This window comes from Streptococcus timonensis, from assembly GCF_047460355.1.
Lineage (GTDB): Bacteria > Bacillota > Bacilli > Lactobacillales > Streptococcaceae > Streptococcus > Streptococcus timonensis_A.
In genome coordinates, this window is the sequence record NZ_JASHGL010000007.1 from 1 (window position 1) to 42,938 (window position 42,938).

The window sequence follows — 42,938 nt, forward strand, 5'->3', positions numbered from 1 at the left end:
TACTGGGGTACCGTTCTTATCTACACGTTTAACTGTTACGCCTGTTCCTGTTCCTGTGAATGTCTTCTCAGGTGTGAACGTTACTGTACCGTCTGGATTTACTTTGTAAGTTCCTTCGCCTGGAATTACTTTCTCAGTTGATCCATCTTCGAAGGTTGCTGGTACTTCATCATCCATTGGTACTTCTGGGTTGCCTGGTTTGAATTCAGGTTTGCCAGTTTGTTCTTTACCTTGGATATCTGTTGTTTCAGCTGGTGTTCCTTCTGGAGTCACTGGAGTTACTGTTGGTGTGTAAGTTGTTTCTACTGGTGTGCCGTTGGCATCCTTAGCTTGAACCTTAACGGCAACCACATCACCTGAGTATGATTTATCAGTTGGTGTGAAGGTTACAACACCTGTTTTCTTGTCAACTGTGAAGGTACCGATTTCTTTACCTTCTGGTGACTTAGCAACTACTGATGTAGCTGGTTGACCATTTTCATCAAGAAGAGTGATGCTATCCTTGTTGATTGGCGCAACTGGATCACCTTCTGTGAAAGTTACTGTTCCAGTTTGAACCACGCCTTGAGGGGCTACTGATTCAGCTGGTGTTGCGGTTGGTGTTACAGGTGTCACGGTTGGTGTGTATTTAGCTGTAACTGGTGTACCATTCTTATCCACACGTTTAACTGTTACACCTGTTCCTGTACCTGTGAATGATTTCTCTGGGACAAATTTTACTTTTCCATCTGGAGCTACTGTGTAAGTACCTTCACCTGGAATTGTCTTCATTGTTGAACCATCTTCGAAGGTTGCTGGTGTATCATCATCCATCGGTACGTTTGAGTTACCTGGTGTGAATGTTGGTTTACCTGATTGTGTTTGACCTTGTTTGTCAGTTGAAGTAGCATCTTCAGCAGTTGGTGTTACTGGTGTTACTGTTGGTGTGTAAGTTGAAGAAGCTTTTGTTCCGTTCTTATCTTCACGAACAACTGTAACTGATGGAGCTGTACCAACAAATGATTTTTCTGGAACAAATGTTACTGTTCCGTCTGGTGCTACTGTGTAAGTACCAACACCTTCAACGGTCTTAGTTGTTGAACCATCGTCAAATGTTGCTGGAACATCTTCGTTGATTGGAACAGTTTTTTCTACTCCATCAACTGTAACAGTTCCACCCTTAAATTCAGGCTTACCTTTTTGAGTTGCGCCTTGGATGTCTTTTGTTTCTGCTGGTGTTGCGGTTGGGGTTACTGGTGTTACTGTTGGTGTGTATGTCGCAGAAGCTTTTGTTCCGTTCTTATCTTCACGAACAACTGTAACTGATGGAGCCGTTCCAACGAATGATTTTTCTGGTACAAATGTTACTGTTCCGTCTGCTGCTACTGTGTAAGTACCAACACCTTCTACTGTCTTAGTAGTTGAACCATCGTCAAATGTTGCTGGAACATCTTCGTTGATTGGTACACGGCTGTCACCTTCAGTAAATTCAGGTTTGCCTGTTTGTGTAGCACCTTGAATATCTGTGGTTTCAGCTGGTGTTGCAGTTGGTTTAACCGGAGTTACTGTTGGAGTATATGTTGCAGAAGCTTTTGTTCCGTTCTTATCTTCGCGGACAACTGTCACTGCTGGTGCAGTTCCTACAAAGTTTGGTTCTGGAACAAATGTTACTGTACCATCTGCCGCAACCGTAAATTTACCAACTCCCTCAACTGTCTTAGTTGTTGAGCCATCTTCAAAGGTTGCTGGAACATCTTCGTTGATTGGAACAGTCTTTTCAACACCGTTAACTTCAACTGTACCACCCTTAAATTCAGGTTTACCTGTTTGAGTAGCACCTTGAATATCTTTAGTTTCTGCTGGTGTCGCCGTTGGTGTTACTGGCACAATCTCTGGAGTGTAAGTTGTATCTACTTTAAGACCATTTGTACTTTCAGCTTGAACTTTAACTGGGGTAACTTTACCTGTATAAGACTTATCAGTTGGTGTGAAAGTTACCTTACCTGTAGTTGAATCAATAGAGAAAGTACCAATTGGTGTTGTACCATCTTCTGCATAAGCTGGAGTTGTACCAAGAACTTCGTTTCCATCTTTATCCAAAAGTGTGTAGCTGTTATCTTTAATAGTGATTTCTTTATCTTCACCATTTACAGAAACAGTTGTACCCGCAAAGGTTGGTGTACCTGTTTGAGTCGCACCTTGGATATCTTTAGATTTAGCTGGATCTGCTGTTGGTACAGCTGCTTTTACAGTAGGTGTGTAGCTTGCATCAGAAGTGATAGTTGCAGTTTTACCATTAGCATTTATAACAGTCGCAGTTGCTTGGACTTTAACCCCTTTAGCAGTTCCGACAAAGTCTTTCTCAGGAGTGAAAGTCACTGCTCCTGTAGTAGGATCGATTGAGTATGTTCCTTCACCTTCTACTGTCACAGTTGTTTCATCAGTAGGTTGACCAGTTGCTGGATCTACCAATTTCTTGCTTGTGATTTCAGCAGTCTTGTCGTTGCTTAATTCAAATGTAGGAGTTTGAGTTTGTGGAACGTTTTGGATATCCTCAGAAACCTTGTCTGTTGGAGTGATAGAAATTGGAGTTACAGTTGGGGTATATGTAGCAGAAGCTTTGTTTCCATTCACATCTTCGCGAACAACGGTTACTGCTGGAGCAGTACCTACATAGTTTGGTTCTGGAACGAATGTTACTGTACCATCTGCTGCAACCGTAAATTTACCAACTCCCTCAACTGTCTTAGTTGTTGAGCCGTCATCAAATTTTGCCGGGACAGCTTCATTAATTGGAACAGTCTTTTTAACACCATTAACTTCAACTGTACCACCCTTGAATTCAGGCTTACCTGTTTGTGTTGCACCTTGAATGTCTGTTGTTTCAGCTGGTGTTGCGGTTGGTGTTACTGGCAATACTGTTGGTGTGTACTTAGCTGTAGCTGTCTTAACGTACTCCTTTTGAACCTTACCGTCTTTATTACGTCCAACTGGCGCTGACAATGTAACTTCCACACCTTTAGCTGTACCAGTAAAGCTTGGTTCTGGAGTGAAGGTTACTTCACCTGTTGTAGGATTAATTGTGTATGTTCCTTCACCTTTAACTGTTACAGATGGCTCATCAATCGTGCGACCTGTAGCTGGATCTACCAACTTAGCCGGGTATTCTGCACTTGGAGTGATTGCAATCTTATCACCATTTAAGTTAGTAGCTGTTGTATTAAAGGTAGGTGTTTCTTTTTGAGTTGCACCTTGAATATCTTTAGAAGTCTTGTCAACTCCTTCAATGTCAATCGGTGTTACAGTTGGAACATATTGACCATCCATAGTATTTAATTGGCCATTCACATTAGGTTCTTGGTCTGGGAATTTTGTTGACCAACCAGTATTATAGCCATTATTATCTGAACGACGGATAGAGATACCATCAGCTGTTCCTAGGAAGTTATCTTCTGGGATAAACTCAACATCTACATCTTTGCCGTTAGCAGTAATCTTGTATTTCCCTTGACCTGGTACAACATAGTAACCTTCTGCATCAAGAGTTGCACGGTTGCCATCTTTGTCAACGATGTATGGTTCTACAGTTTCATCAATAACAGCAGCAGAATTACGTTCAAACTTGTGTTCTCCACGTGCTGTAAAGGTTACAGTCGCTGTTTGTTTAGTAGCTTGAGGACCAGAAGTTTCCTTGAATTCCCCTTTTGGTGGGTGGGTGATTTGAGTCTTGAAGTCTTCAACTTCCCCTGAGAAGGCCATGCCAGTTGGGCTTTCGATCTCGTTAGCTTTCTTAGCGATACGAACACGAGCACCTAACTCTTTAACGCTTGGGTCGACGTAAGTCTTGCTGTTTGCAAACAGTAACTCAACAGTGCCATCCTTAGTTATTGTAGCGAGATTTGAGCGTTCATCCTCATCAAACTTACCATTTTGGTTAAAGTCTATCCAGCCATAGATATGTGCTTCTGGAGCTCCATCAGTATGAGCTTCAACCTTCAGAGTATAGCCACCTGGACGAGTACGATCCAACTTAATCATTTCATGAGTTGAACCTTTTAAATCATCTGGCAAGATTTGGTCAACGCCTTCATCCGCAGTGGTCGCCTTGTCATCACCAGTCCAATCAAGGGTATTGTTTTCATCCATATCTGGGCTCACGTGACCAAGATATGGTTGGTTGACTTTTTTACCAGTTATCCCATCAACCGTTGCGATAGAATGAATCGCCTTGCCATATGATTCAGGAGCATCCCCTTCATCAAGCGGGAAGAAGCCGAACATAGCGGACTGTTTCCCACCTGAAGCAATGTAAAGACCAATCTCAGAAGCTCCTTTTGTCATAACAAGAGGAACAGCAACATTAGCTGCAGAAATATTTGGTCCGAAGACTCCTGTTCCGAGACCTCCAGTTGTTAGATCAGCACTTCCAAAGTACTTCCAAGCAACCGCTTTTTTATCTGGACCGGCTTGAGTTGAACCTCGAAGTTGGTTAAGATTCAACCCATAGAAATTCATGCCATTTATATTTGTGGTAGGATTTGAACCAAATAAATTGTCTGTATCTTGTGGAATAAACGTTTTAGTATTTGTTTTTCCGAGTTTATACCACTCACCAATTTGTTGCCATCCTTCTCCATTGGTCGTGAACATAAGCAATTCACCAGGGTTAGCGGACTCACCATCTGCCATGACGACAGCAGGTTTGACTGCTTTGCCACGGAAGGTCGCAGAAACTTCAAACTGGACCCCAATGTTCCCACCGGTTAATTCTGAACTAATAGTAGTTTTCTTAGTTCCAGTATCAATCCCCTCCTTTTTAATTTCAGTCCAATTGTTTTGAGGCTCGGCAATAACCTTAGCTTCTTCACCGGCATTAAATTCCTTCAAGGTAAACTGATTTGCATTTCCATTCACATAACCATTTCTAGCATTGGGGTCATAGGTCGCTTTTTCAGCTTCTGTTGCTCCTCGTTCTTCAAGGCGTTTTTTATAGATTTCAGTCGCTTGGAAAGGCTTCAAAGATTTGACTTTAATGGTGACCACATAGCCCGGCATAATTTCCTTGGTGTAGGTCGCGCCGACTTGGAGAGCAAGGTCACCTTTTGATGTTGTAGTAGTCCCTGTCCAGTTGGCTGTATCGCCAAAGTCCAACCAAGAGATTTGGCTGGCTAAGTCTTTAGCATTGATATTTGTTGTAAAGCCAGGCTTTTCAACTTTCGGAGTTGAAGTTGCATCTTCAACGTCATCCCCGATTAAACTTGGATCATTGGCATCACCAAGGGCACGACGAGTACGGCGTTTCCCTGGTTTTTCTGCTGCAACTGTATCCGATTTTTCTTCGGTTACTGGCGCTACCTCAGTTTCTTTATTAGCAGGCTTTACAGTGTCCTCTGCTACTACAGGCGCTGCATCCGCTTGGTATGTAACATCTTCCACTACTACTTCTGTAGTTGTTGAGGCTTCAGCCTTCCCTACTTCTGTTGTAGCTGTAACTCCCTCAGCCTGTTTCTCTTCTGTCACTTCATCAGCACCTACACCTGTAGCTGTTCCGAGCATGACTAAGGTACCGAGTAAGACTGAGCAAACTCCTACATGTAACTTACGAATTGAAAACCGACTAATACGGTCGTTAAACAAATCATTTTTCACTATATTACCTCCAATTCCCATCTGGGATTGTATATATTGTTATATTTTATGCATGTTTTTGCTATTTCTTCTAATTCAAGCAACGCCTTATTTTACCACTAGTCTAGATAAATTTAAAGCATTTTGCTTCACTTTTTGAAAAAAGTATATTTATACTTTTATGCATCATAATGTTAGCGTTTTTTGTAAAAACATACAGCTATTATTCAGTATTTATACCCACAAAAAGAGGGAATTACCCCTCTTTTTTTGCAGACTTATTTGCCTATTCTCCAACTTCAACTGTTTCCATAGAAGCATCTACTTGAGACTCTTCTTGTGAAGGAAGAAGACATTCGTCTTCATTTACAGCTTTTGGTTCAAGGTTACGGTAGCGAGCCATACCAGTACCTGCTGGGATGATCTTACCGATGATGACATTTTCCTTAAGTCCAAGGAGATGGTCCTTCTTACCACGGATAGCCGCGTCTGTAAGGACACGAGTTGTCTCTTGGAAGGAAGCAGCTGACAAGAAGCTATTGGTTTCAAGTGAGGCTTTAGTAATTCCCATAAGAACTGGGCGACCAGTCGCTGGAACTCCACCTGAGATAAGGACATCCTTGTTGGCATCAGTAAAGTCGTTAATATCCATAAGAGTACCCATGAGAAGGTCTGTATCACCTGGATCCATGACACGAACTTTACGGATCATTTGACGAACCATTACCTCGATGTGCTTGTCACCGATTTCTACCCCTTGGCTACGGTAAACTTTTTGTACTTCACCAAGTAGGTATGTTTCAACTGACAAGACATCACGAACAGCAAGGAGACGTTTTGGTTGGATAGAACCTTCTGTCAATGCCGCACCGCGAGAAACTTGATCTCCAACTTCTACACGCATACGAGCGGTAAATGGTACCACATACTCACCTTCGCCAGTTTCGCCCTTGACAAAGACTTTCTTAGTACGAGTTGAGGCATCTTCTTCGATAGCAGTAACTTCACCTTTAACCTCTGTGATAACCGCTTCCCCTTTTGGATTGCGGGCTTCAAAGATTTCTTGGACACGAGGAAGACCCTGAGTGATATCGGTATTTGAGGCAACCCCACCCGTGTGGAAGGTACGCATTGTAAGCTGTGTACCAGGTTCCCCGATAGATTGGGCAGCGATTGTTCCGACTGCTTCACCGACTTCAACCGCATCACCAGTCGCCAAGTTAATACCGTAACAGTGACGGCAGACACCATGACGAGTGTTACATGTAAAGGCTGAACGAATAGTTACTTCTTCAACACCAGCGTTGACAATTTCGCGTGCCTTGTCTTCAGTAATCAGTTCATTTGCACCAATAATCACTGCACCAGTTTCTGGATGTTTAACAGTTTTCTTAGTGTAACGACCGTTGAGACGCTCTTCGAGAGACTCAATCATCTCTTTACCTTCTGTGATAGAACGGATCAAGAGACCACGATCAGTTCCACAGTCGTCCTCACGGATAATAACGTCTTGGGCAACGTCAACCAAACGACGAGTCAAGTAACCTGAGTCGGCTGTCTTAAGGGCCGTATCGGTCATACCTTTACGAGCACCGTGAGTTGAGAAGAACATTTCAAGTACTGACAAACCTTCGCGGAAGTTTGAAAGGATTGGCAATTCCATGATACGTCCGTTAGGAGCAGCCATCAAACCACGCATACCGGCAAGCTGTGAGAAGTTTGAAATGTTACCACGAGCTCCAGAGTCCATCATCATAACGATTGGGTTCTTAGGATCTTGGTTGGCAACCAAACGTTTCTCGAGTTTTTCACGGGCAGCACGCCATTCAGCCGTAACAGCATTGTAGCGCTCGTCATCTGTGATCATACCACGACGGAATTGTTTTGTGATTTGTTCTACACGTTGGTGTGATTCTGCGATAATTTCAGCCTTGTCTTCAACTACTGGAATATCAGCGATACCCACTGTCAAACCAGCAAGAGTTGAGTGGTGGTAGCCGAGGTTCTTCATACGGTCAAGTAGGGCAGAAGTTTCTGTCGTACGGAAACGTTTGAAGATTTCAGCGATGATGTTCCCAAGATTTTTCTTCTTAAATGGAGGGTTTAGTTCAAGTTGGCTGATTGCTTCCTTGATTTCTACACCAACTGGCAAGAAGTATTTAGCCGGAACACCTTCTGTCAAGTTAGCATTAGTTGGCTCTTGCAAGTATGGTAGACCTTCTGGCATGATATCGTTAAAGAGGATTTTACCAACAGTTGTAAGCAAGATTTTGTGTTTTTGCTCTTCTGTCCATGGTTTGTTGAGGCTGTCTGTTGCGATACCAACACGTGAGTGCAGGTGAACATAACCATTACGGTAAGCCATAACAGCTTCGTCACGGTCCTTGAAGACCATTCCTTCACCTTCGCGACCAGCTTCTTCCATAGTCAAGTAGTAGTTACCCAAAACCATGTCCTGAGATGGAGTAACAACTGGTTTACCGTCTTTCGGATTCAAGATATGCTCAGCAGCTAACATCAATATACGAGCTTCTGCTTGAGCTTCTTCTGAAAGTGGTACGTGGATGGCCATTTGGTCCCCGTCAAAGTCGGCATTGTAGGCTTCACAGACAAGCGGGTGCAAGCGAAGGGCTTTACCGTCAATCAAGACAGGCTCAAAGGCTTGGATACCCAAACGGTGAAGGGTAGGTGCGCGGTTAAGAAGTACTGGGTGTTCTTTGATAACTTCTTCGAGGATATCCCAGATACGTTCATCTCCACGTTCTACCAAGCGTTTAGCCGCTTTCACGTTTTGAACGATATCGCGAGCAACGATTTCACGCATAACGAATGGTTTAAAGAGCTCGATCGCCATTTCACGTGGTACACCACATTGGTACATCTTAAGAGTTGGACCAACGGCGATAACGGAACGTCCTGAGAAGTCAACACGTTTACCGAGCAAGTTTTGACGGAAGCGTCCTTGTTTACCTTTAAGCATGTGGCTCAATGATTTAAGTGGACGGCTACCTGGTCCTGTAATTGGACGACCACGACGACCATTGTCAATCAAAGCGTCAACCGCTTCTTGAAGCATACGCTTCTCATTTTGAACGATGATACCTGGTGCATTCAACTCAAGCAAACGAGCCAAACGGTTGTTACGGTTGATAACACGACGGTAAAGGTCGTTCAAGTCAGATGAGGCAAAACGACCACCATCCAACTGCAACATTGGACGAAGATCTGGTGGAATAACTGGAAGGATGTTAAGAATCATCCATTCAGGTTTGTTTCCAGACTTGTAAAAGGCATCCAAAACATCCAAACGACGGATAGCTTTGACACGTTTTTGTCCAGTAGCTGTCTTCAACTCTTCTTTGAGTTCAGCAATTTCTTTTTCAAGATCTACTTGTTTCAAAAGGTCTTGGATGGCTTCCGCACCCATCTTGGCAACGAAAGAACCATATCCATACTCACGCAAGCGCTCACGGTATTCACGCTCTGTCATGATAGACTTGTGCTCAAGTGGTGTTCCTTTAGGATCAATCACCACATAAGCAGCAAAGTAGATAACTTCCTCGAGGGCACGAGGACTCATATCAAGGGTCAAGCCCATTCGGCTTGGAATCCCCTTGAAATACCAAATGTGAGATACAGGAGCTTTCAACTCGATGTGTCCCATGCGTTCACGACGAACTTTAGTACGCGTTACTTCAACCCCACAACGGTCACAAACAATCCCTCTGTAACGAATACGTTTGTACTTACCACAAGCACATTCCCAGTCTTTTGTAGGACCAAAGATGACTTCGTCAAATAGTCCTTCACGTTCTGGTTTCAAAGTACGGTAATTGATTGTTTCAGGTTTTTTGACTTCTCCATAAGACCATGAACGGACTTTGCTTGGAGAAGCTAGGGTGATTTGCATACTTTTAAAACGATTTACATCAACCACTATTTCTTCCCTTTCTATTCTAAGTGAGCTACTTATTCTTGGTCAGCAGCTTCTTCTGTTGCTTCCGCTTTTGCATTTTCTTCTGCTTCAAAGGCTGCTTTTGCCTCTTTTGCTGCTTTTTCGCGGGCTTTTTCAAGGTCATCTACGTGGATGACATCTTCGTCCATTCCTTCATCAAGGTCACGAAGTTCCACTTCTTGATCGTCTTCGTCAAGGACACGCATGTCAAGACCAAGAGATTGCAATTCTTTTACAAGAACTCGGAAGGATTCCGGAACACCTGGTTTTGGAATTGGTTTTCCTTTTGTAATAGCTTCATAAGCTTTCAAACGTCCGTTGATATCGTCAGACTTGTAAGTCAAGATTTCTTGAAGGACATTTGACGCACCGTAGGCTTCAAGAGCCCAAACCTCCATCTCACCGAAACGTTGTCCACCGAACTGAGCTTTACCTCCGAGTGGTTGTTGCGTAACAGTTGAGTATGGTCCGACTGAACGGGCGTGCAATTTATCATCAACCATGTGGTGGAGTTTGATCATGTACATGACACCAACTGACACACGGTTATCAAATGGTTCACCTGTCCGTCCATCGTAAAGGATAGTCTTAGCATCACTATCCATACCTGCTTCTTTAACAGTTTCCCAAAGATCTTCTGAACTTGCTCCGTCAAAGACTGGTGTTGCGATGTGGATACCAAGAGTACGAGCTGCCATACCAAGGTGAAGTTCCATAACCTGACCGATGTTCATACGTGATGGTACCCCAAGTGGGTTCAACATGATATCGACTGGAGTTCCGTCTGGAAGGTAAGGCATGTCTTCTACAGGAACGATACGAGAAACAACCCCTTTGTTACCGTGACGTCCGGCCATCTTATCTCCGACCTTGATCTTACGTTTTTGAGCGATGTAGACGCGAACCAGCATATTAACACCTGATTGCAACTCATCTCCATTTGCGCGTGTAAAGATTTTGACATCACGAACAACACCGTCAGCACCATGAGGCACACGGAGAGAAGTGTCACGAACTTCACGAGATTTATCTCCGAAGATAGCGTGCAAGAGACGTTCTTCAGCTGAAAGGTCTTTTTCACCCTTAGGTGTTACTTTACCGACAAGGATGTCCCCTTCTTTAACCTCAGCACCGATACGGATAATACCCATCTCGTCAAGGTCTTTAAGAGCGTCTTCACCAACGTTTGGAATTTCACGAGTAATTTCTTCAGGTCCAAGCTTTGTATCGCGTGTTTCTGATTCGTATTCTTCCAAGTGAACAGATGTGTAGACATCGTCTTTCACCAAGCGTTCGCTCATGATAACGGCATCCTCGAAGTTGTAACCTTCCCATGTCATGTAGGCAACGATTGGGTTTTGTCCAAGTGCCATTTCACCTTTTTCCATAGAAGGTCCGTCAGCGATAAAGTCACCTTTTTCAACGACATCGCCAACTTTCACAAGAGTACGTTGGTTGTATGCAGTACCTGAGTTTGAACGACGGAATTTTTGGATATGGTAAACATCAAGCGAGCTGTCTTCACGACGTACTTCTACCTTGTCAGCATCCGCATAAGTAACCTTACCACCATGTTGTGCAATAACTGCAGCTCCTGAGTCGTGGGCTGCTTGGTATTCCATACCAGTACCAACGTATGGCGCTTTTGGATCAATCAAAGGCACAGCCTGACGTTGCATGTTGGCACCCATGAGGGCACGGTTGGAGTCGTCGTTTTCCAAGAAAGGAATACATGCAGTCGCAACGGCAACTACCTGTTTAGGAGAGACGTCCATATAATCTACGCTAGAAGCTGGATACTCTTGGTTGACCCCTTGGTGACGTCCCATAACTGTTTCTTCAGCAAAAGTTCCATCTTCGTTTAGGCGTGAGTTTGCCTGAGCAACTGTAAATTCGTCTTCTTCGTCAGCTGTCAACCAAACGATTTCGCTTGTAACGACACCTGTTTCACGATCTACCTTGCGGTAAGGTGTTTGAACAAATCCATACTTATTCAAGTGTCCGTATGAAGACAAGTTGTTAATCAAACCGATGTTTGGTCCTTCAGGTGTCTCGATTGGACACATACGACCATAATGAGTGTAGTGCACGTCACGGACTTCATATCCGGCACGGTCACGTGTCAAACCTCCAGGCCCCAAGGCTGACAAACGGCGTTTGTGTGATAATTCTGATAGCGGGTTGTGTTGGTCCATGAACTGTGACAACTGTGATGAACCAAAGAATTCTTTGACTGCAGCTGTGACAGGACGGATATTGATGATTTGTTGCGGTGTCAAGACTTCATTGTCCTGAACAGACATACGTTCGCGGACATTACGCTCCATACGAGAAAGTCCTAGTCGAACTTGGTTAGCAAGCAATTCACCAACTGCACGGATACGACGGTTACCAAGGTGGTCGATATCGTCCACACGTCCGATACCTTCAGCCAAGTTAAGGAAGTAACTCATCTCAGCAAGGATATCTGCAGGAGTCACTACACGAACCTTGTCTTCTGGATTAGCATTACCAATGATTGTTACGACGCGGTCTGGATCAGTCGGTGCCACCACCTTGAATTTTTGAAGAACAACTGGCTCAGTCAAAACTGCTGAATCGTTTGGTGTATAGACAATCTTGTTCAAATCACCATCCAAGTGACTTTCGATGCTTTCAATCACATCACGAGTCATGACAGTTCCTTTTTCAACCAAGATTTCACCTGTTTCAGGATCTACCAAAGGCTCTGCAATAGTTTGGTTGAGCAAACGTGTCTTAACATTAAGCTTCTTGTTAATCTTGTAGCGTCCAACGGCAGCCAAGTCGTAACGACGTGGATCAAAGAAACGAGCAACAAGCAAAGTTCGTGAGCTTTCAGCTGTTTTTGGCTCACCTGGACGAAGGCGTTCGTAGATTTCTTTCAATGCTTCATCTGTACGAGAGTCCATTGGGTTCTTATGGATATCTTTTTCGACTGTGTTGCGAACAAGTTCGCTATCACCAAAGATATCAAAGATTTCGTCATCACCTGAGAAACCAAGCGCACGAACCAAAGTTGTGAATGGAATCTTACGAGTACGGTCGATACGAGTATAGGCGATGTCTTTTGAGTCGCTCTCAAGTTCCAACCAAGCTCCGCGGTTAGGGATTACAGTTGAACCGTAGCCAACTTTTCCGTTTTTGTCTACCTTGTCATTAAAGTAAACACCAGGAGAACGGACCAACTGAGAAACGATGATACGCTCACCACCGTTGATGATGAAAGTACCCATCTCAGTCATGATTGGGAAATCTCCAAAGAAGACTTCTTGGGTCTTGATTTCCCCAGTTTCTTTGTTGATCAAGCGGAAAGTTACAAAGATTGGTGCCGAGTAGCTGGCATCGTGGATACGAGCTTCTTCAAGAGTGTATTTTGGTTCTTTGATTTCGTAGCCAACAAACTCCAACTCCATTGTTTCTGTAAAGTTTGCAATTGGCAATACGTCCTCAAACACTTCTTTAAGACCGTGGTCTAAGAAATCTTTGAATGAATCTGTTTGAATTTCAATCAAATTTGGTAAGTCAAGAACTTCTTTAATTCTTGAAAAACTACGACGGGTACGATGTTTCCCGTATTGAACGTCATGTCCTGCCAAGATGATTCTCCTTTTAGTTAAAATTCCAAGCCTAGCTATTTAAGCTTTTGATTATCGTTAGATGGTTGAAAACCCCTATCACCTTATCCTTCGGGCAATTTTCAGAATCTTTAAATCTCTGTTACAGAGGTTCAAAAACCTGAAAAAAAGCACAAAAAGAGCAGCTAAATCTGACTTTTGTAAGAAGATTTAACTGCTGTGAGCCTTGTCTGGACAATATTTCAGACAAAACCTACGACAAATGATTACTTATATTATACTTGATTTGCTCTGATTTTTCAAGGGCTTTGCTTGTTTTTTCTTACTTTAGTATAGATGGTCTTCGTTTTCTGAAAAGGTAATTTTCTAGATAACTAGTTGTTGAATAAATAGGACAGGTTCTATTCATTAACCTACCAACCAACTCTTTAGTTTGTAAGATAACATCTTATATACTGAAAAAGAAACAATACTAATCAATTCAACTTGCTTGACAAAAGCTTGACTTCATGGTTTAATATACCCCGTAAGGGTATATTTGGAGGTGCCTATGTTTCACTTATTTACAAAAATTGACAGTATTTCTACCAGCGAGTTAGAAGCTAAACTCAGAGAACCAATTCAGCTACTGGATGTTCGGACGCCGATGGAATTTCGTAGAGGTCATATCAAAAATGCCAAAAATGTTCCTCTAACCGAAATCGGATCTTATACACCAGCAACAAAAGAAACACTCTATGTCATTTGTCATTCCGGTGTGCGCAGTAAGATGGCGGCTAAAAAGCTAAAGAAAAAAGGCTATGATGTCATCAATGTCCGAGGCGGTATGAGCGCTTGGACAGGTAAGATCATTTAGAAGCATAAAGGAGAAAATCAATGAAAATTATCATTGTCGGAGGAGTTGCAGGCGGTATGTCAGCAGCAACCCGCCTCAGACGTCTCATGGAAGACGCTGAAATCACTATTTTTGAGAAAGGTCCCTTTGTTTCCTTTGCAAACTGCGGACTTCCTTACTATGTTTCAGGAGAAATTCCTAAACGGGAAGATTTGTTAGTCCAAACCCCTGAAAGCCTCAAGGCACGGTTTAATCTGGATGTGCGACCTTTCCATGAGGTTGTCCAGATTTCTCCAGAAAATCACACTGTGACCGTACGCCATGATGGACAGGAATTCACAGAAAGCTACGACAAGTTGATCCTCTCCCCAGGAGCTAAACCATTTGTTCCTACCATTGAAGGTTTGGCAGAAGCTAAGAATGCCTACACGCTCCGCAATGTCCCCGATCTTGACGAGATTATAGCTGCCTTGAACAATCATCCAAAAGAAGCTGTCGTTATCGGTGCAGGCTTTATCGGGCTTGAAATGGCTGAAAACCTGGCTAAACGTGGATTGCAAGTTACCATCGTTGAGAAAGCACCTCATGTCTTGCCACCATTAGATCAAGAAATGGCAGCCTTTGTCCAAGCAGAATTGGTTAAAAACAGCGTTCGTGTTATCACTTCCCAATCTGCGACTCGATTTGAAGAACAAGGAAAAATCATCGTTCTCGAAAATGGTCAAAAAATCACTTCTGACCTTACCATCCTTTCTGTCGGTGTTGAACCTGAAAATGGTCTGGCTAAAGCTGCGGGGATTGAACTGGGACTTCGTGGTGGAATCCTGGTCGATAAACATTATGAAACCAGTCAAAAAGATATTTTTGCAGTTGGGGATGCCATCGTCGTCAAGCAAGAGATTACGGGCCAAGACGCTCTCATCTCTCTCGCTTCTCCTGCCAATCGTCAGGGACGCCAAGTCGCGGACGTCATCGCAGGACTCAACCGTACTAACAAAGGCAGTATCGGCACTGCTATCGTTCGTGCCTTTGATATGACAGCTGCTTCGACTGGTCTCAGCGAACGTATCCTTAGCATAAATCACATTCCTTACAAGGCACTTCATGTCAGTGGGAAAGACCACGCTGGTTATTATCCAGGTGCTACTGATATGACCTTGAAGCTCCTCTTTGACCCAACCAGTGGCAAAATCTATGGTGTCCAAGGAGTTGGGAAGAAAGGTGTTGACAAGCGAATCGATATCCTCGCAACTGCTATCAAGGGAAATCTCACCGTCTTTGACTTGCCAGAGTTAGAGTTCACCTATGCACCACCATTTGGTTCTGCCAAAGATCCCGTCAATATGCTGGGCTACGCAGCCTTGAACCTTATCGAAGGTCTCAGCGACAATGTTCAATGGTACCAGCTCGAAGACGAACTGGCTAAGGGTAAGAAATTTCTAGATGTACGAACAAGTGGCGAATTTCAGAGTGGTCGACTCAAAGTCGACACCATCCACATCCCCCTAAACGAACTACGGGAACGCTTGGATGAACTAGACAAGAACCAAGCTTACATCGTTAGCTGCCACAGTGGTTTGCGCAGCTATATCGCAGAGCGTATCCTCAAGCAAGCAGGATTTACCGTCCAAAACCTTGACGGCGCTTATTCACTATACAAAATGGCTAACCCAGAAGGAGTAGAATATGGTAACTAATATCAGCATGACTGACTTTTATGAAAAATATCAAAATGAAAATCTAGATCTTATCGATGTCCGTGAAGTACATGAATTCCAAGCAGGACATGCACCAGGTTCCAAAAATCTTCCGTTAAGTACCTTGGAGCAAGACTACAAAGAACTCAATCCTAACCGTACATACCATATCATCTGTCAAGGAGGAGTGCGTTCTGCCTCTGCCTGTCAATTTCTCAGCGCCCAAGGCCTCACCGTTACCAATGTAGAAGGTGGCATGAACGCCTGGCCCGGTCAAGTAGAATAAGTAAAAAACCGATTAAGAAACTTAATCGGTTTTTTCGTTTTATCACTATTTCAATTGATGTTTGCCAAAAGTTTAAAAAGCCAATAGTGAAGACCGTCCTATCTTTTTGATATCCTAATTTAAGTTAGAATATTACCTATATTTATGATAGAATATTGACTGGAGGATTTCATGAAATGCAAAAAGTTTTTAAGTTTTTAAATGGAAAACGAAACGATTATTTATCCTGTGGTATTGGCGCATATCTAATGATGATCTTGGTAGACCTTTTAACTTCACCTTCCAAAGATCTTTTCCTAACATTATCTCCTATCTCTCTTTTGAAATTAGGTGTCTTTGTTATAACAGCTGTACTGCTAGTTTTTGCGCCATTAAAAGTTTTCTTTTTAAATATGCGAAAGATTAATATTCTACTTTCTAGTCTCGTCTTACTGATCGCAATTTTTAAAAGTATATCCTTTTTCCTAGCTCTAGGACTCCTATTCCTTACCTTAATCTTATTTACAGGAACTTTTCTAAGCAATCAAAAATATTCCAATTTATATTTATTAGTAGTTTTGCTAACTAGTCCTCGTCTACTCAGCCTAGCCAGTACAAATTTTCTAGATTCTGCACTGGAATTTCATGCTATCAACCTTGCCGATACCCGATTTAATATGATTATTTGGCCAGCACTTTTGGCTATTTTTATCTCAACAATAACCTATATCTCTTTGATTAAGATCCCAATTGAAAAATATTTGGAGAAATATAAAAAGTTCCTCACTTACTCCGTATTTTCATTGGTTATTATTTATGTTATTTACCTTTCTATCGTAGTCACCTACAAGGTGAAAACATTTGATGGTTCTACATTTGATATCGGACTGTTTTCACAGATGTTTCATCGAATGAGCACGGACCTGACTGCTATTACAACTCTAGAACGTGACCGAGTTCTCTCCCACTTTGCAGTCCATATCTCCCCGATTTTTTATCTCATGTTGCCTTTCTATAAGCTCTTCCCACATGTTGAAACTTTAGAAGTATTACAGATTTGGGTTGTATTTTCTGCAGTCGTTCCCTTAAGATTACTTCTGAAGAAATTGAACCTTTCTAAACCAATCAATAGTCTGATAATTGCTTGGTTTATTCTCATACCTGTTATGACAACCGCTGGAGGCTATCACCTTCACGAAAACTGCTTCCTAGTTCCTTTAATTATCTGGTTGTTCTATTTTATTGTCTCTGAGCAAAAATGGAAAATTCTCCTAGTAACCCTCTTGCTTTTATTCGTAAAAGAAGATGCATTTATTTATGTTGTGAGCATTGGACTCTATTTCTTATTCCAAAAGCGCTTCTCCCTGTCAAGCCAGACCAAGAAATGGATTATTCTGGCAGATTTCATGCTACCTGTTCTGTACTTTGCCCTTGGATTATATCTTTTGAACACCTACGGAGAAGGGGGAATGGTTTCCCGATTTGAACCTTATCTGTTAGAGGGCGAAAATGGAATTTTAAGTGTTCTTAAAAATCTCATTCTTCATCCAACTTATGTCTTTAGTAAACTATTGATTGCTAAAAAACTGGGTTACTTATTCTTCGTTTTAGCTCCTCTCGCCTTTCTTCCACTGGTTCAGCGCAACTGGTCGAACTATTTACTTTGTTTACCATTGATTGTCATTAACTTATTGCCAGACTGGCCTTATCAATATGATATTGGTTTCCAATACAGTTATGGTAGTCAGACTTTGCTCTTCATCATGGCCCTGCTTGCTCTGGAAGATCTAAAAGTAAGTAAATTCATTAAAGAAAAAACGACAGTTGCTATTGTTATAGTTGGTATCATCATGTCCGGCACCCTCCTCCATCACTTTACGCACAATTGGTCTTTTAATGTTGGCTATTACTTTGAACACAAAGAAAAATTTGATACCATGCGTTATACTCTAGAGAGTTTGCCGGAAGAAGCATCTGTTGTAACAGAAGGAGGCTATACACCTGCCCTTCGTAATCACCAATATCTCTATGATATTTTCTATCATAACCAGAGAAAAGCAGATGCTACGATAGACTATGTCGTCATCCCCCGCGAACAAAAAGGAAAAAATGAAGTCTATGATCCATTGATCGCAAGCTACGAAAGTTTAGGTTACAAAGAAAGCAAATATGCTACCAAGGAAATCTTCATCCTTGAAAAACCTGAATAAAATCTGTATTACTTATTAAACAAATAGAAAAACTAGAGCGGTTCCACCTACATCATTGTTAGCAGAACCGCTCTTTTCCTATAATTTTAAATCTATAAAATCCCTTTACCTAGCAAATCCTTTTTTCTTACTTACGTTTGATTAGATATTGAACAGCCTTTTCCAAGCGTGCTTTTTGAGCCTCAGGGTCATCCAGCGGTTGGTTAATGCAGGTCGTGAGATTTTCCGTAATCATCAACTCAATAATCCGTTCGACACTGGAGCGAACAGCTGTTAATTGGGTAATGATATCAACACAATCACGGTCTTCCTCCATCATTTTTTGAATGCCCCGCAATTGGCCTTCTGAACGTTTGAGACGAGTAATGTACTTCGATTTGGTCATATTTTTATCCTTGATTTATTTTTCCTTCATTATAACTTTAATCAACTCCCTTGTCAAAAGTCCGGTTATTACTGAACTAGCACTGACAAGAAATTAAAAAAGGAGAACAATATCGTTCTCCATAAGTTACGATAATGAAATGAAGCTGCTTTCCCAGTTGCTGCCTTTCGCCTCTTATGACTGTGACAAAAATATGAGGATTATAATGCTATAAATCAGGACTAAGGCTATGGCATATCCAATGCCAAACCATTTATAAAACTTGTTGACGCCACAGTAGCGCTCCACAAAGGCACTGGTCGGTTTTTCTGGATCATACCAGACCGTCATCTCCGAACCAATTGGAAAATGCTCACGCATAGAGTGATCAATGGAAATGAGAGAATTCCGACGGAAGGTAATTGACGGTTCTAGAAACTCTGCTCTTGTACGCCCACTCGCCGCATTGACTGGTGCCCAAGGGAGAGAGACCGTTTTAACCATAAAATACTTTAGGGTTTTCTTATATGTTTTTCCATCTACCATGTATTCAACGATGGGAGGGTAAGCATCTTGAAAATAGCTATAGCCAACAACTCTGCCCTTAACAGATGATGTTGCAAGGCGGATCATTTTCTCATCCCGAACGTAAAGATAAAAACATGTGCCACAAACACCAAGTAGGGCTAAAAGAATGGCAGCCGTACTAACAATGAAAAGCATAACTTCTTTTTGCATAGACTCTCCTCTAACTGTATAAGTTATCCCTTTCATTATAACATAGAATGCCGGTTTTAAAGAGTTGAGGATCAAGCAGCCCAATCAAGTCCCTTGTCAAAAGCATCTCATCATCTATCATGTTAAGCAACAGTCTACTTCTTGACTCTTACTAGGGACACAATCCCATCACTATCAGTCAATGTAAACTCATTGGAAGAAATCCATTGTGTTGTTGCCTGATATCTTTGAGATCGAGCAAATAGTTTCAACAATTCCTCTTTGTTCTCGACTTCAAGGGCATAATAAGCCAGACCAGCTACGGCTTTTTCTCTCCCTGCTAGGTTTTTTCCACCCCATTCATTGACTGCTAAATGATGATGGTAGTTTCCTGATGCTATCCAACTAGCATGTGGAATCGTGAATTTATCCTCAAGACCAAGAGACTCTTGGTAGAACACACTCGCTTCTCGACTATTTTTTACAGATAGGTGAACATGGCCCATACGAGTACCACTAGTAATGACAAAAGGCTCTATGCCTCGTCCTAGTTCATAGATAGCTTGGGCAGACAACTCTTCTGTGACCCCAATAATTCGCCCGTCCTCACGAATATCCCATTCTGCCTCAGGTTTGTCTCTGTAGAGTTCTATGCCATTACCCTCTAGGTCTTCTAGATAGATAGCCTCACTATAGCCATGATCAGCTCCACCAACTAGTGGAATCTTTAAGTCTAACAAGTGTTTAAAAACATTAGCCAAATCTTCACGAGTCGGCAAAAGAAGTGCCATATGATAAAGACCATAACTTTGCTTAGGATTACTAATGTCATCTGTCTTAATTAGCCGAACTAGTGGTTTCCCACCGGCACCTAAAAGAACTTGATTTTCCGATTGATTCAAAATCTCCAACCCAAGCAACTGATGATAAAATGCTATCTGACTTTCTAAGTCCTTGACATTTAAAACTACTTCAGCCAAATAAATCTAACTATTATATTGGTAAACCATAGAAAACCTCTCTTTACTGTAACTATTTTTATTACATCTAATACACTCCCTTCTCAGCCAATGTCAATCCAGATGCTCAACGTTGATAAAACAAGAAAAATCCTCCCCATGTAGGAAGGATTGTTTGGATTTAATGAGCCAACATTTCTTGAGCAATCTCTTGACCTGATAAGCCATCTGGATAGTAGGTTGGCCAGTTTTCCATCTCTTCAAAGAGGACTTCTTGGCTAGTGCCTCCAAAGAAGATATGGAAATGCTCTGCCTTGACCGGAGCGATATTGTGGTCGCTAAACTGAACATACTTGAATTGTCCAGCGTCTGCATCAGTCGCTTCAAAGAGATAACGGACTCCACGATTCCCTTTCTTATAAGTCAAGATTTTCTTGCCGACATACTTGTAAGTATATTTCTTACTTTGGCCTCCTTGGATGAATTCCATCGTATTATCTGTAATGTTAATCTTGCTTACATCTGTTTGGTAACCTTTTTGATAGTATGCCTTGTACTCATCCTTGGTCATCTTGCCAGTCAATTTAGCCTTGTAGTCAAATACTTGGTCAAGAGTCCCATCCTCAAGGAAAGGATAGACAGACTGCCAGTTACCAGCATAATCACTCAGGGTACGGTCCTTAACATCTGCATCCTCAAAGTAGCCATTTTGAACGGTTTTAGTTTCCTCTGCCTTTTCTGGTTCAATCTCTGCTCCTGCCTGATCAGTTGTTTGCTTGAGTGCCTTGAGGTTTTTCTCCATGACAGAGATATAGGTTTCTCCAGCCTTCATGTCCTCTTCGGTCAAGCTTTCAAGAGGATTCAGAACATCTAACTTCACTCCTGTTTCTTTTGAGAGGGTATTCGCTAGGGCTTGAGAAGCATTTTCTTCAAAGTAGATATAAGAGATTTTGTTTTTCTTGATGTACTCGGTCAATTCTGCCAAGCGGCTTGCTGAGGGTTCCGCATCTGGCGAAAGCCCAGAGATAGAGACTTGAGTGAGTCCGTAGTCCAAGGCAAGATAACGAAAGGCAGCGTGCTGAGTCACAAAACTCTTTTGTTTTGCACTAGAAAGTCCTTCAGTATAGGCCTTGTCCAGAGCTTGCAATTTCTCGATATAGGTAGCTGCATTTTGCTCAAAGGTTGCTTTTTTATCAGGATAGTCAGCTGATAAACTGTCACGGATGTGCTCTACAAGCTTAATGGCACGCGCAGGAGACAACCACACGTGAGGATCATACTCATGATGGTGGCCTTCTTCACCATGGTCATGGTCTTCCTCTTCTTCACCTCCTGGAAGAAGCAGCATATCTCCAGTAGCCTTGATTGTTTTTACTTTTTTCGCATCTAAGGAATCTAACAATTTGGGAACCCAAGTTTCCATATTTTCATTCTCATAAACAAAGGCATCTGCGTCTTGGATTTTAGCGACTGCCTTAGGCGATGGTTCATAATCATGTGGTTCTGTCCCAGCTCCAATTAAGAGCTCGACATTGGCTGTGTCCCCTGCTACTTGCTTGGTAAATTCGTAGACAGGATAGAAAGTTGTAACGATATTTAATTTCCCGTCTGCTTGCTTTTGATTGGAACAAGCGACTAAGAATAGTGTCACAAGACTTGCCAAAAGTAGGCTTAGTTTTTTCATTTACTTCTCCTATTTGATAAAACGTTTGAGTAAGCTGACTACTAAAAAGACAACTACAAAGATAATGGTGATACTTGCACTCGGTGGTGTCTCTGCATAATAGGAAATATAGAGTCCCGCAACCATACCTAGAAAACCAATAACACTGGCAAGAATCATCACAGAACTAAAGTTTTTACCTAGACGTAAAGCGATACTAGCTGGTAAAACCATGATAGTCGATACCAAAAGTGCTCCCGCTGCTGGGATCATGAGGGCAATAGCCACACCCGTTACCATGTTAAAGAGAATAGACATGGTACGCACTGGAAGACCATCGACAAAAGCTGTATCCTCGTCAAAAGTTAGAATATACATAGGTCTTAAAAAGAGGAAGGTCAGGATTAAAACAACCGCTGCAATAACAAAAAGCCCAATGACCTGCTCTTGACTAATGGTCACGATAGAACCAAAAAGGTACTGATCCAGACTCATAGAACTAGAGCTCTTACCCTTACTCATGACAATAAGTGAAACTGCAAGTCCTGTAGACATGAGAATGGCTGTCCCAATCTCCATAAAGCTTTTATAAACCGTACGTAGGTATTCAAGGAAGACCGCTGCAATCAAGACAATCACAATTGTTGAAATGGTCGGAGAAATTCCTAAAACCAAGCCAAAGGCAACCCCTGAAAGCGAAACGTGGCTAAGAGTATCACTCATGAGACTCTGACGACGCAAGATAAGGAAGGTCCCCAGAACTGGTGAAAAGAGACTCATGGCAATAACAGCTAAAAAGGCTCGCTGCATAAAATCATAAGACAATAGATTAAGCATGCTCCACCTCCTGGTCACTTTCATGTACATTGAAGCAACGCCATGGGGAATCTTGGTCTCGGACCAGGTGAATATTGCGATCTGCGTAGTCCTTGACTTCTTCAGGATCGTGAGTAATCATCAAAACAGCCTTGCCATGATGGTGGGCACTGTGGTGCATGAGTTCATAAAACTCATCCTTGGTTCCCGCATCCATCCCTGTCGTCGGCTCATCCAAGATAAAGATATCTGGATCCGAAGCAAACATGCGTGCGATAACAGCCCTCTGCTTTTGCCCACCAGAGAGGGAGCCAATTCGTTTATCCCGATGTTCCCACATGCCTACCGAGTTCAGACTAGCCTTGATATGTTCCTCATCGTGAGCATTTAGACGACGGAACCAACCTTTTCTTGGATAGCGACCTGATTTGACAAATTCATAAACGGTACTTGGAAAGCCTGCATTAAAACTTGCAATCTGTTGAGGAAGGTAGGCGATTCTTAGTTTTGTCCCACGAGTGTTGGTCTTTGAAATGGTAACTTTGCCAAATCTTGGTTGCAAAATACCCAGACTAGCCTTGATAAGAGTCGTCTTGGCAGCTCCATTTTCTCCAGTGAGGGTGACAAATTCCCCACTATCAACACTGTAATTGATATGCTCAAGCACAGGTTCCTTGTCATAATAGAAGGACAAATCCTCTACTGTGATGTATCTCATTACTTGATTTCTCCTACTAAAGCAGTTAAAAACCGCTGGATAATTTTTTGTTCGTCAGATGTAAACTGGTTTACAACTTGTTCATACGTTGAGAGGGTGTGTTCATGATGATGATGATGCTCCTCAGCAATTGGTCGTGCTAAGTCTGTCAATTGATAGAAGATAACGCGCGCATCCTTGGGATCCTTAGATGTCTCCAACATCCCCTCTTTGACCAAGGATTTGATAGCCTTGGTAACAGCAGCTTGACTGACATTGAGACGACGCGCCAACTCAGAGTTGGTTAGCGACTCCTCTGATAAAAGCATAAGAATATGCTCCTGAGTATTGGTCAAAGCCACATTACTGGTACAATGGCCAATAAGGATTTCATGCTGGTTTTCAGCTTTCAGGATTACTTCATTTAAAAAATGATCGATATCTTTTGCCAACTGTCTCATGATTTGCTCCTTTCTCCGAACAAAATTTCTATAACTACAAGGTTTTTACACTATTCCTTTACTAGTTAAGTATATCACATCCAAGTAAGGAGTCAAGAAAAAAGATGAAAACACCTGAGATGTTTTCATCTTCTTAATCTCTTTTTACTTACCCTTATTCAAATGAAGAGGCCGTTACAACACTGTCAATTACCAAAAATCATTCATTACAAAGAGCCCAATACAAGGTTCAGGTTCTTTTGCTATTTATTGAAAATCTTGGATATTACCATCGTAATTCGCCCAATCTTGGCTAAAGAAACGATCATTCATCTTGTAGTCTGGAGCTGGTTTCGGATCCGTCAAGAAGGGATTGACAACCTTATCAAAAGTCAGCCACCCCAGCCAACCAATGTGAATGGTGTCCTTGACAAAGTAGGAATCTCCGCCTTTTTTAGAAAAGTCAGCAATGTTGGTGAAACCTTGACTTTCTAACTGGTAACGAATTTTTTCCACAGCATGTTGATACATTTCCTCGCTGAGCTCTGTATGGGCCATCCATTTTTTATTGACAGGCTGAATAACAAAGAGCACATTGACCTTTGATTTGGCAAATTGATTAAGGACCAACTGCAAATCATTGTACTCAGAGGACTTGAGGAAATTATAATTCTTTTGATAGCCCTTATATTTCTCGAGGTAGTCTTTCACCTGGGTCTTATAAAATTGATTTTCAATTCCCATATCATTGTTACTGGTATTGGCTTCTGCATCCTTTCGAGCAATTTTTTCTAACTCTTCATAAGAAAATTGATCCGGAAGATCTTTTAAATAGTTCTCCACGTGTTCCTTGTACTTGAGTTTTCCTCGAATGGAAAATTGCCCAAATAGAGAGGCCTGACGCTCATTAAAACGTGCAAAAGCCTTGATAATAGCATGATCAACTTCTGATAATTCCTCACCCTTTGACAGCTTCTCAACGATACCCTTCATAGAGACTCCTGGATTTTGCTTTAAGAGACGTTTAGCCGCATGTTTGGTTCCTATATCTCCCGATTGATTTTCTAAAAAGGCTGTCAACTGATCGTTATTAAAGTAGTTTTGGAAGATGGCTGGCTCATAGTCCTCCTCTGTAAACCACTGAGGGGAAATGACAAATACTGCCTGCTTTTCCTCGATTTCTGGCAAGATTTGCTGCATACCGAAATACTGGTTAAGCGAGGCCGCTCCTGCTTGTCCCAAAAAATAGGGTCGGTAGGGGCGACTATATTTCTCCGCCAAGACCGCAGGATGCATGCTATCAAAACGAGTCCACTCACTTGAGCCAAAAAAGGGAATAAAGCGCATATTGGGTTCCGTAAAGGCTCTTACTTTTTGGCTTCTCTCTTTAAAGCTCTCCGAACTAATCTCTGCCGCAGAATATTTTTCTTCAGTCAAATTATGACTCGGATTGTTTGGATAGAAAAAGACCAGTAAGAAAACAAGAAAACTAGCAAGAAGCAGAGGGCCAAAGATTAACCACAAACGCTTAAGCATTCTGCAACTCCCTAATGCCTGCTACGATTTTATTGGCTGTATTCCAGTCATCACGACCGAACTCTGTCACTGGAACACGAATTTCAAAACGATTTTCAATCTCAACAATCAATTCAACCGTTCCCATGCTATCCAAGACACCTGCATCAAAGAGATCCTCATCCATCATGTCAGAAACATCTTCCATAAACAATTCATCAATAATTTCAATAACTTCTGATTTGATATCCATTTTTTAATTCCTTTTATTTTTTAAACCATAAATCATTCAAAAATCCAGAAAAGATTAAGAATGAAACCATCACGACATGGAAGGTTATAACCATGCCAAGCAACTGAATCCAACGGTTCTCAGGAAAAGGTGGTTGCCCTGCTTTTTTCCGTTCTTTATTGAGCGTTTTTTTCTTTCGAACCCAGACATCATTAATGACTAAGCCCACTCCATGAAAGAGCCCGTAAACGATATAAAACCATGTTATCCCATGCCAGAACCCCATAAGGAGCATGTTCAGGACATAGGCGACACTTGAAGTCACATTTCGATTCTTAAAAAGCTTCTTTCTCGTCATCACCATGACCATGCGCATAAAGACAAAATCACGGAACCAGAATGATAAACTCATGTGCCAACGATTCCAAAACTCTTTCAAATCTCTTGACAAGAAAGGTTTGTTGAAGTTAATCGGACTACGAATTCCCATCAGATTTGAAATAGCTATAGCAAACATAGAGTAACCTGCAAAATCAAAGAAGAGTTCTAAACCAAATGTGTACATGATGGCCACTACATAATAGTTAAAGACGCCACCTGTTTGTAAAGCTAAATTCTTTAGCGGTGGTAATAAAATCTCGCCTAAAATATGAGCTAGGATAAATTTATACAGAAATCCCCACATGATATACCGAACGGATTCAGCTAGCATATCCATCAACTCATCGCGCTCTGGTATCGTCTGATAATTTTCATTAAAACGTTTGAAACGATCAATAGGACCACTTGAAAATGTCGGCATAAAGAGAAGAAAACGCAAATACTCCCACATCTTCAAATCCTTAATGACTCCATCTCTAAGTTCGATGATGATTCCCACCGAACGAAATGTCAAATAAGAAATTCCGATAAAACCAAGCAAGGATTGTGTTCCGTTAATGGCTGTTTGCGCCTTTACAAGTATAATTGGAAGCAAAGATAACAGACTAATGAGATAGAAAATCCATTTGCCATCTCGAATTTTTCGATAGTGCTTGTAAAAAAGAACCAGTACAATTTGCCAAATCAGATAAAGCCCTAAGGCGGCTAATTGATTGGTCTTTCCACCCGTCAACATAGTGACGATAAAGAAGAGACTAACCAATATTTCATACCAGGCAAAACGTTTTTTGAAAAAAAGACCGATAAAGATTGGTAAAATTGCAGCAATCACATACAAAAAGTACTGCGGATTCCCATACGGCTCAATATGAGGTAGCTGTTTCAGGAAATCCATCATCTATTATTCACCTCATTAATCAATCCTTTAATGTCAATCTTCCCATTTGGAGTTAGTGGTAAATCCTCTCTATAAAGGAACTTAGATGGTATCATATAAGACATCATAATATCTTCCAAGTCTTCCTTGATAGCTTTCGTGATATCAATTTCTCGCTCAAATTGTTCTTTGATGCCATCTTTTAAGATGACATAGGCCAAGAGATTTTGGACCTTGTGATCCTTGTTGTAACGTGGAACTGCAACAGCAGATTCAACGTACTTGGATTTGTTCAAGTTTTGAGAGACATCCTCTAGTTCAATGCGATAGCCATTAAACTTGATCTGGAAGTCCATCCGTCCACCGTAAAGAAGAAGACCTTCATCTGTCATAGTTCCAACATCTCCAGTGTGATAGGTTGGCAAACCTTCAAATTCGAAGAAAGCTTCGGCTGTTTTTTCAGGATTATTCATATAGCCTTTTGAAACAGCCGGTCCAGACACGATGATTTCTCCCTGCTCTCCATTTGGCAATTTATTTCCTGCCTCATCAATGATGAAGGTTGGAGAATCTTCTTTGGTGTAACCAATTGGCAAGCGTTTAAGTGTCGCTAGCATCTCATCTGTAATAGCAACTGCCGATAAAGCAACTGTTGCTTCTGTTGGCCCGTAAGCATTGATGATGCGCGCATTTGGGAAACGTTCGCGCAATTTTTGTGCAGTTTTAACGGTCAACTCTTCGCCATCAAAGTAGAAATGGGTGATTCCTGGCAACTTTTCAGCATTGAAATCTTCAGACAACATGGCCATATCTGCAAAAGATGGTGTCGAAGTCCAGATAGCAATCGGAAGAGAAAAGATGGTCGCAAAGAGTTGTTTGAAGTCTTGAGTGATGGCTGACGGGAGAGCAAAAAGCGTTCCTCCAAGAGCCAAGGTCGGTGCCCAGTACATGACAGACAAGTCAAAGGAATAGGGTGGTTGCGCCAACATTTGTGGGCGCTCTGGCGTCGCAAACTCCTTATCTGTAATCATCCAGTTGGTGAAGCTGAGCAAGTTATCATGCGAAATTTGCACCCCTTTTGGTTTCCCAGTTGTCCCTGAAGTAAAGATGATGTAGTAGTTATCATCCCCTTTGACCGGATGTTGCAAATCATAGGCATGCTGAGCCGCATAAGCTTCACGCACTTGCTCCAAGGACATGATTGGAGTAGCTGGGTTTTCAATTGGAAACTCATTGATAGCGATGATTAAGCTTGGCTCAGCTACTTCAACAATCGCAGACACGCGCTCCAAGGCAGAATGGCTGTCAATTGGGATATAGGCATGGCCAGATTTGGTCAGGGCCACAAAGGTTGCTAACATTTCATATTCTTGGCCACCAAAGACCACAACAGGTGACTTTTCAGGAAGTCCCATTTGGTCAATATGGGCTGCTAAGCCATCTGAATCCGCCTTCAATTGGCCATAGGTATACTCTTCTCCAAGGACATTGTAGACAGGATAGTCTGGTTGCAGTTGGGCGTAACGCTCAATCGCCTCAATCATATCAGTAATTGGTTGGTTTGACACGGTAAGGATCTCCTTTAGAATTCATTGTAAATAAAGCCGCCTTGACCCTGACCAAGATAGCTAAAGAAGTAAAGTAAACCCAGTAAAATAATAAAATACAGGACAGTTTGTCCAAAAAAAACATAGTATGGTTTCTTTTTATTCATATTTGATTCTTTTCTGTACATTTTCATTGTATTTTCGCAAACTTACAATTCTATTTTATCTTGCTCCCATTTTACCACTTTACTTTTTCTATTTTCAACTATTTTCTGTTTTTTAGAAATTGATTTTAGAATATTTTAAGGAAAGCTAAGATATCGATAAAAATATTCTAAAAAACCCAATTTCTTTGCCATCCTAAGATTGACAATTATAAATGGGACAATTTGAAAGACTAGCAAACACACCACTCCCTCTTTGGGCATTTTTATGCTAAAATAGTAGCTATGGATAAAATTATTAAAACTATATCAGAAAGCGGGGCTTTTCGTGCTTATGTACTAGACAGCACTGAAACTGTCCGCACTGCTCAAGAAAAACATCAAACCCAAGCTAGTTCAACCGTAGCGCTTGGCCGTACCCTTATCGCCAGCCAAATTCTCGCTGCCAACGAAAAAGGAAATACCAAGCTAACCGTCAAGATTCTTGGAACTAGCTCCCTCGGTGCCATTATCACAGTTGCAGATACCAAGGGTAACGTCAAAGGCTACGTTCAAAACCCTGGAGTTGACATTAAAAAGACTGCAACAGGAGAAGTCCTCGTTGGACCTTTTGTCGGAAACGGTCAATTTCTAGTGATTACAGACTATGGCACTGGAAATCCCTATAATTCCATGACGCCTCTTATCTCTGGAGAAATCGGTGAAGACCTAGCTTTCTATCTTACAGAAAGTCAACAAACGCCTTCAGCAGTTGGCCTCAATGTTCTTTTAGACAAAGACGACAAGGTCGAAGTTGCAGGTGGTTTCTTGCTCCAAGTATTGCCAAATGCCAAAGAGGAAGAAATCGCACGTTTTGAAAAACGAATCCAAGAAATGCCTCCTATCTCTACACTTCTGGAAAGCGATGACCATATTGAAGCCCTTCTCAAAGCAATCTATGGTGACGAGCCCTACAAACGTCTGTCTGAAGAAGAAATTCGTTTCCAATGCGACTGTAGCAAAGAACGCTTTATGGATGCTCTCGCTAGCCTCCCAAGCTCAGATTTACAGGAAATGAAGGATGAAGACCACGGGGCAGAAATCACTTGTCAATTCTGCCAAACGACTTACAACTTTGATGAAAACGACCTGGAGGAACTCATTCGTGACAAATCTTAATACACCTTTTATGATTGGCAATGTTGAGATTCCCAATCGTACCGTTTTAGCACCCATGGCAGGAGTAACTAACTCAGCCTTTCGTACCATCGCAAAAGAACTCGGAGCTGGACTCGTTGTCATGGAAATGGTCTCTGACAAGGGTATCCAATACAACAACGAAAAAACTCTTCATATGCTTCATATCGATGAAGGCGAAAACCCAGTTTCTATCCAACTCTTTGGTAGCGACGAGGATAGTCTGGCTCGCGCAGCAGAATTTATCCAAAAAAACACCAAGACAGATATCGTGGATATCAATATGGGTTGCCCAGTTAATAAAATCGTCAAAAACGAAGCTGGTGCTATGTGGCTCAAAGATCCTGATAAAATCTACTCTATCATCAACAAGGTCCAATCTGTCCTTGATATCCCTCTCACTGTCAAAATGCGTACAGGCTGGTCTGACCCATCCCTAGCAGTTGAGAATGCCCTAGCCGCTGAAGCTGCTGGTGTTTCTGCCCTTGCTATGCACGGTCGTACACGCGAGCAAATGTATACTGGCCATGCGGACCTTGAGACTCTTCATAAGGTTGCACAAGCTCTGACAAAGATTCCATTCATCGCTAACGGAGACATCCGTACGGTTCAAGAAGCTAAACAGCGTATCGAAGAAGTCGGTGCCGACGCCGTTATGATTGGACGAGCAGCCATGGGAAATCCTTACCTCTTCAATCAAATCAATCATTACTTTGAAACTGGAGAAATCCTTCCTGATTTAACCTTTGAAGACAAGATGAAAATCGCCTACGAGCACTTGAAACGTTTGATTAATCTCAAGGGCGAAAACATCGCTGTTCGTGAGTTCCGAGGACTGGCTCCTCACTATCTCCGTGGAACATCAGGCGCTGCTAAACTCCGTGGGGCCATTTCACAAGCCAGCACTCTGGCTGAGATTGAAGCCCTCTTGCAGTTAGATAAAGCTTAACAACCAAGAAGAAAACCCGTAACTTCAATAGTTTACGGGTTTCTTATTTTTAGGGGGCAATTTGATACTCTCAAGTCTATGGCTTAATCAAAGTAACACTTGAAACAGTGCCATCTGCGCCTGTTGTAATTTGAATAACTTTGCCACCACCTACTTCAGCATTGTATTTTCCATCATCAAGGGTATAAGAATAACTTTGGATAGTGTAGTTCTCTTTCTTACCATCAGCAGATTCCACTGCAAACTGGCCACCTGAGGAGACAGTGATAGTTTCACCATTAGCACCCTTCCAATTCCCAGCTGCAGCCGAAAAGTCTTTGTCCACCATAGTCAAGACCCCTTTATAACGTTTGTTATGCTCTGCTTGCTTGTCTTGGAGTTTGCGATCAGTTGCTGGATCATAAGTTGACTGACTTGCTTGGTTAGATTGGCTTTGAGAAGCTTGCTGATTAGAAGATGGTTGAGCTGGTGTTTCTTGCTGCTGAGGAGCTTGGGGTGTTTGCGGTGCTTGATTCGCTTCTTGCCCTTGACTTGTAGGACTGGAACTTTGGCTAGCTGAAGCTGTCTTTTTTTCAGAACTTGTAGTGGTTGTTGAAGTCTGAGGTTTAGTTTCCTTATTTGAAAACGCAGCCTTAGAACTGGTGGTAGTTTGAGTAGTCGTAGTTGATTTACTACTTGCTGTATCTTCTTTCTTATTGCCACAAGCACCCAATAGCAGAGTTGAAACAAGGACAGTTGCGGCTATTAGTTTAATAGAGGTATTAGTTTTCATTTTTTTGCTCCTTTTTGTAATGTTTTTGAAATATTTGGAAACATTTTTGTAATATTATTGTAATATTTGTTTTAAAATCTGTCAACTATTTATCTAAAATTTTTTAGAATTATTTTTTAGTACATTTATTTCCTTATCCCTCCTATATCTTTTATTCGTAAAGAATTTAAAAAACACAAAAGTTCTTCCTGATAAAGTGCTATATTTTGCAATTGTAATCGCTTACATTTTTTTCTTGAAGGGCTATAATAAAATTGAAATAGGATATTGGAGGTGCGGGTTTATGTCAAAGAAATATTATAAATATCTTCCTTGGTTGATTATTGGTGCTTTCTCTTCTTATGGGGTTGCTACTCATTACGCTCAAACAACATTCGATTTGTTCTACTTAACCACTATTTTCATGATTGTTTATGTGTCTCTAATGTACTTACACGAACATTATTTAAAATATAAATACAAAGATCTATTCATTCGAATCATGAGCAATTCTAATAAAGATAAACATCCTTAAACAAAAAGAGGTCGGGAAAATCCCGACCTCGCTTTTTTATGACTAATAAGTCTTTGACACGATGGCTGAATTGACTTTTGACACAAACTTTATTTTCTCTATACTCAAGCTCAACCAGCTATCGGATTTGTTGAAACTTCTCAGGACTGAAACTAGGAAACCAAGACTTGGGCTATCGATGTCTGCTCCCAAGCTTTTTATTTCAATCGATAGGTTTTTCTTGGTTTCTTTTTAGGCACTCGTTTGAGCCCAACTTCTTCTATATACTCACCGTATTTTACGAGGAAGTTATTGCTGACGATTGGTCGTCCTGGGTTGATGAGATTGACTAATTCGGTTCCTTCATAGACAGTGAACTCCTCCTCCAACAGATAGAGGAAGGTCGGATTCCAGTCAAGACGCCCTTGGATTCGTTTAATAGACTCTTGGATAATGGCATAATGGTCAAAGGCGAAGGCTTGCTCCCCCAGCTCTAGTCCCTCTAGGAAGCACTTGCCCGTCTGAAAATCAACATCGACAAAAACCACATCCTTGGCATCATCACCAGCTTGAACGAGATCAAGTGCGCGGCTAGGTAGATACACCAAGTGGGCGATAGTAACCGTCCAGCCCCGCGGATCACGACCTGGAGTAGATACTGTCATCAACTGTTCGATTTTTTCCAAAGGAAGGTCAAGGTTAACCTCCTCTCTCACTTCACGCTGACAAGCATACCTTGCATCTTCGTTCTTATCTATAAAACCACCGACCAAAGCCAAACAGTTCTGATAAGGATGGCCCTTGCGACGAATTAGCAAGAGTTTGATTTTCCCTTCCACAAAGCAATAAGCTACCATATCCACCGTCACGCTCGGTTTTTCATACTGAGGAAGATCCTGTTTGCAGTACCAGTCTAGAAATTCCTTCTCAGTCGCATGAATCTCAAAATATTCTCTCTCTGTCATTCCAGCCGGGATTATCGTTTCAGTCAACTTATCCCTCCTTGACAGCCTTAGTCCATTGGTACCAACCGACTAGACTATTGAGGGTGTAGACCCAGTACATTCCTTGGATATGGATGTTTTCACCCCACCAGAGGTAGATACTAAAGAGATTGGTTGCAATCCAGAAAATCCATTGCTCACGGTAAAGACGTGTCATCAAGAGCTGACCAACACCATTGGTCGCATCGGTAATACTGTCACGGAAAGGACGAGCACTGCTGATACTTTGGTAGGCTAATCCCATGCCAATCCAGATGATAGCAGTCAAGGCCAAGTACTTGAGCCAATCAATCAGACCGAGTTTCTTAGCTTCAAAGTGAGACTCCTCTGGTCTTCCTTGCTCATTGATCCGATTAGACAACCAAGTATAGAGACCAATAGGCTGCATGACAAAGAAATAAACTGTTGTCAAAACTTCACCGTAGAAAGTCGCATTCATAGCTAGGACCAAATAGATTGCAGAGTTAATAGCTCCAAAAAGGTAGTTACTAGCTCGACCTTCAGCTACTAAGATAACGCAGACAATCCCTGTCCAAGAAGCCAAGAGACCAATCCAGTCATGACTTTCTGTATTTTGTGTAAACTCCAGAATAAGAGGAACACTTGATAAAGCAATCAAATAGAGCCACTGGAAAAGACTACGGCCCACAAAGAGGTCTTTCCAAATCAAACGCATAATTCCTGCAAAACCAATTTTACGAGCTTCTGCGTGAACATTTTTAAAGTTTTCAATAAATCGAGTGATTTTTTCAGTTATTTTTTTCATTTTCTTCTCCTAATCTGCTTGGTAAATGGCATCAATAGCTATTTTTGCTACTTCATAATTTCCTAAATAGTCATCAGCTAGATAAACATGAGGGATATTGGCTAGATATTGCTCCCTCATCATATCCAAATGCTGAGAAAAACTGTGACGGATATGGTCTTCTGCCATGGTCATGTCGCGAAAACCATCATTGACATAAGAGCCAATAGGTTGCACAAAGAGGATTAAATCCCACTTTTCCTTGGCTAAGATGGAAACAAAGAGATTATCAAAGGTCTCTACGGACAAGTCCTCCTGCTCTTCGCTTTCCATGTAGTAATCGTAGTAGCCCTTGGTTACTAGTGAGTTAGTATCTGCAATGACTAGGCCTCGATTGGCATTGCTATCGATTAACTTGGAAGTTTGATCATATTGGCCTAAAAGAAGGTAATAATAATCTTTGGAGATAAGCTCATCATCTCGGACATTATTTTTTATCTGATACTCACGAGCATACTCCAGACTGACTGGCGCATCATAAAAGCGAGCTAAATCCTTGGCTAGAGTTGTTTTACCATTACTAGCACTTCCCATAATCAACACTTTTTTCGTAAACTGACGGCGGAAAGGTTGAGCGATATATTTCCAATATTTGCTTGGATTTTCTCGAATCATGGTAGCCGAAATTCCAAATTTTCTTTCCTGTAGAACAGTCTCAAAACCACGTTCTGACAATTCTTGTTGGTATTCGGACTCTCCTACAAAAAAGATTAGTTCCTCACCAGTCTGGTCATAGGAAATGGCCTGCAACATCTGATCCAACCACTCCTGCCAGCCCATTGGATAGCGTGGAATATTGGTTTCGTCAAGTTTACAAACAGATGTCAACTCATCATCTCGAAATGCTTCACGAATATAGCGAAACCTCTTTTGTAGTGTAAGTCCAACCTCTTCACCACGATCTCCCTCATAACCTGAAACCACCACCCATACAGCATCGCATTGTCGTTTTGCTCTTTGGATTAAATCAATATGCCCCTGATGCAAGGGAGCAAAGGTTCCAAAAACCACTGCTATCTTTTTTTTCAAGTCTTTTCAACCTTTTTATAAATTTTTATATTTTATATCATACTACTCCTTCTATTGTTCGTCAACACTTTTTTATTATTTTTTATAAAAATATTTTCTACATGATAGAATTTTTTTCTTGATATACAAAACTTGATCAGTAGAAATTCGTTTTTGAATTCCTTAAACTAAATGCACAATTCAAATGCTTATTATAGTGACAACTTTCCAAAAAAAAAAGAGGCTGAAACAATCTGTTCCAACCTCACAATTTTAAACAATCTCAAATTTTAACTGACCAGCTTTGACACCAATCTTAAGGGTCTTGCCTGCTTCCAATTCTCCTTTGAGTAAGAGTTCAGCTAGTTTGTCTTCCACTTCAGTTTGTAGAGTTCTACGAAGCGGTCGCGCACCCATCTCTGGATCATAGCCTTGCTGAGCTAGAAGTTTAAGGGCAGATGCTTGGAATTTTAAGTCAATCCCTTTTTCTGCCAAGCTTGCAATCAAAGGTTTGACCATAATCTTGACCACGTCCTGCATATCTTGACTTGACAAGCTATGGAAGACTACCTTTTCGTCAATACGGTTGATAAACTCTGGTCGATAAGCTTTTTTCAACTCTTCAAACATACGTTTTTCCATATTTTCCTGGTCAAAACGAATATCTCGAGCTCCAAAACCGACTGTCTTATCATCACGAAGGGCAGTCGCACCAAGGTTTGATGTCATGATAATAATGGTGTTTGAGAAGTCAACTTTGCGTCCCTTACTATCTGTCAGAACCCCATCGTCCAAGACTTGTAAGAGGACATTAAAGATATCTGGGTGAGCCTTCTCTACTTCGTCAAAGAGCAGAACTGAGTATGGCTTGTTGCGAACCTTCTCGGTTAACTCTCCGCCTTCTTCGTAGCCTACATAGCCCGGAGGAGCACCATTGAGACGGCTAGCCGCAAATTTCTCCATGTATTCACTCATGTCAAAACGGATAAGTGCTGATTCGTCATCGAAGAGAACTTCTGCCAAAGCCTTGGCTAATTCTGTCTTACCAACACCTGTAGGACCTAGGAACATAAAGGATCCAATTGGGCGTTTATGGCTACGAATACCTGATTGATTACGACGGATGGCACGGCTGATGCTAGATACAGCCTGTTCTTGTCCGATAACCCGTTTGTGTAATTCAGCTTCTAAGTTCAGATATTTCTTAGCATCGGATTGGGTTAATTTTTGAACTGGAATTCCAGATAAGCGACTCAAGGTAGTCAAAATATCAGACTCTGATACCAAGTCTTTATAGACAGGAGCTTCCTCTTCTTTAGCGATGAACTGAGCTGCCTGTTTCCACTTCCCATCCATCAAGGCCTTATCAGCTGGAGTCAAGCCAGATTCATCTGGTTTACCATGTTTAGACTTGTTCTGAACAGTCGCTGCTGCTTCATCCAATAGATCGATAGCTGAGTCTGGTAAATGACGGCTAGTCAGATAGCGATGAGCCATCTTAACCGCTGTTTCTACAGCTTCGTCTGTGATTTGTACATGGTGGTGTTTCTCATAAGTTGCCTTCAAACCTTGTAAAATAGAGATGCTATCTGCTAGACTTGGCTCCTCAATAGTTACTTTGGCAAATCGACGAGATAGGGCTGCGTCTTTTTCAATATGTTTTTGATATTCTTCCTGGGTGGTTGCCCCTACTGTTCTGAGAGTTCCACGAGCCAAGGCCGGCTTAAGGATATTGGCTGCATCCAAGGTCGAATCAATTCCACTACCTGAACCCATAATTGTATGAAGTTCATCGATAAAGAGGATGACATTGCCGTCTTCTTCGATATCTTTGATGATGTTATTCATGCGTTCTTCAAAGTCTCCGCGGAAACGTGTTCCAGCAACGACATTCATCAAATCAAGTTCGAGGACGCGCATCTTAGCCATTTCGTCTGGTACTTCTCCGCTAGCAATGCGTTGAGCCAAGCCAAGGGCAAGAGCTGTTTTACCAACACCCGCATCTCCAACCAACACCGGATTATTCTTTGTCTTACGGCTCAAAATCTGAATCATACGAGAGATTTCTTGGTCGCGTCCAATAACCGGCTCCAATTTCCCAGAACGAGCTTGATCCGTTAAGTCATGGGTATAATCTTCTAGACCTCCACTTTGAGCCTGAGGCATGCCCATCATATTGGCCATGGAATTTTGCTTATCTGCTACTGTACGATGACGTTGGCGAAGGGCCTTAAGATCATCTCTAGTCCAGCCTGCACGCGCTTCAAGACTACGACGAAGTCCAGCAATCTTGACCTGATCCTTTTTATCTTCGTAAGAAAATCCTGCTTTTTCTAAAATGCGAGTAGCTAAGGCATTGCCATCATGTAAGATAGCATAAAGAACATGCTCTGTTCCCAATACCTTGGCATGAACGACAGAAGATACGTGCTCTGCTTCCAACAACAATACCTTCAAACGGTGTGAAAAAGGCAGCTCCTGATAATGTTCCTTATCGCTATACTTTGTTTCAGTCAGCTCTACAGCAACTTCCTCCAGACGATCAATCTCATATGGAAATTCATTTAAAGTCGCCCCAGCTACACTATAACCATGATTGGCCATAGCAATCAATAGGTGCCATGACTCTAGGTAATCTGCCCCAAAATGACTTGCGACCAGAAAGGCACTTTCTATACATTCTCTCAATGCTTTTGAATATTTCATTTAGTTCTATTTTCCTTTTCTATCTACCTCTTGTAATAACTGCCGGAGCATATTGGCACGTATAAGATTGGCATCATCGCCTAAAACTCGGTCTGTCGCCATTGCTAATAATAGATTCATCTCCTGACGAGTCACTAAATCCTGCTCAAACAAGAGTCTTAAAACATCTTCAAAAACAACCTGGCTAACTTCTTCACCTACTGAATACAACAAATCTCGAAGCATTTCATGGTGGTTGGAAAATTCAATCCGGCCGATACGAATATAGCCCCCACCACCTCGTTTACTCTCAACTAGATAGCCTCTACTTTCTGTAAAACGAGTCTTAATCACATAATTGATCTGACTAGGCACGACTTGAAAGGTATCCGCTAATTGGCTTCGTTGCAATTCAACCATACCTGACTGCTCCAAAATCGCCTTGATATAGGCCTCTATATGGTCTGATGTATTTTTAAATCTCATAGAACGTCACCTCTTTCTTTGAACCTTGACTATCTTTGACTATTATACCGAATTTTTCGATTTTTTTAAAGAAAAAAGAGAGTAAGTAAAGAATAAACTTCACCCACTCTCTATATTTCTAATTATTTAAGCCTAGTTCCGCTAAGATTTGGCGTTTATAGGCAATTTTTTGAACGTCCTTGTCTTCGGCTTCAGACCAGTCGAGTTTGACTTCAGAAACAATCTGCCCAGGCCTATTTTTCAAGATATAGATACGGTCACTAAGATTGAGGGCTTCCTCGATACTATGCGTAATGATGAGTGTTGTCAGGCCTAGCTGTTTATGAATATCAAGATACCAGGCATGAAGTTCCATCTTAGTCATCTCATCCAAGGCGCTAAAGGCCTCGTCTAGAAGAAAGAGCTTGTGCCCGAAAAGGTAGGTACGGAGTAAAGCAACACGCTGGCGCATCCCACCACTGAGTTCATGAGGGTACTTATCCCTTACAGCCGTCAACTGAAAGGTCGCAAGAATTTCATCTGCTTTGGCAATGGCTTCTGCCTTGTCCACCTTTTGGATCAAGAGAGGCAGGATGATATTACCAAGTACCGTCTTATGTTCCAAGAGCAGATCTTTTTGTAACATATAGCTCACGCGTCCCTTGGGATTTTCTTCACCGTCAAGAATGATTCTCCCAGACTGGACTTCTAAAATCCCTGCAATCAGGTTAAAGAGAGTAGTCTTTCCTACACCACTGGGTCCTAGGATAGAGACCACTTCACCTGAAGTTACCTGTAGGTTAATATCCTCTAAAATCTTTTCATTGTCGTAGGCATAGCTTACGTGTTCTAGTCTAATTTCTGTCATTATTTTACAAATTCGTTGGTAAATCCTTTATCAGTCAAGTCTTCCTTGAGGATTCCATTTTCTTTATCCCATTTGTAGAAGGCATTCCAGCGGTCAGCATCAAACTGTCCCCATTTTTCCTTGTCGCTAGCATATTCTTTTGACAAGTATTTTTGAGATTCGATGACAAAGTCACGTTTATCCTTTAACTCAGGGGCATTCTTGATCAAGATATCAGCCGCTTCTTCTGGGTGCTCCATAGCGTATTGATAACCTTTTTTGATAGCTTGGATGACTTTACGAGCTTCTTCTTTGTTGTCTTTTAGATAGTCGTTGTTTGCGATGATAACTGGTGAGTAGTAGTCAAATTCTTTAACGTAGTCTTTCAAATACATAAAGTTAGCATCTACACCTTGAGATTTAGCAAGGATTCCATCCCAACCATAGTAAATCCAGGCAGCATCAAAAACGCCATTGGCAATCGGTGTGATCGAATTTGAATCGTTGTTTGGTACTTTTTCAACCTTCTCAAAGTCTCCACCTTGAGATTCTACCAAGGTTTTCAACATCGCAAGCTCAGTTGGGTCATTCCAAGTTCCGTATTTCTTGCCAACCAAGTCTTTTGGACTAGTTACATTGTCAGATTTACGTGAGATGATCCCTGATGTATTGTGCTCAACGATCGCTGCAACGGCAGTAATACCTGCTCCTTTTTCCAATTTCTTAGCCATGTAATCTTGGAAATAGATAGCAAATGGCGCCTTACCATTGATCACCAAGTCAGATGAACTTTCTTCTGGTGGCAATTTCAAGTCAACATCCACTCCAGCTTCTTTGAAATACCCTTTTTCTTTGGCTACATAAAGTCCCGTATGGTTGGTATTTGGTGTCCAATCTAGGATAAAGTCAATTTTTTTGAGTTCTGCTTCTTTGTTATCCTTGGAAGCAGTTCCTTGGCCACAAGCCACAAGCACGACAGCTAGAAGAGCTGTTACAATCGCTAAAAACACTTTCCATGTTTTCTTCATTTATATTTCCTCTTTTCTTTTTACAAAACGCTTCTTTTAAGTACGTTTCCATTTAATCACATATTTTTCACTGATATCGACTAGCTTCATACCCAGAAGGCTAATCAGCGATACCAGAATAATAATCGCAAACATAGTATCATACTGAAACAGTTTTTTGGACTGAATCATGTAGACACCAAGTCCTTCAAAGCCTCCCAACCACTCAGATACCACTGTTGTGATAAAAGCGTAGGAGACACTGACTCTCAGACCTGCATAAAAGTAGGGCAGGCTGACCGGGATTTTAAAATGCCACAGGATTTGCCAAGGATTGGCTCGCATCAGACTAAACAAGGTCAGCATATCCTTGTCACAATGCCTAAAACCATCTAGAATACTGACGATAATAGGGAAGGTTGTCGTCAAGATAATCAAGACAATCTTGGGCAAAATCCCATACCCCAGCCATAAAACTAGGATAGGGGCTATGGCAATGGTCGGTATGGTCTGGACAACTACCATCATGGGGTAAATCAGGTCATTGAGCCAGCCCAAACTATCCATAAGAACAGCCATGATACAGGCTATCAAGACACCCAACACTAAACCTAGTAAGGCTACTCTCAAGGTTGCCCAACTATGGTACCAAAGAAATTCTCTGTCACGAACAAAAGACTGGAGAATTTCAAGTGGTGTCGGCAAGATAAACTTTGGTAGGAGTTTTAAGAAACCCGCCACCTGCCAAAAGGATAAGACACCCAAAAATCCTAGCAGACTAATATGCTGTCTCATTATGCTTTTCAAGTTTCTCATCAATGCTTAAAATCTCTCCTACATTTATTTTGACATTAGCAAAAACATTGTCTGCCCCTTGACCAGCTACCTCCAACGCTTCTTTAAGAATACGCATGAGTTCATCAAACTCTCCCTCTAAAACTGTTTCAAAGGGTGTCACCACCATGGTTACTCCTTGAGCTTGCAGATAAGCAATGACCTTATCAATTACAGCTATGCGGTCAATCCCCTGTGATAGGGGCAGGACTTGTAAAGCAATGCTTGCCTTCATTAAAACCTCCTTCTAAGTTACAGTTTTTCTTTGTAAAAAAAAGAAAAACCTCTTTCATATATGAAAAAGGTGCAAAATTAGGCCAAGTATTCGTTCCCTACGCTGGCATTACCCAGATCAGGTGCGGTCGAAGTTTAACACTTCCTCTCAGACTGTACACAGACTCCCATATATTATATGGATATATAATAGCCTAATAATGTCCTAATGTCAAGGTTTCTGCTCATATAAAAAGAGGCGTTCATTCGCCTCTTACTCTAATATTATTTGCATTTCAGCCATTTTATTTACAGCATAGGCGCAAATAACTGTGTCACTTCTTTTATCAACATTTGATACCAAGTAGGATTTATGGTGTCAGAGAAGATTTCTTGAGATTGTTCAAAAATATTTTCAAAATCCTTGTGAATATCTGCTATTGACTCTGTTTTGTACAGTAATACTGCATTTTCATAGTGGTGAACCAAACTACGATAATCTAAGTTAATCGTACCTACAGCCGCAAACCGACCATCAACAATGATTTGTTTACTATGAATAAATCCAGGAGTATATTCGAAAATACGTACCCCAGCTGATAAAAGATCTGGATAAGCACCTCTTGTTACAAGCTGAATGAGCTTCTTATCTGGTATATAGGGAGTAACTATTCGTACATCTACACCACGCATAGCTGCATTTTTAATATCTTCCGTCAAATCATAATCAATGATTAGGTACGGAGTAGTGATATAGACGAAATCCGTTGCCTGATTAATCAAGTTTTGATAAACTATTTTCCCTACCTTAGATTTATAGATTGGCTTTGGTCCGCTTCCATAAGGAATGCATAAACCGGGAGATGAAACGGCTTGACACTCTATACGATATTGGTCAAAATTACTAATATCTCCACCGTTAATATACCAGTTCATAAGAAATAGTCTTGTAAAAGCTTGAACAGCCGGACCATCTATCCTAATACCGCTATCTTTCCAATAACCAAAGCGTTCAATATGATTGATGTATTCATCAGCTAGATTGATTCCCCCAGTATAAGCAATCTGTCCATCAATCACCAAGATTTTACGGTGATCACGGTTATTATAAGTTACTGTCATTCGAGGAATTACTTTGTTAAACTTATGAGTCTCAATCCCTTTAGATCTCAAATTTACTGTATAATCTCCTGGCAATGTAACCATACAGCCAATATCATCGTAGAGCATCTTGATTTCAACGCCTTGAGCAGCCTTTTCTTCAAGAATCTCACGTATGCTGCCCCACATCACCCCTTCATCAACTATGTAGTACTCGAGAAAAATAAACTTTTCTGCACTTCTTAAGTCCTCTAACATTTGCTGCCACATATCTTCGCCAGAAGAAAAAAACTTAGAAGCAGTTTGGTCATAGACCTCTGAGTTACTATCCATGCTCAGCAAAGATTTTATAATACCATAAGCGGACTTATCCCGGTCTTCTAACTGGTGATGGAGGTTATTACCAGTATCCTCATGAAATGCGATAGCATTTAACTCCTGAAGCTGTTTCAGTTCCTTTTTTGATAATCTTCTCTCACCAAACATGATATAAAGCAGTGGACCAAATACCGGAAAAAAAGCAACTAAAAGCCAGGTAACCTTGCTCTCTGGTGACATATTCCGATTGACAATCGATAAGATTGTCGCCACACTTATCAAAACAACAAGAATAATCCAAACATAGGGTACTATCTGACTTAAGAATAAAAACAGACCAAAAATCAGAATTAATTCCATCAGTATGATTGTAATGCTAAAACCATACTTTGACATCAATAATCGAAATTTCCTAAAACCCATAACTTACACTCATTAACAACATAATCTCTCATTTATTATTTTTAAAAACAACTATTAATTACTAGTATACCTTAGTTAAGGTAAAGATAGCAACTATTTTCTAGAAATTAAGAATTTTAAAAAAGAAAAAAATGAAAATAAAAAAAGACCTTCTTGGTCTACTTAATAAGCAATATCAATCGGGAAGACAGGATTCGAACCTGCGACACCTTGGTCCCAAACCAAGTACTCTACCAAGCTGAGCTACTTCCCGAAGTAAATAAAAAAATGCACCCTAGAGGAGTCGAACCTCTAACCGCCT

33 protein-coding genes, 1 tRNA gene and 1 riboswitch are annotated in these 42,938 nt (G+C 41.4%); of the genes, 7 read left to right on the plus strand and 27 right to left on the minus strand.

Going from position 1 to position 42,938, the window contains the following annotated elements:
* The 3 genes from QM941_RS09275 to rpoB form a co-directional block, all read right to left on the minus strand.
* Positions 1 to 5,628 (minus strand): CshA/CshB family fibrillar adhesin-related protein (locus QM941_RS09275; protein ID WP_414340283.1); only part of this gene is annotated, 5,628 nt, incomplete at its 3' end.
* 265 nt (positions 5,629 to 5,893) lie between these two features.
* Positions 5,894 to 9,544 carry a DNA-directed RNA polymerase subunit beta' gene (gene rpoC / locus QM941_RS09280; RefSeq protein WP_414340285.1) on the minus strand — a complete coding sequence of 1,217 codons (3,651 nt, stop codon included), beginning with the start codon at positions 9,542 to 9,544 and terminating at the stop codon, positions 5,894 to 5,896.
* Positions 9,545 to 9,576: 32 nt separating this feature from the next.
* Complete coding sequence (rpoB, locus tag QM941_RS09285) at positions 9,577 to 13,179, minus strand: DNA-directed RNA polymerase subunit beta (RefSeq protein ID WP_414340287.1); 3,603 nt, start codon at positions 13,177 to 13,179, stop codon at positions 9,577 to 9,579.
* 529 nt (positions 13,180 to 13,708) lie between these two features.
* Here rpoB and QM941_RS09290 point away from each other — a divergent pair.
* The 4 genes from QM941_RS09290 (at position 13,709) to QM941_RS09305 (ending at position 18,165) form a co-directional block, all read left to right on the plus strand.
* A complete protein-coding gene (locus QM941_RS09290) occupies positions 13,709 to 14,014 on the plus strand; it encodes a rhodanese-like domain-containing protein (protein ID WP_414340288.1) in 306 nt (101 codons plus the stop codon).
* A gap of 20 nt (positions 14,015 to 14,034) precedes the next feature.
* Entirely contained in the window at positions 14,035 to 15,690 is a 1,656-nt protein-coding gene (locus QM941_RS09295) for an FAD-dependent oxidoreductase (RefSeq protein ID WP_414340290.1), read from the plus strand.
* A complete protein-coding gene (locus tag QM941_RS09300; RefSeq protein ID WP_414340291.1) occupies positions 15,680 to 15,976 on the plus strand; it encodes a rhodanese-like domain-containing protein in 297 nt (98 codons plus the stop codon). The genes QM941_RS09295 and QM941_RS09300 overlap by 11 nt, the downstream gene beginning before the upstream one ends.
* 656 nt (positions 15,977 to 16,632) lie before the next feature.
* Entirely contained in the window at positions 16,633 to 18,165 is a 1,533-nt protein-coding gene (locus QM941_RS09305) for a DUF2079 domain-containing protein (RefSeq protein WP_414340292.1), read from the plus strand.
* 127 nt (positions 18,166 to 18,292) lie between these two features.
* Here QM941_RS09305 and QM941_RS09310 read toward each other — a convergent pair whose 3' ends face one another.
* From QM941_RS09310 to QM941_RS09365, 12 genes are all read right to left on the minus strand, one after another.
* Positions 18,293 to 18,550: a metal-sensitive transcriptional regulator gene (locus tag QM941_RS09310; RefSeq protein ID WP_414340294.1), complete on the minus strand. Its 258-nt coding sequence runs from the start codon at positions 18,548 to 18,550 to the stop codon at positions 18,293 to 18,295.
* 174 nt (positions 18,551 to 18,724) lie between these two features.
* Positions 18,725 to 19,303, minus strand: coding sequence for a DUF3592 domain-containing protein (locus QM941_RS09315; RefSeq protein WP_414340295.1), 579 nt, complete (start codon positions 19,301 to 19,303; stop codon positions 18,725 to 18,727).
* A 98-nt stretch (positions 19,304 to 19,401) separates the two neighbouring features.
* A complete protein-coding gene (locus QM941_RS09320) occupies positions 19,402 to 20,232 on the minus strand; it encodes a VOC family protein (protein WP_414340327.1) in 831 nt (276 codons plus the stop codon).
* 154 nt (positions 20,233 to 20,386) lie between these two features.
* Positions 20,387 to 21,889, minus strand: coding sequence for a zinc ABC transporter substrate-binding protein AdcA (locus QM941_RS09325; protein ID WP_414340297.1), 1,503 nt, complete (start codon positions 21,887 to 21,889; stop codon positions 20,387 to 20,389).
* A gap of 9 nt (positions 21,890 to 21,898) precedes the next feature.
* On the minus strand, positions 21,899 to 22,705 hold the full coding sequence (locus tag QM941_RS09330; RefSeq protein WP_006147771.1) for a metal ABC transporter permease: 807 nt from the start codon (positions 22,703 to 22,705) through the stop codon (positions 21,899 to 21,901).
* A complete protein-coding gene (locus QM941_RS09335) occupies positions 22,698 to 23,402 on the minus strand; it encodes a metal ABC transporter ATP-binding protein (RefSeq protein WP_006147770.1) in 705 nt (234 codons plus the stop codon). The genes QM941_RS09330 and QM941_RS09335 overlap by 8 nt, the downstream gene beginning before the upstream one ends.
* Positions 23,402 to 23,842 (minus strand): zinc-dependent transcriptional regulator AdcR, encoded by a 441-nt coding sequence (gene adcR, locus QM941_RS09340; protein ID WP_414340298.1) that lies wholly within the window; start codon positions 23,840 to 23,842, stop codon positions 23,402 to 23,404. The genes QM941_RS09335 and adcR overlap by 1 nt, the downstream gene beginning before the upstream one ends.
* A 246-nt stretch (positions 23,843 to 24,088) precedes the next feature.
* Positions 24,089 to 25,357 carry a D-alanyl-lipoteichoic acid biosynthesis protein DltD gene (gene dltD / locus QM941_RS09345; protein WP_414340300.1) on the minus strand — a complete coding sequence of 423 codons (1,269 nt, stop codon included), beginning with the start codon at positions 25,355 to 25,357 and terminating at the stop codon, positions 24,089 to 24,091.
* Positions 25,350 to 25,589 carry a D-alanine--poly(phosphoribitol) ligase subunit DltC gene (dltC, locus tag QM941_RS09350; protein ID WP_414340301.1) on the minus strand — a complete coding sequence of 80 codons (240 nt, stop codon included), beginning with the start codon at positions 25,587 to 25,589 and terminating at the stop codon, positions 25,350 to 25,352. The genes dltD and dltC overlap by 8 nt, the downstream gene beginning before the upstream one ends.
* A gap of 13 nt (positions 25,590 to 25,602) precedes the next feature.
* Complete coding sequence (gene dltB / locus QM941_RS09355) at positions 25,603 to 26,847, minus strand: D-alanyl-lipoteichoic acid biosynthesis protein DltB (RefSeq protein WP_414340303.1); 1,245 nt, start codon at positions 26,845 to 26,847, stop codon at positions 25,603 to 25,605.
* Entirely contained in the window at positions 26,844 to 28,394 is a 1,551-nt protein-coding gene (gene dltA, locus QM941_RS09360; protein WP_414340304.1) for a D-alanine--poly(phosphoribitol) ligase subunit DltA, read from the minus strand. The genes dltB and dltA overlap by 4 nt, the downstream gene beginning before the upstream one ends.
* Positions 28,395 to 28,408: 14 nt before the next feature.
* Complete coding sequence (locus QM941_RS09365; protein ID WP_247913377.1) at positions 28,409 to 28,540, minus strand: teichoic acid D-Ala incorporation-associated protein DltX; 132 nt, start codon at positions 28,538 to 28,540, stop codon at positions 28,409 to 28,411.
* A gap of 282 nt (positions 28,541 to 28,822) precedes the next feature.
* Here QM941_RS09365 and hslO point away from each other — a divergent pair, with 282 nt between their 5' ends.
* Entirely contained in the window at positions 28,823 to 29,695 is an 873-nt protein-coding gene (hslO, locus tag QM941_RS09370; RefSeq protein ID WP_414340305.1) for an Hsp33 family molecular chaperone HslO, read from the plus strand.
* Positions 29,682 to 30,662: a tRNA dihydrouridine synthase DusB gene (dusB, locus tag QM941_RS09375; protein WP_414340307.1), complete on the plus strand. Its 981-nt coding sequence runs from the start codon at positions 29,682 to 29,684 to the stop codon at positions 30,660 to 30,662. The genes hslO and dusB overlap by 14 nt, the downstream gene beginning before the upstream one ends.
* Before the next feature lie 76 nt (positions 30,663 to 30,738).
* On the opposite strand, the gene QM941_RS09380 is transcribed toward dusB, so the two are convergent.
* The gene (locus QM941_RS09380; protein ID WP_414340309.1) at positions 30,739 to 31,434 is read right to left on the minus strand and encodes a hypothetical protein; all 696 of its coding nucleotides are present in this window, start codon (positions 31,432 to 31,434) and stop codon (positions 30,739 to 30,741) included.
* Positions 31,435 to 31,717: 283 nt separating this feature from the next.
* On the opposite strand from QM941_RS09380, the gene QM941_RS09385 reads away from it, so the two are divergent.
* A complete protein-coding gene (locus tag QM941_RS09385) occupies positions 31,718 to 31,948 on the plus strand; it encodes a hypothetical protein (protein ID WP_006152390.1) in 231 nt (76 codons plus the stop codon).
* Positions 31,949 to 32,145: 197 nt separating this feature from the next.
* Here QM941_RS09385 and QM941_RS09390 read toward each other — a convergent pair whose 3' ends face one another.
* The 11 genes from QM941_RS09390 to QM941_RS09440 form a co-directional block, all read right to left on the minus strand.
* Positions 32,146 to 32,919 carry an NUDIX domain-containing protein gene (locus tag QM941_RS09390; RefSeq protein ID WP_414340311.1) on the minus strand — a complete coding sequence of 258 codons (774 nt, stop codon included), beginning with the start codon at positions 32,917 to 32,919 and terminating at the stop codon, positions 32,146 to 32,148.
* A 1-nt stretch (position 32,920) separates the two neighbouring features.
* Positions 32,921 to 33,697 carry a nicotinamide riboside transporter PnuC gene (pnuC, locus tag QM941_RS09395; RefSeq protein WP_414340313.1) on the minus strand — a complete coding sequence of 259 codons (777 nt, stop codon included), beginning with the start codon at positions 33,695 to 33,697 and terminating at the stop codon, positions 32,921 to 32,923.
* A 9-nt stretch (positions 33,698 to 33,706) separates the two neighbouring features.
* Positions 33,707 to 34,765 carry an AAA family ATPase gene (locus tag QM941_RS09400; protein WP_414340315.1) on the minus strand — a complete coding sequence of 353 codons (1,059 nt, stop codon included), beginning with the start codon at positions 34,763 to 34,765 and terminating at the stop codon, positions 33,707 to 33,709.
* Between the two features lie 252 nt (positions 34,766 to 35,017).
* Complete coding sequence (locus QM941_RS09405) at positions 35,018 to 37,450, minus strand: ATP-dependent Clp protease ATP-binding subunit (protein WP_414340317.1); 2,433 nt, start codon at positions 37,448 to 37,450, stop codon at positions 35,018 to 35,020.
* Between the two features lie 6 nt (positions 37,451 to 37,456).
* Positions 37,457 to 37,915 (minus strand): CtsR family transcriptional regulator, encoded by a 459-nt coding sequence (locus QM941_RS09410; RefSeq protein WP_414340319.1) that lies wholly within the window; start codon positions 37,913 to 37,915, stop codon positions 37,457 to 37,459.
* Positions 37,916 to 38,033: 118 nt separating this feature from the next.
* On the minus strand, positions 38,034 to 38,762 hold the full coding sequence (locus QM941_RS09415) for an ABC transporter ATP-binding protein (RefSeq protein WP_414340320.1): 729 nt from the start codon (positions 38,760 to 38,762) through the stop codon (positions 38,034 to 38,036).
* Complete coding sequence (locus QM941_RS09420) at positions 38,762 to 39,769, minus strand: ABC transporter substrate-binding protein (RefSeq protein ID WP_414340321.1); 1,008 nt, start codon at positions 39,767 to 39,769, stop codon at positions 38,762 to 38,764. The genes QM941_RS09415 and QM941_RS09420 overlap by 1 nt, the downstream gene beginning before the upstream one ends.
* Positions 39,770 to 39,805: 36 nt before the next feature.
* Complete coding sequence (locus QM941_RS09425; protein WP_414340322.1) at positions 39,806 to 40,564, minus strand: ABC transporter permease; 759 nt, start codon at positions 40,562 to 40,564, stop codon at positions 39,806 to 39,808.
* On the minus strand, positions 40,527 to 40,817 hold the full coding sequence (locus tag QM941_RS09430; RefSeq protein ID WP_414340324.1) for an MTH1187 family thiamine-binding protein: 291 nt from the start codon (positions 40,815 to 40,817) through the stop codon (positions 40,527 to 40,529). Before QM941_RS09430 ends, QM941_RS09425 begins: the two co-directional genes overlap by 38 nt.
* A 77-nt stretch (positions 40,818 to 40,894) precedes the next feature.
* A riboswitch (TPP riboswitch) is annotated at positions 40,895 to 40,997 on the minus strand.
* Positions 40,998 to 41,104: 107 nt separating this feature from the next.
* Entirely contained in the window at positions 41,105 to 42,637 is a 1,533-nt protein-coding gene (gene cls, locus QM941_RS09435; RefSeq protein ID WP_414340326.1) for a cardiolipin synthase, read from the minus strand.
* A gap of 179 nt (positions 42,638 to 42,816) precedes the next feature.
* A tRNA-Pro gene (locus tag QM941_RS09440) sits at positions 42,817 to 42,890 on the minus strand.
* Positions 42,891 to 42,938 lie beyond the last annotated feature (48 nt).

Coding starts and splice junctions, on each gene's coding strand:
- QM941_RS09290 (WP_414340288.1), top strand. CDS start 13,709: ATGTTTCACTTATTTACAAAAATTGACAGTATTTCTACCAGCGAGTTA.
- QM941_RS09295 (WP_414340290.1), top strand. CDS start 14,035: ATGAAAATTATCATTGTCGGAGGAGTTGCAGGCGGTATGTCAGCAGCA.
- QM941_RS09300 (WP_414340291.1), top strand. CDS start 15,680: ATGGTAACTAATATCAGCATGACTGACTTTTATGAAAAATATCAAAAT.
- QM941_RS09305 (WP_414340292.1), top strand. CDS start 16,633: ATGATTATTTGGCCAGCACTTTTGGCTATTTTTATCTCAACAATAACC.
- QM941_RS09310 (WP_414340294.1), bottom strand. CDS start 18,550: ATGACCAAATCGAAGTACATTACTCGTCTCAAACGTTCAGAAGGCCAA.
- QM941_RS09315 (WP_414340295.1), bottom strand. CDS start 19,303: ATGAAAGGGATAACTTATACAGTTAGAGGAGAGTCTATGCAAAAAGAA.
- QM941_RS09325 (WP_414340297.1), bottom strand. CDS start 21,889: ATGAAAAAACTAAGCCTACTTTTGGCAAGTCTTGTGACACTATTCTTA.
- QM941_RS09330 (WP_006147771.1), bottom strand. CDS start 22,705: ATGCTTAATCTATTGTCTTATGATTTTATGCAGCGAGCCTTTTTAGCT.
- QM941_RS09335 (WP_006147770.1), bottom strand. CDS start 23,402: ATGAGATACATCACAGTAGAGGATTTGTCCTTCTATTATGACAAGGAA.
- adcR (WP_414340298.1), bottom strand. CDS start 23,842: ATGAGACAGTTGGCAAAAGATATCGATCATTTTTTAAATGAAGTAATC.
- dltD (WP_414340300.1), bottom strand. CDS start 25,357: ATGCTTAAGCGTTTGTGGTTAATCTTTGGCCCTCTGCTTCTTGCTAGT.
- dltC (WP_414340301.1), bottom strand. CDS start 25,589: ATGGATATCAAATCAGAAGTTATTGAAATTATTGATGAATTGTTTATG.
- dltB (WP_414340303.1), bottom strand. CDS start 26,847: ATGATGGATTTCCTGAAACAGCTACCTCATATTGAGCCGTATGGGAAT.
- QM941_RS09365 (WP_247913377.1), bottom strand. CDS start 28,540: ATGAATAAAAAGAAACCATACTATGTTTTTTTTGGACAAACTGTCCTG.
- hslO (WP_414340305.1), top strand. CDS start 28,823: ATGGATAAAATTATTAAAACTATATCAGAAAGCGGGGCTTTTCGTGCT.
- QM941_RS09380 (WP_414340309.1), bottom strand. CDS start 31,434: ATGAAAACTAATACCTCTATTAAACTAATAGCCGCAACTGTCCTTGTT.
- QM941_RS09385 (WP_006152390.1), top strand. CDS start 31,718: ATGTCAAAGAAATATTATAAATATCTTCCTTGGTTGATTATTGGTGCT.
- pnuC (WP_414340313.1), bottom strand. CDS start 33,697: ATGAAAAAAATAACTGAAAAAATCACTCGATTTATTGAAAACTTTAAA.
- QM941_RS09405 (WP_414340317.1), bottom strand. CDS start 37,450: ATGAAATATTCAAAAGCATTGAGAGAATGTATAGAAAGTGCCTTTCTG.
- QM941_RS09410 (WP_414340319.1), bottom strand. CDS start 37,915: ATGAGATTTAAAAATACATCAGACCATATAGAGGCCTATATCAAGGCG.
- QM941_RS09415 (WP_414340320.1), bottom strand. CDS start 38,762: ATGACAGAAATTAGACTAGAACACGTAAGCTATGCCTACGACAATGAA.
- QM941_RS09420 (WP_414340321.1), bottom strand. CDS start 39,769: ATGAAGAAAACATGGAAAGTGTTTTTAGCGATTGTAACAGCTCTTCTA.
- QM941_RS09425 (WP_414340322.1), bottom strand. CDS start 40,564: ATGAGAAACTTGAAAAGCATAATGAGACAGCATATTAGTCTGCTAGGA.
- QM941_RS09430 (WP_414340324.1), bottom strand. CDS start 40,817: ATGAAGGCAAGCATTGCTTTACAAGTCCTGCCCCTATCACAGGGGATT.
- cls (WP_414340326.1), bottom strand. CDS start 42,637: ATGGGTTTTAGGAAATTTCGATTATTGATGTCAAAGTATGGTTTTAGC.